This window comes from Candidatus Tokpelaia sp., from assembly GCF_008636115.1.
Lineage (GTDB): Bacteria > Pseudomonadota > Alphaproteobacteria > Rhizobiales > Rhizobiaceae > QLZD01.
Genome location: NZ_QLZD01000013.1, coordinates 1 through 57,269 on the forward strand (window position 1 = coordinate 1; position 57,269 = coordinate 57,269).

Here is a 57,269-nt window from a genome sequence, read left to right on the forward strand (position 1 = left end):
GCAAACCGAAGGGGCGCGCGTAAGCCAAGCAAACCGAAGGGGCGCGCGTAAGCCAAGCAAACCGAAGGGGCGCGCGGAGCGTGCAAACCGAAGGGGCGCGCGGAGCGTGCAAACCGAAGGGGCGCGCGTGAGCTGTGCAAACCGAAGGGGCGCGCGTAAGCCAAGCAAACCGAAGGGGCGCGCGTGAGCTGTGCAAACAGCGCCCGGGTTGGACAGGCTAGCCTGTGGCGGCGGGCGCAACAAAGAACAGGCGCGTGTAAGCCAAGCAAATCGCGGTTAGACCGTAACCGGTTTATCTGCTTTCGGCGCGGACATGTAAATATAACCTGCAGAAAAGGTGCCGAAACCGCAATAAAAGGCTGGAATTTGCCCAATATTAACGGCTTCCCATCTGATTCCTCCCGGATCGCGGCGCGCGCCACATATCACCGCAGCTTTTATCGCAAGAGACAAAAACAGCGGCCCAAGGCCAAAAAGGGGTCATTCTTTATGCCAAAAGCGGAAAACAGCACAAATATTCCTCGCCGCCGCCTGACAGTGCTGAGAATTTTATGCCTTTATCTGTGCCGCTATAAATATCCGGCGGTCATCGCTTTGGCCGCCCTGGTTATGACGGCCATGATTATGCCGGCTATACCGGTAATTATCGTGCCGCCGGAGGCTCTGGCGCGCAAAGCTCAGGACAAACAGGCCGGAGCCAATGCTCCGGGCGCTGAGGTAGATCGGCGCTATTCGCGCTGTCTGAGCCTGTAACCAGCAAAAGCCGTCATGGCATAAACAGCAGTTTGCGCCAGATCACCCTGCCTTTACGGGCACGCCCCCGAACATCTGCCCCTGAAATGAGGTCGAAAACCGCAGTCGATACCGACTGCCTGAGTGTGCTTTCAGGCAAGTGCACCATAAAAGCATAAGCGAACAGAAGCAGGCAGAAGGCAAGCCCAATCGCATTTCCCGGCAGCAGTCTTATTTATCTCGCAGAGTCATGGACATGGTCACCACGCAAGAGGCAGGCGTTGCGGCAAACATCATTACATAGCCGCCTTCCGGCATGGCATAAACAGCAGTTTGCGCCAAATCGTCCTGCCTCTGTGTGCCTTTGGGTAATTGCTGCTGCACAATATCCGCGCAGGTTTTGGGTATAAGCAAAGTGCGCACCAATATTCCCTCGCAAGCGCCGTTTACCGGCGCGGCATAAAGCGCAGCGGCACCTTTTGTCTGCTCCTTACCGGCAACATAAGTTTGCCCGACAATGGCTGTCAGCCCGTGTTGGTCACTATTATCTTTATCAGGGATAAGTTTTGCCGAATAAACCGCGGAATTGGCGATTAAAGTCTGCCCCAGCACAGAAACAAGCGGCGCACAGGTCTTAATCCCCATTTGGGTAGCTGTTTGACCAAATTCATTGGGCAAAACCTGTGCTTCAGCTTTATTTTGCGGCTCAGGCGAACAGCCGGCCAGCACCAGCAAAGCGGCCGCCGCCGCAGATAAAGCCAACTGTCCTGCTTTCCGTAAAAAATAACCGGTCTTATACATTTTCACTCCATTTGTCCAAATTATAGATTATGCGGCACAGACAGCGGCTCTCCCCTCTTCTCCTCCGCCTTGATAAATTCCGGATATTGGTCATTTTGCCGCTGCCACCGCCTCTTTCAGCCCCAGAAAAGATGTATCAAAACTCAATACTCCCCGCCCGGCACTGCGATAGGAAACAGTAATATTACTCTGTTTCCTGATTGCCTGAGTTAAAAACGGCCCTACCGGCGTTTGCGCCAGGCACAAAGCGGCATTGCAACCGACAAAAGCAACATTAACCGCCTGATTAGTGCCCTTAAGGGCAATGCGCACCGGGCTTTTCGTATCTGTATCCGGCAAAGTGCGCAGCAGCAAAAAAGGATCCCCTTTATCAGAGGCCGCCAGCGACCAGCTAAAAATCACCATATCGCTGGCGTCCCATACTGCCTGGCTGACATTGCAAACCTGCGTTTTATCGGCAAACACCGTATCGCAAATCAATGTCCATTGGTAAAACTGCATAATTGAGCGGCGCACTGCCCCCGGCTCTCCGGCCGGAACCGACAAAGGCGGCGGACGCAGACTGTAAGGCGCTGTTCCACCGCCATTCTGCCCCCGGGCAGACGGCGATAACAAAACCGCGCCAAGAACAGCAATAAGGAAAAAACGCACAAAAACTACCAAAAGGACGGCTCCACACAACAGATCGGCAGCAGGTCGACAAAAAATTACGCCGCCCATTATAACATATTATCGCAAAAAGCAAAATTATTTTGGCAGATCAGGCCGAAAATCGGCAGCAGCTTAATGCCGCAAATAAGCCCATAAAAACACCAAAGCGCATAATCAAGCGGCGCACTGCCCCACCACCGGCAATTTTATAGTCAATTTCTATTTTGCTCATGCCAGGCCGGTTTCACTTTGCCTGTCCAATAAGACAAAACAGCGCCGCCCGCATAGCCTATAGCATAGTCAAGGGGGGAAGCCGCAGAGCTGTTATAGCGCCAGGCTATTATTAAAAGCCGCGTCATTGCATAAAAACAGCAGCGCTCAAGCAAAAACAATCAGCGCCGAAATCCGTAATGCTTTCACTTCCCACGTAAAATATCCTCCACTCTTTTTCACCAGAAATGCGCAAGGCCGATAAGTAAAATCAGGCCGATACCCCATAATGCCAGACGCAAAAAACGGTTCTGCCGCGCCTGTAATTGCGCCAGCAGCAGCAGGCTGGCTTTATCAAGCTTGAAGCCGTGTTCAGCCTGGCGCTGCAAGGCTTTGCTTATATGGTCAAAACGGCGGCCTAATTCCGGCAAGGCACGGGCAAAACCCACTACCGCCCGGGCCGATTCTGCCATATCTTTCACCGCACCGGCCACACCCAGATTTTGCGCCACCCAGGCGCCGACAACCGGCTCAGCCACTTTCCACATGTTAAAATGCGGGTCAAGCGCTCGCGCCACCCCTTCCACCACCACCATATTTTTTTGCAAAAGCAGCAGTTCCGGCCGGGTTTGCATATTAAATAATTCTGTTATTTCAAATAACAGCCCCAGAAGCCGCGCCATGGAAATAGTTTCAACCGACTGGCCGTAAATCGGCTCGCCAATAGCGCGATTAGCCTGAGCAAAGCTTTCCACACTGTGATGATCGGGCACATAGCCGGCCTCAAAATGCACCCGTGCCACCCGATAATAGTCACGCGTAATAAAGCCGTAAAGAATCTCGGCCAGAAAGCGTTTTTCCTTTTTGCCAAGCCGCCCCGTAATGCCCAGATCCACCGCAATAATTGTGCCGCTATCATCAACAAACAGATTGCCCGGGTGCATATCGGCATGAAAAAAGCCGTCACGCAGCGCATGTGACAAAAAAGTCTGCATCAGCGCAGCCGCCAGTTGTTCTACATTATGCCCCGCCGCCAGCAGCGCCTCACGCTCGGAAATACGAATACCCTCCACCCATTCCATAGTCAGGCAGTCGCGCCCGGTGCGCTCCCAGTCCACTTTCGGCACGCGAAAGCCTTTATCGCCGCCTTTGGCAATATTTTCTGCCATTTCCGATAAAGCAGCCGCCTCCAGCCGCATATCCATTTCTATTTTTGTCGTTTGCTCCAGATTTTCCACCACTTTGACAGGGCGCAAACGGCGCATATAAGACACATATTTTTCTGCCATATGCGCCGCCAGATAAAAACTCTCCATATTGCGGGCAAAAGCGCGGCGCAAATGCGGGCGTATCACCTTTACCGCCCGCTTTTCTACCCTCCCCCCCGCTGCAGGCACTACAGCCTCGTGCACTTGCGCCATTGAGGCGGCGGCAATAGGCGCGCCAAATGAATCAAATATCTGATCTATCGGCCGGTTAAGCGTTGTTTCTACCTGCAAAACGGCCTGATTTTGCGCAAAGGGCTTGACCCTGTCCTGTAGCGCCGATAAATCACGCGCCGCCTTTTGGCCGACAATATCCGGCCTGGTCGCCAGAAACTGACCCAATTTAACATAAAAAGGGCCAAGCCGGTTCATGGCGCGCGACATTGGCTCGGCATTATGCTGCCGGCGGCTGCCGCGCCGCGCAATGAGCCGCGCCAGCTTTTGTGCCAAAACGGGCACAAATCCTGCTTCCGCGACCGGCAAGGCCGCAAACACCCCCTCACGCGCCAGAACATAGCCCGCGCGCACCAGCCGGAGAGATGCCGTAAACCTGCTCATTTCATGCCCCCGCTTTTATCTTGACAAACCCCTGTCCTGACCGGCTTTGTCTGTCTCATATCTTCCAGCCGGAATGTATGGCGGCAATGCCGCCGGTCATATTACGGTACTGCACATGGGCAAAACCTGCTTTGCTTATCATGGCGGCAAAATCCTGCTGTTTGGGGAATTTACGAATAGATTCTACCAAATAGCGGTAAGATTCCGCATCATTGGTTATCATTTGCCCAAGACGCGGAATGACTTGGAACGACCATAAATCATAAATTTTATCCAGCAGCGGCATTTCCACGGCCGAAAATTCCAGGCATAAAAAACGGCCGCCGGGTTTTAATACCCGCCAGGCCTCGGCCAGAGCCGTGTCAATATGCGGCACATTGCGAATGCCAAAGGCAATAGTATAAGCGTCAAAACTTGTCGCGGCAAAGGGCAGCTTTTCGGCATTGGCCTCGACAAATTCCACATTTTGCGCCAGCCCCCTGGCGTGAGCGCGGGCTTTGCCCACTTGCAGCATAGAGGCGTTAATATCCAGAATTACTGCCCGGGCATAACCGCCGGAAGCTTTGATAAGGCGAAAAGCAATATCCCCCGTGCCGCCGGCCACATCAAGCGCGCACCAGCCCGGCACGGGCGGCGGCGCCAGCCAGGCCACCAGCGCATTTTTCCACAAGCGGTGCAGACCGCCGGACATAATATCATTCATCACATCATATTTGCCGGCGACAGAATGAAAGACGCTATTGACAAGATTTTGCTTGTCGGCCTCTGCCACATGGCGAAACCCGAAAGAATGCTCCATGCCGCCATGCGCGCCGATACGCGCTGTTTCATCGCTTTGGCCGGCCGGCGGGGCAGCGGCTGCTGTTTCCTTATTATCCTGCACAATCCATGCTTTCTGTTTTTGCCGCAGCGGCAGTTGCCGGGGCAAATTCCGGCCCGGCTCATCGACGGCCGGCCTTGAACCGGCGCATAATAGGCCGGAAACTGCAAATCTTCAATAAAAACCTGCGGCGGCCGGCAAATTGGCGGGCAAGGCAAAAGCGCAGCGGCTGCAATAATTGCTTTTTGCGCAATTTTCTCCTATAATAGTGGCCGGTCTATGCCGCTTATCCGGCATAGCGCGCCGTGTGTGCCGGCAAATGTCGGGGTTTTGTGAGCTTATTAGAGGAAGTGCAGCTTCATGAACTGGATAACAAATTTTGTCCGGCCCAAAATCAATTCCATGTTTGGCCGCCGGGAAATACCGGAAAATCTCTGGATAAAAGACCCGGCAAGCGGTGAAATGGTTTTTCATAAAGATTTGGAAGAAAACCAGTTTGTCGTGCCGGGTTCCGGCTATCATATGCGCATTGCCGCCAAAGATCGGCTGAAATATTTTTTTGATGACGGCAAATATGAGCTGCTGGAAAATCCGAAAACGGCCGCGGATCCGCTTAAATTCCGCGATGAAAAACGCTATATTGAGCGGCTTAAGGATTATCGCAACCGCACCGGGCAAGATGATGCGATTTTAAACGCCCGCGGCATGATTGAAGGCCTGCCGGTCATGGCAACCTTACAGGATTTTGCCTTTATGGGCGGCTCACTGGGCATGGCGGCGGGCGAGGCGATTGTCACCGGCTTTAAAACCGCTATTGCTGAAAAAAGGCCGCTGATTTTGTTTACCGCTTCCGGCGGGGCGCGCATGCAGGAGGGCATTTTGTCACTCATGCAAATGCCCAAAACCACAGTAGCAGTAGAGATGATGAAAGAAGCAGGCCTGCCTTATATTGTTGTGCTCACCAATCCGACAACCGGCGGCGTTTCCGCCTCTTATGCCATGCTGGGCGATGTGCATATTGCCGAGCCGGGTGCGACTATCGGCTTTGCCGGCGCCCGCGTTATCCAGCAGACAATTCGCGAAACTCTGCCGGAGGGGTTTCAAAGCGCCGAATATTTGAAAGAACACGGTATGGTGGATATGGTGATTTCTCGTCCGGAGCTAAAAAAAACCATTGCCCGCCTGCTGCGCCTAATGCTGAAAAAACCTGCCAGAACAGCCTGAAATGCTGTTCTGGCAAGCGCCGGCAGCTTAAGTCTGAGGCAATTTGCCGCTATCGGCGCAGCAGTTTTGATATATTTGCCGCTGTTACAGCGGCGGTTTTTCAGGCTTTTTTGCCGAAATTGCGCCAGCGGGGAAGGCGAAAACCGGTTCCTTCCTTATCACAAAAAAATCATGTTATAATTGCCGGCGGCGATGAGAGCCGGCACAGCAAAACCGGGCTTTTAGAGAGAGACTGCGCCCGCAAGCCACAGGCCGGCCTCTGAGGCGGTTTGGGAGATAAAATGGCGGCAAAAAATACCGGTTTACAGCAAAAAATTGAATCTCTGCTCAATCTGCACCCTAAAAATGTGGATTTGTCACTCAAACGCATGACAAGGCTGCTGCAAAAGCTGGGCAATCCGCATTTGCACCTGCCGCCAATTATCCATATTGCCGGCACTAACGGCAAAGGCTCGGCGGCAAGCTTTGCCCGCGCGGCGCTGGAAGCAGCAGGCTATAGCGTGCATGTGCATATTTCGCCGCATCTGGTGCATTGGCATGAGCGCTACCGCTTGGGGTGGAAAGATGAAACGGGAAGCCGCAGCGCCTATGTCAGCGATGCGCTTTTGGCTGAAACTCTGGCAGAAGTAACACAGGCCAATGCCGGCGGCGCTATTACAGTATTTGAAATTATAACCGCCGCTGCCTTTGTGCTGTTTGCCCGTTTTCCTGCCGATGCGCTGGTGCTGGAAGTGGGTCTGGGCGGGCGGTTTGACGCGACTAATATTATAAAAAAACCGGCAGTCAGCCTGATTATGTCCATTGCTCTGGATCATGAGGCTTTTTTAGGCGACACAGTGGCGCAAATCGCTCTCGAGAAAGCCGGTATTATCAAAAAACAATGCCCGGTTGTCGCCGGGCCGCAAATCTATGAAGAGGTAATAACCGTCCTCAGGCGCTTTGCTCAGAAAAATCAGGCACCGCTAACTCTTTACGGGCAGGATTACCGCGCTGATATAAAAAACCGACATATGCTGTTTACCAATAAAGCCGGCACTATGCGTCTGCCGCGACCGCGCCTTGCGGGAGATTTCCAAATCGGCAATGCCGCCGCTGCCTTGCAGGCCGTGCTGACCGCAGGTTTTGCCGTTTCACCTCAGGCAGCAGCGCAGGCCATGCGCACAGTTTCATGGCCGGCGCGCCTGCAAAAACTGACAATCGGCCGGCTCAAGCGTCAGGCTCCGCCAAAGGCTGATTTATGGCTGGACGGCGGCCATAATCCCGCTGCTGCCCAGCTTTTGGTCAAAAGCCTGGCACCATTGCTGCGCCGGCGCCCGTTTTTTATGATTCTCGCTATGCTGCAAACCAAGGACAGCACACAATATTTGCAGCAATTTGCCACACTTGCGCCGCAAATTTATACTGTGCCGCTGGCCGGCAGCAATCATGGCGTGCCCCCGGCGGTGCTGGCGCAAAAAGCACAGGCATTGGGGCTGCGCGCTCAGGTTGAACCATCTATCACCGCCGCGCTTGCGGCTATTACCGCAAAAAGTGCAAAACCGGGCGGCGAGCAGAATCCGGCCTTTATTCTCATTTGCGGTTCGCTTTATCTGGCAGGCGAGGCTTTGGCACAAAACGGCACACCGCCGCGTTAGATTTGCCGGCCGGGCATAGCGCAAAAGAAAATATGATAAAATATTTATATTTATATAATTACTTTATCTTAAGAGAATTCTATCCCGTTTTTTACTTTTAAGAATGTATCAAAATGGTGCATTATTTTATAAAGAGGCAAAGTTTTCTACAGGGAAACCTAAATATCAACACTTATATTATAAAATACAATATTTCTTCATTGCCAAATAGCCAAATTCATAGTAACGGAAGACTGGCCAATCCGCGGTTTCTTCCCCCCTCGATCGCGGATTGGACTTTTTGATATTTTGTTCATCATGAGTAAAATATCGGCACGGCAGAGCGCTTCCACCCCATCCAGTTCTGCCGTGCTTTCTTTTTCTGTTTCCCCGAAATAAAAGATAAAAGCGCCGGCTTTATTTTGTGCCGAACAAGCGGTCGCCGGCATCGCCCAGGCCGGGCACAATATAGCCGTTTTCATCAAGCTTTTCATCTATTGCCGCCGTATAAAGCGGCACATTGGCATGGTGCTTTTGCAAATAGGCTATGCCTTCCGGCGCGGCCAAAAGCGAAACAAAGCGCAAATTATCAGCGCCGCGCTCTTTCAATTTGCTCAAGGCGGCCGCGGCTGAATGGCCGGTCGCCAGCATGGGATCAGCCACAATCACCAGCCGGCTGGCTATATCTTCCGGCGCTTTAAAATAATATTCTACCGGCTGCAGCGTTTCATGGTCACGATAAAGGCCAATATGGGCAATGCGCGCAGAAGGAATTAAATCCAGCATGCCCTGAACCAGGCCTTCACCCGCGCGCAAAATAGAAACCAGCACCAGTTTTTTGCCTTTTAGCACCGGCGCCTCACAATGCGCCAGCGGTGTGTCGACCGGCACATTTTCCAGCTCCAGATCACGCGTTACCTCATAGCCCAGTAATAAAGCGATTTCGCGCAATAATTGCCGGAACTCTGCTGTTGGTGTTTCCCGCCGGCGCATTTGCGTAAGTTTATGCTGGATAAGCGGGTGTTTGATAATATGCAAAGCTGATTTTACCATAAGGCTCCCCCCTGCGGGCAGTTTTTAAACACGCTATATCAGCGGCAATGGACAAATATTGCCGCCCAAACCAAATTTATATCCGGAATCCTCCCCACTGCGGCGGCGATAAAGCGGGCGGGTTTTGGCCGGGTTTCAAGCAGTCTCACGGCGAAAACTCCATTGCACTCTGTCGCGCTCAGCCGTAGAAAAATTAAGCACATATTGCTGTGTTTTGGCAGGGCCGCCAAGCCCGGAAAAATAAATGGAATCTTCCAGCCGCACCGGGCAGTCGGCCGAAAATATCCAGCTTTCACCATAATCCCCCTGCAAGCGAATAATATCATGCTCCTGCCCGCTTGCTTCATCTCGCACCGCGCCTTCATGGCTTATGCCAATATCCGGGTGCACATGAAACCGCACCGCAACAGGCACTGCCGGCGTGTGCGATGATTTTCTGCGCCACAGGCCGGCACGCTCCGGCTCCTCATAAAAACGGTCGCAACCCTGCAACACATTGCCGTTACGGCTTAAAGTCAGAGCGCGCTCATGTATCAGACTAAAGGCCTGTTTATAACCGTCATGCGCAGCAATAAAGCCCTGCATATCCTCTTCTTCTATCCTGGCCGTGCGCACATGCAGCCTTCTGCCGGCAAAGCCGCTTAGCGGCCTGTCACCGCGGGCAAAACGGCAGGAAGATGTATCGGCAATGGTAGCGGTGGAATGCGCCGCCGTCAAACGGCCGAAAAAGCGGAATTCCGCCGGGCCGTAAGGATCCAGACCGCAATTAACAATAAAGCGCTGGCGGCCTGAAGACATTTCAAAGGAAAGGCAGCCGGCATTGGCCGTTTCTGTCAATCTTTTGGCCAAAGGGGCACCCGTATCGGCCAGCACCACCGTATCACCGCCGGTCAGGCGCTGATAGCCGGAATGCGGCGCCTGTGAAAAAGGCGCCCCCACTGTTTCAACAGCATTGAGCACAATATCCAGCCTTTGCGCCAAAATCGGGCCGACACCGTTAAAATTGGCCAGAGTGCCGTCACAATGGCGAAAAAAGCGCAGAGCCGGCAAGAGGCGATCAATCGCAACAACCAATAGCGGCGGCGGCGCCTGCAGGCAATGTGTATAAGCATATTGCAACGGCAGCAGATAAATCAGCAGCTCCAGTATTATTGCCGGATTACGCGATATATGGCCGCCATCGGGCAAAATCTGCCGCGCCAGCTCTTTTTCCAGCCGGCGATGCGCCTTAAGCTGCGCTTTGCGCGCTGCTTTGCCGGCCGAAGCCGGGGCGCACAGCGCCGCCATGGCCAGAGCAACAGCAATATAAAGCCGCGCAATATCATCTTTTTCTCCGGCAAAAGTCACACGCAAATAGCGTATATGCAGGCCGATAATTTTGAGAAAACGCTTCCGAAAAGCCGGAGCAGCGCCGGCAAACAGCGCTTCGCCATGCGCCAGCCAGGCAATCAGGCGGCGGGCAGCAAGAGCTGCTGCCCAGGCGCGGCCGGCCGGCTTCCTGCCCTCAAGCTCTATCCAATCCAGAGTCAAAGCGCGCGCATGAGCGGCAGCCAGCTCGGTTTCTGCCGCTGTCATATGGTTCAGCCAACTGAAATCATAGAGAGCCTCTTCCCATTCGCGGCTGGGCGGCTCTACCAGAAAGGGAGAGGTCGCCCCGGCCTGCACAATACGCCCGCCCAGGGGAAAGCGGCCGTGATAAAATTCATGCGCCAGTTTGGGATCGGCCAGGTGCATATCAAATGGAGCATAAAGCAGATGCGCCGGCGCCCGGCCGCTAAAACGCCAGCTCAAAAGCGGCCAGCCCGCCGCTTGACGCATAAAGCGGCTGAGCAAAGCTGTTGGCGAAAATTCGCCTGAGCCTGCTTTATAAACGGAAGTATGAACTGCTCCGGCCAAAACTTTCTTCCCGTTGCAACAAAATCCACCTTTGCGCCCGGCTCGACACCGGCCACAGCCGCGCCGCCGCATAGCTTGCGCAGGCCTGCCCAGTTTTACAAAACAAGGTAAATAAAGCGTTAAACCGACAGACAGCCGGCAGCATGTGATTCCGCGGGCGGCAAGCACCGGGCCAACAGGCAGGCAAGGCCGCCGCGCCGGCCGGGCATGACCGCAATATTATAAAATTATAATTTTATGCGTATTTTTGTTGCCCGGCAAAAAAATCAGGCTTACAATAGGGGGAGTGAGGAGCCGGTTAAAGCCCCTCACTTGACCCTTCATAATTTCAGGGCAATGATGATAGCGCTCAAACTGATCATCAGGCCTAAAATCTGAAGGATAAGGCTGATTATCTGATAATCCGACACAGGCTAGCCTGTTTGGCCTTTCCCCCCTATATACGCCCAAAGGAGATAATTCCCCTTTGGGCATTGTTTATTTATAAAGATTTCCTTACCATAAGTTTAAATCTTATATTGTGAATAGAATAAGCTAACGGCTCAGGCGGCACTAAACAGTAAAGCGCAGCCACAATTTCTGCTCATAAAAGCGGGAGGAATTTCTCGCTTACCTGTTTTGCTTTCTGTTCAATCTTAAGTTGAATTACTGCCTGTCAAGGCAATTTTGTTGTCTTTAGCGGGAATAGAAACTTTACCGATTGGCGAAAGGCAAAAAAGCTTCCTGAATTTTCGGCCGGGCTGGATTATTCTTCCACCGGCTCAGGCGGCGCTAAACAGCAAGAGTGGCAAGATTTTTGCTCATAAAAAACGGGCGAAAGAATTACCCTCCGCCCGTTTTGCCTTTCCTGTAAATGTAAGTTGAATTGCAGGCACTGCAACAAATCTTGTATAAGCTATACGCTGGTTATTTCCAGCGCATATTTGCAACTTGAAGCATCAGAGCAAAAGCCGCAAACGTTAACATTGCTGTCTCGTAATTTGTCATATTCATAACCTCCTTTTGCATTAGAATCGAGAGGAGGAATCATTCCCGCCCCCGTTAAGACGGGCAGCGTATAATGTTTACGGCCGATAGTAAAGAAGTCAGCGCGGGGATAATTTATGGTTATTTTTATGTCTATTGCATTACTAAAAAAATTTGTTATAATCCCGCTTATACAACCTCCAAATAAGGGAGGACTGCGGCACTATTCAACGAATCTTGTATAAGCTATTATATCGCCTTTAGCGGGAGTGACAGCTTTGTTGACAGGCCAAATATAAAAAGCAAGGCAGAAGGATAGAATCACCTTCGCCTTGCTTTTTTATGAGCAGGAAAATCGTCAGAGTTTAGCGCAAGCCCCGCGCTTTGTGTTCGGCTCAGGCAGCGGCAAACAGTAAAGCGCGGTCAATGCCGGCGAGGTCGCGCTTTGTTGCCAAATGCTGAAAGCCGGCCGCCTGAAACACAGCAATAATATCCGCCGCCTGGCCAAAACCTGCCTCCACCGCCAGCCGGCCGCCGGGTGCCAGATGCGCCGCGGCACCCGCCGCCAAAGCGCGATAAAAATCCAGCCCGTCAACGCCGCCGTCCAAAGCGCGGCGCGGTTCATAAAACCGCACTTCATCAGCCAGGTGTTCAATGTCTGCGCGCGGAATATAAGGCGGGTTTGAAACAATAAAATCAAACCGCCCGGCAACAGCACTAAACCAATCACTTTTTAGCGCGGTAAAACGCCCGGCCAGGCCGGCCGCTTCAGCATTTTTTTGCGCGGTTTCCAGCGCCTCAGCAGCAATATCCACCCCCACAGCCTGTAATTGCGGTATTTCATGCAGCAGCGCCAGTGCCAGCGCGCCGCTGCCCGTGCCCATATCCAATAAAGTAACCGGGGCAGCCGCGGGTAGCGGCATTTCTTCCTGTTTTGTGCCTTCACCCGGAAAAGGCTTGCCGCTATCTGCAACTTTCCGGGGCACAAAATTGCCCGCGCTCTTATCCGGACGCAGCGTTTCTTCTGCTTTTACGCTGTGCTGCGACAGCTTTTTGCCGGCAGAACAAGAGAGCTTATTTGCGCTTGTATAAAGGCCTTTATCCGCTCTGGATAGATTGGCTATACAGGCGCCGGCTGCGGCAACGCTATTTTGCCCGCTGCCGCGCGCCCCTTCGCTATCTGCCGCTTTTTGTCGGATTAACGGCAGCAAAAGGTCGACCACCGCCTCACTATCCGGCCGCGGCTCTAAAGTGGCGGGGGAAAGGGCTAAATCCAACCCGTAAAAAGCGCGGCGGCCAAGAATGCGATGCACCGATTCGCCGTGCAAGCGCCGCTCGATCGCCGCTTCCAGTTTCTCTTGCGCGGCGGTATCAAGTGGCGGCGCCCGCCCGGCCAAAAGCTCTGTCTGGCTGATACCGGCAATAGCCTGCAACAGCAGCCGCGCGTCTAGAGCAGCACTCTTCACCCCCGCCGCCTTTAACCGCGCCGCCATTTGCTGCAGCACAATTTCTGCCACCAAACTTTGTTCATTCACTGTTTTGCTTTCACGCTTTGTGCTTGAGCCAAAGCCGCCTTCAGGCCAGCCCCAATTCATGCCGCGCCGCGGTAGCCAAAAAAGCGGAACGGTTAAGGCGACGTTGGTGAGCAGCATGGTCGACGGCCCGCAACAGGCCGCGCTCAAAAGTTACATTGGCGCGGATAATTTCGCTATCATTATCAATCAGTGGAACACGGATAAAAAACGCGCCTTCGGTTAAAGCAGCGCTAACATCTTTTCGCTGTAACAGCTTTTCCAGCGGCAATGGTTCAACCGTCTCTTTACTATCCTCAAACCAAAGCTGCAGAGCCTCACTGGCATTGCCGATAATTTCTCTCTCTGTATCCGCAGCAGAAAACAGCCCCGGAATATCTGGAAATTGCACACCAAAAGCAGAATTTTTATCTTTACGAACCAAAGCATAATAATGCCGCATAATGCTTCTCCTTTACAGCCAGCCTGCTTGCCGTGCCTTCCGCCTTTAACCGCGCTGCCATGTGCTTTAACTTTTCTTCAGCCATTCTGCCGCTCCTTATTTCCCTCTTGCATCTCAGGGAACAGCTTTTCTGTAATTTTTCCTCTTAAAATATCAAAATGCTCCCTGTTATCCGTTGTTTTGCCAATGGTTAGTTCACGAACATAATTTAATTTTTGCTCGACAAATTTTTTATCACATTGTTGTTGCGGAACAAGATTTACTTCTTTTAGCACTAATCCCAGCCCTGCGAACACTTCTTTCGTGAATTCAATCGTTTTTGTAATATTTTCTTGAAAAAATGGGTTCAGAAATATGCAATTATCATCATAATAACGGATAAAGTCTTGTTGAGAAAGAGCTATCTCATTGATATATTTTTGCAAAAAATATGTCAAAAATAATTGTAATCTGGCACCACCTTCAGCCTTGCTTATTGCCTTTTGCGCCTCAGCAGTAAAATCATATGCAAGGTTCTTTAAGAAATTTTCGCAGTCAGTTTTTGAACTGCGGCACAAAATATCAAACAAATTCTCATCACCAAGAAAGTAAAGTGCATCAATGGAACTCCGCATTGTCAGAAGAGTTTTATGAACAACTTGCAATTTTTGCCAACATACAGCTAGGGCATCAAACTCTTTCTCGGTAAATTTTAACTTTTGCGTCAAATGAAAATCTAAATTTCGCTTAAGGGTTTCCAGTTCTTGCGCATATTTATTTTTCTCCGTCTCTAATTTCTTAGTTGCCTTGCGCCCTTGCCGTGCCGTCCACAACGCAACACCGCCAGCAATAATAGCAGCCAAAACGGATACAGAGGCAGCCCAATTTTGCATAGCCGCCCTCTCCCTTCAGCCCTGCGATGAAGGCATAGCAGCCTTCCCCAAATCCCAAGTAAAAGCGGCTAGCCGCCTTCCCCCATCTCAGCCAGCAGGGCGGTTTGGTGGTCGGTGATGAGCGGCTCAATAATTTCGTCCAGCTCGCCTTCCAGCACTTTATCCAGTCTGTATAAAGTCAGGTTAATGCGGTGGTCGGTCACCCGCCCCTGGGGGAAATTATAGGTGCGGATACGCTCACTGCGATCACCGCTGCCCACCTGGCTTTTGCGCTCGCTTGAGCGCGCGCTTTCCGCCTGCTGCCTTTCCATATCATAAAGGCGGGAGCGCAAAACCTGCATAGCGCGGGCGCGGTTCTGATGCTGCGATTTTTCCGCCTGCACCACCATAATACCGGTGGGGATATGGGTAATGCGCACCGCCGAATCGGTCGTATTGACATGCTGGCCGCCGGCACCGCTCGCCCGCATAGTATCAATGCGAATATCTTCCGGCCTTATTTCTATATCAATTTCTTCTGCCTCCGGCAGCACCGCCACAGTTGCTGCCGAAGTATGAATACGGCCGCTGCCTTCCGTCTCCGGCACGCGCTGCACCCGATGCACGCCGGATTCAAATTTCAGCCGGGCAAAAGCACCGCGCCCGGCAACAGCGGCAATAATTTCCTTATAGCCGCCAACCTCGCCCTCACTGGCAGAAACCAGCTCGACCTTCCAGCCCTTGGCCGCAGCATAGTGCTCATACATACGGAATAAATCGCCGGCAAATAAAGCGGCCTCTGAGCCGCCCGTGCCGGCGCGGATTTCCAGCAGCACATTGCGCTCATCAGCGGCATCTTTCGGCAGCAGCAAAATTTGCAGCCGCTTTTCCAGCTCTTCCGCCTCGGCTGCTAATTGCGGCACTTCCGCCTGCGCGTAAGCACGCATAGCGCTGTCTTCATTATTATCAGCCAGCAGCTCGGCTAAATCCGCCTGTTCCTTACGCACCGATTCCAGCGCCTGCAAGAGAGCAACAATGTTTTTCAGCTCGGCATATTCGGCCGCCAGCCGGCCGTAATCGCCGCTAAAAGCCTCATCATGCAGTTGCGCTTCCAGCATTTCAAAGCGCTTTTTTATCTGCTCTATCCGTGTTTGCGGCAAGGTCACCATATCTTCCACCTTTATTGCTTTTTAACCTGACCACAGCCTCACACGGCAACATTATGCCTTTGGGCGAAATCAAGCAGTGCCGGGCGCAAGCTTGCCTCATTATAGCCCTGCTGCAATTTTTCCTGTAAAAAAGCAGCAATCTTGCCCTCATGCAGCGATAATAGCATAGTCTTTACCGGGCCAATGGCGGCCGCCGACATAGAAAGCCGGTGATAGCCAAGGCCGATCAGCACCATGGCCGCCAGCGGCTTGCCTGCCATTTCACCGCATAAGGTCACCGGTGTGCCGTGCCGCGCCGCCGCCGCGGTGATTGAAGCCAAAGCGCGCAGAAAGGCGGGCGAAAACCAGTCAAACCGCGCGGCGACATATTGATTGCCCCTGTCGGCCGCCATCATATATTGAAACAAATCATTAGAGCCGACCGAAACGAAATCTACCGCCTGCATCAGGCCGTCAAGCTGAAACAGCAGATTCGGCACTTCTATCATTGCTCCCAGTTTTATCTGTGCCGGCAAATCATAGCCGAAACGCGCCAAATGCGCCTTTTCATGCTCAATCAGGCGGCGGGTTTTTTCAATTTCCGCCAGCTCGGTTACCATAGGCAGCATCAGCCGCAAACTGCGCCCGCTCGATGCCTTGAGCAAAGCGCGTAATTGAATGCGCATCAAGGCTTTGCGATCTAATGTCAGCCGCACGGCGCGCCAGCCTAAAGCAGGGTTTTCCTCACGCTCCTTCTGGCGGAAATAGGGCAGCATTTTATCACCGCCAATATCCAGAGTGCGGAAGGTAACCGCTTTATCACCGCCGGCACGGTAAACATTGCGATAAAGCTGCTCCTGCGCTTCAGCCTTGGGGAAAGCAGAGGCAATCATAAATTGCAATTCCGTGCGAAACAGGCCAATGCCCTCTGCCCCGGATTCCGCCAGATGCGGGATTTCCACCAGCAGACCGGCATTCATCAATAATGTTATTGCCACTCCGTCCAAAGTGCGTGACGGCCGGTTTTGCAAAGCATGATATTTTTTTTGCTTATCGGCCAGAAAACGCAATTTTTCGGCGTAAGCTTCTTTTATTGTTGTATCCGGGCGGACATGAATTTCGCCTTTATCACCGTCCACAATCAGCGCTTCACCGTTTTCCACCAGCGAGAAAATGCCTTCAGCCTGGCCGATAACCGGAATGCCCAAAGCCCGCGCCACAATAACTACATGGCTGGTATCGGCGCCATCTTCCAGCACCAAAGCGCAAATTTTATCGCGCGGATAATCCAGCAGCTCGGCGGCGCCCATAAAACGGGCAATAATAATATTGGAGCGGCTTTCGCGCATAATGGCCGGTGCCTGATTTTCTCCGGTCAAATGCGTCAGCAGACGATGCGCCAAATCATCAAAATCCGACAAACGCTCACGCATATAGGCATTTTTGGAAGACGCCATGAGGGCGCGCATATCATTTCGCACTTTATCTACTGCCGCCTGTGCGGTCAGCCCGCTCTCTATCGCCGCTTCCAGCCGTTTGACCCAGCCTTTATCATAAGCAAACAGGCGATAGGCTTCCAGAATATCGCGATGCTCACCCGCTTGCGCCATATCACCACGTGCCAGCATGGCGTCAATAGAGCGGCGGACAGAATCCAGCGCCACTACTAATTTGTGCTTTTCTGCCGTATTATCCTCATGAAACATTTCATTCACCGCAATGCGCGGCGCATGCAAAACCGCATAACCAAGGCCGACACCTTCATTCAGCGGCACACCGATTAAAGAAAAAGAGCGCAAGCGCCGCGCCGGTGACGGCGCCTCCGGCGGCTCTTTCATCGGCAATTTTCCGGCAAAAATCAAATCAGCCAGCAGCATGGCGACAATTTCCAGCGCGGCGATTTCTTCATCACTATAGGAGCGGCGGCTGCGGCTCTGCACGGTTACAACCCCCAGCATTTTGCCGGCGCGCAAAACCGGCACACCAAGAAAAGAGGAATAAACCTCCTCTCCTGTTTCCGGCAAATAGGCAAAAGAAGCATGTTGCTGCGCGTCAACAAGGTTGAGCACCCGGCCGGTTACGGCAATATTGCCAACGAGTCCCTGCCCCAGCTTTAAGCCGACATTATGCACAGCTTCCGGATTCAGGCCCTTGCTGGCATAAAGCTCCAATACACTGTCGCTGCGCAAAATATAAAGCGAGCATACTTCAGCCTTCATATTATCGGCAATAGCGGCAACAACCCAATCCAGCCGCTGCTGCGGCTCCATATCCCCGGCAATAAACCGGCGCAAATTCTTTAAAAATTCTGTGGGATTGGCTTGCTTTTCCGTCATTATCCTGCCTTCTGTTTCCGCGCCTGCCGGCAATAACTGCTTTTTATGGCAAGGCTGCGGCACTTGCCGCCGGTTTTACCTTTTTCCTCCTTTGGCAGACGCCGGCCTGTTCATATTTTATCCAGCCCGTAAATGCCGTGCAAACTGCGCACTGCCAGTTCCGTATAGGCATTATCGATTAAAATGGAAATTTTAATTTCCGATGTGGTAATAGCGCGAATATTGATGCTTTTTGCCGCCAGCGCCTTAAAGGCTGTTGCCGCTACCCCGGCATGGCTGCGCATGCCAATGCCGATAACCGAAATTTTCGCCAGCTCCGCTTCCGATTGCAACACATCATAGCCGATTGCTTTGCGATTATGCTGCAAAACCTTTACCGCTTTGGGCAAATCCACCTGCGGCACGGTAAAGGTCATATCCACGCGCTCGGCATCTTCCGAAACATTTTGCACAATCATATCAACATTAACGCCCGCTTCTGCCAAAGGGCCGAAAATAGCGGCCGAAACACCCGGCCTGTCGGCCAGGCGGCGCAATGAGATCTGCGCCTCATCACGGGCAAAGGCAATACCGGTTACAACCTGCTGCTCCAAAATTTCCTCCTCATCGCAAATAAGCGTGCCGGGCGGGTTATCAAAATCCCCCTGACCGGGGTCATTCGGCTTATCAAAGCTGCAGCGCACCACTGTGCGCACTTTATGCACCATAGCCAGCTCAACCGAGCGCACCTGCATGACCTTGGCGCCAAGTGACGCCATTTCCAGCATTTCCTCAAAAGCAATGCGGTTTAAGCGGCGCGCTTTCGGCTCCAGCCGCGGATCCGTAGTGTAAATACCGTCCACATCTGTATAAATATCACAGCGATCTGCTTTGATTGCTGCAGCCATTGCCACAGCGCTGGTGTCGGAGCCGCCGCGCCCCAAAGTGGCAATACGACCATCTTCGGCTACACCCTGAAAGCCGGCAATAACCGCTACCTGCCCCCGCTCAAAATCCTGAATAAGGGCAGCAGCGTCCAGAGCAACAATCCGCGCGGCACCATGCCTGTTATCGGTAATAACGGGAATTTGCCAACCGGCCCAGGAGCGCGCTTTAATCCCCATTGCCTGCAAGGCCAGTGCCAGCAAACCGGCGGTCACCTGCTCACCGGAAGCAACAACCGCATCATATTCCCGCCAATCATAAGGCTGGAACCCGCCGCCGGCAGCATGATCCAACCCCGGCGCCTTATGCGCCGCAGTTTTGGCCGAAAGGCGCTTGCCGCCATTATGCGCCGCGGCCCCCGCCGCTTTTTTTTTAACTGCCGTTTTTGGGGCTGCTGATTTAGCAGCTTCAGCGGCACTGACAGCGGCCGGCGCGGTTCTGGCCGCAGCCTCATACACCCATTCTATCAGCCTGTTTGTTTGCCCCGCCATGGCAGAAACAACCACGGCAATGTGATGACCGGCCTGCACTTCGCGCCGCACATGACGCGCCACATTGCGGATACGCTCACTATCAGCAACCGATGTCCCGCCAAATTTCATCACAATGCGCGCCATTTACATATTCACCTCATCATTCCCCTCATGCGTAAAGCGCGCATTGTCTTTTTTCCGGGTTTTCGGCTGCGGGCAAAACCTGGCCGGTCCTGCCGCCTCAAAGCCGGCGCGCCATTACCATATTCACCTCATCATTCCCCTCATGCGTAAAGCGCGCATTGTCTTTTTTCCGGGTTTTCGGCTGCGGGCAAAATCTGGCCGATCCTGCCGCCTCAAAACCGGCGCGCCATTACCATATTCACCTCATCATTCCCATGTGTAAAGCATGGTTACGCAATTCCCGCTTTTTCCGGCAGCCGGGCTGACCGAATTTCACCCATACACCTCTTTTGCTATACGGAAAAACGGCCGATTTAGCAAGCCTTTCCCCCGGCAATCAAGGATTTTTCACCCGCCGATTATGCTTGAATCGCCGCCGCTGCTTGCTTATTATACTGGAATATCAAGGCGTTTTCATTTGATAACAGCCTGAACCCGAAGGGGCGCGCGCAAGCGTGCAGATAGCGCATAAAGGGCAGTATTATGAGCGATATATCCACTCTCACCACAGGCACTATAATGAAAACAGATGACAAAAGCGGGCAGCGGGCGCACAAGCCGGACGGAATAGCCGCCAATATGGCAGAAACCACCATTGACCCGACAGAAATAGAGCATTTTGCCCGTCTGGCGGCAGAATGGTGGAACCCAAGCGGCAAATTCCGCCCGCTGCATAAATTCAACCCTGTGCGTCTGGCCTATATTCGCGATAAAATCTGCCAGGCTTTTGATCGCGATCCCAAAAGCGCAAAACCGCTCGCCAATATACGCATTGTTGATATTGGCTGCGGCGGCGGCCTGTTATGTGAACCGCTGGCGCGCCTCGGCGCCGATATTACCGGCATTGACGCCGCCGCCGCTAATATTGAAATTGCCGGAACCCATGCCGGGCAAAGCGGCCTGAAAATAGATTACCGCACCGATATGGCTGAAAATCTGGCCGCAAAAGGGGAGAAATTTGATGTCGTGCTCAATATGGAAGTGGTGGAACATGTCGCCAATGTGCCGCTGTTTATGCAATCGACTGCCGCTTTGGTGCAGGCGCGCGGTCTGATGTTTGTCGCCACTTTAAACCGCACTTTGCAGGCACGCGCTTTGGCCATTATCGGCGCGGAATATATTTTGCGCTGGCTGCCTGAAGGCACACATGATTACCATAAATTCCTCCGCCCGCAGGAAGTGGAAACTCTGCTGGCCTCAAACGGCCTGAGCGTGATTGATGAGACCGGCATCACCTATAATCCGCTGGCTGATACATGGAATTTGTCACGCAATATGGCGGTTAATTATATGCTGCTTGCCCGCCGCCTTTAAAATTGGGGGAAGACCGGCACAGCGCGCCATTAAACCGGGGGTTTAATTATTATCTTCAGGCAGAGGCGGCAGGGGCATGACGTCAATGCCTTCTTCCTGCAAAGCGTGAATATCCTCTGCTCCGGCCCTGCCGTAAATGGAGCGTTTTTCAGCCTCACCAAAATGGATTTTGCGCGCTTCCTCGGCAAATTTCTCGCCGACATTTTCAGCATTTTCACGCATTTTGCGCGCCAGTGTCTGCAATTTATGCAAAACTTCCAGTTTGCGCCTGTGCATTTTTTGCAAAACCAGTAATTGCTGTAGCACTTCTGTCCGCTCAGCCAGTGCCGGCGCAGAATTATTCTCTTCCACCTCCCGGCCGGCACCGGGCCGCAAGCTGTCTCTGTTATGCGCGGCAGAAATATGCGGCGCCATCAGCCCTTTACCAATTACAGCCGAACCGCAGGCCGGGCACAAAATCAGCCCGGCATTTTTTTGTTTTTCATAATCTTCATTGCTGCCAAACCAGCCTTCGAACTTATGTTCACGCTTGCAATAAAGGGAAAAGCGAATCATAATTTCAGTCTTTCTTCAGCAAAGCGTCCAGTTTGCCTGCCTGTTCCAGCGCAAATAAATCATCACAACCGCCAATATGACGATCATCAATAAAAATTTGCGGAAAGCTGTTGCGCCCATGCGCTTTTGCTACCATTTCGGCGCGGATTGCCGGATTGTCGGAAGCGATAATCTGCTGATAGGCGACACCCTTTTTATCCAGCAGCGCCATGGCCCTGGCACAAAAAGGGCAGCCCGGCTTAGTATAAATAACAATATTCGCCATTATAATACTCCTTAAAACTAAAGAGGAACTCCCGCTTGCGCCCCTCTTGCCAATATAGGCGCAAAGAAACTGTTTCTCAAGCTTTGCCGGAGACAGACGCCAAAACTTAACCGGGATTTGCCGGGAAAAACAATAAAGGGCAGCGGCCCGGTGCCGGCGGCAAAAAGGCAATTCCTCACACTTAACCGCAAATATATGAGGCAATGCCTGTCAAACCTGTATATAAGTCCGTTGTTTTTGCTGTAATTGGCAAGCGCGGCAAAAACATAAAATAGACAAAGCGATGAAACTGTGCAAAATGCAGGGGCAAGAGCGGGGCATGGCTTGCCATATTGGGAAAGGCTCAGTTTAAATGGCCAATGTAGCGGTAATCGGCGCCCAATGGGGTGATGAAGGCAAAGGCAAAATTGTCGACTGGCTGGCCGAGCGTGCCGATGTGGTTGTGCGCTATCAAGGCGGCCATAATGCCGGCCATACATTGGTGATTAACGGTGTTTGTTACAAATTATCGCTGCTGCCTTCCGGCATTGTCCGCGGCCGGCTTTCCATTATCGGCAATGGCGTTGTCATTGATCCGCATCATTTTGTCGCCGAAGTTAAAACCTTGCAGGCGCAAGGAGTTGCGATTACGGCAAAAAACCTGCGTATTGCTGAAAATGCGCCGCTTATTCTTTCTCTCCACCGCAATCTGGACGCTGAGCAGGAAAATATGGCGGCTGCCGGCCTGAAAATCGGCACAACCAAACGCGGTATCGGCCCCGCTTATGAAGATAAAGTCGGCCGGCGCTCTATCCGCCTGGCCGATCTGGCAGAGCCGGAAAGCCTGATGCCTAAAATTGAGCGGCTGCTGGTGCATCATAATGCCTTGCGCCGCGGCATGGGCGAGCAGGAAATAAAGCCGCAAAATATTTATGCGGAACTGATGGAAGTAGCCGCCGATTTACTGCCTTTTATGGCCAGAGGCTGGAAAATACTGGACGAGCATTATCGCAAAGGGGCGCGCATTTTGTTTGAAGGAGCGCAGGGCGCTTTGCTGGATAATGATTTCGGCACTTATCCTTATGTTACCTCTTCCAATACTGTCTCAGGCCAGGCCGCCGCCGGTTCCGGCCTTGGCCCCGGCGCTGTCCATTATGTTCTGGGCATTGCCAAAGCCTATACAACCCGTGTTGGCGAAGGCCCCTTTCCCACAGAGCAGGATAATGCTGTCGGCGCTTTGCTGGGTGAGCGCGGCCATGAATTTGGCACAGTTACCGGGCGCAAACGCCGCTGCGGCTGGCTGGACAGCGTGGCCTTGCGGCAAATGGCGGCAATATGCGGTATTAACGGCCTTGCTTTGACCAAGCTTGATGTGCTGGACGGTATGAGTGAGATTAAAATCTGCACCGGTTATGTGCTTGACGGCGACATTCTGGATTATATGCCGGCTTCCATTGACCAGCAAAATCGCCTCAAACCGCTTTATGAAACCCTGCCGGGGTGGAAGGAAAGCACCGCCGGAGCGCGCCGGTTTGCCGATTTGCCGGCACAGGCCGTGCATTATGTGCGCCGGATAGAAGAGCTTGTTGCCGCCCCGGTTACGCTTGTTTCCACCGGAGCAGACAGAGAGGATACAATACTGATAAAAGACCCGTTTCAGGACTGAAAGGCAGCCAAAATTGAGGATAAACGGCGGCTTTCCTTTTATGCTGTTGTGAAAACCATTGTCAAAGGGCTATTCTTGGTTAAAATTGAAAACAATGAAAGTTTTTCAGGTATAATTGTTTCATGGTAGATTTTGTCGGCTTATTAAAACGAACCATTGAGGCGCAGAGCAATGCGACACCGGCATTGCGTCTGCGCATTTATGACCGAACCCGTGAAACTGTCGAGCGGCAAATGACAGGCAAAAATCTGCCGCCCGATATTATTGCCTTACAGCGCCGCATGTTGGAAAAAGCTGTTGATGAGGTAGAAGATTTTTACTGCAATAATAGTGCCTTGCCGGCTGGAAAAATGCCTGATGACAGAGCAGAAGTTTTTGCCGCTTTGCAGAAAAATGCCGGCATAAAACCGCCGGGAATGCCGCAATCGGCTGAATATCGGCTATATAGCGCTATTGACAGACAGCAGCCGGGGGGCGGCGTTTTGCCCGATATTGGCCCTTATGGTCATTATCCTGCCGGGCCTAATCAAAGCGAAGCGGTCTATGGTCACATTACCATGCCGGCACAGGAGGGCTATGAGCCTTCCTCTGCCGCCCCCGCCACTGACAGCCGTGATTTTGCCGCTTTTCCGCCCATTGCCGCCGTGACAGCCGGGCAGAGTGACCCTGTTTATCACGCCCGGCCGTTTGCTGCGGCGCCGGCCGCTGTGAGCGCTTCACCCTATGGCGGTTATGACAGCATTATGGCAGCAAAATCAGATGCCGGCGCGGGGGAGAACGGCCGCCGTTTCAGCCTTGATGACAGGGAAGAAGAACAAAATGCCTTTTTCCCTTATGGCGATGATGAAGCCGGCGGCCGTAATGAAGCAAGCCGGTTTCACCAATATAGCGGGCAACAGCCGGCATCTTTTGCGCCCGAAAATTATGATAATGCAGCAAAAACAGCCGTTTTTGCCCGCCGCTCGCCTGATCAGCCTGTCTCTCTTTTACCGGATTTCGCCGATAACGGGTTTCAGACTTTGCCTGAGGAAGAAGGCGCTTATCATCACCCCCGTTCTGCCGACCGGGCGGGCGGTGTAGCGCCAGGCTTTAATACACCGCCTGATTATCCCCCCTATAATCCGGGGAATATGCCGCAGGAGCAGCCCCGCCGCCGACAGCAAGGGGTAAATTATCCTGCGCTTTCTACCGGCTTTAACGCTTATGGTGAGCCGGATCGCCGGCCCGATATTGGTGAAACCGGCACCATTGCCGCGCCGCGCCGGATACAGCCTCCCTATAATCCTGCAACAGAGCAGGAACAAAAAACGGCAGAAGGTGGAAATTTTTCTCCTCTGCCAAATCTGCTGTTTGAAGAAGAATCGGCAGAGCCTTTGCCGGTTGCGGCCGATTTTCCGGGAGAAGCCGAGCCGGCTGACCGGCGCTATCATAGCGGCACTGCTACGCAAAATACGACAGCAGCTTTGCCTTTTGCCATTGCCAATATGCCGGTAATAGCAGAATCGGTTGAGAAAAATTCTCCGGCCGATTTTTCTCCTGTACCGGATTTTTTGCTGAATGCGCCGGAAGATGAAAATTACGGGGCAGAGCCGGCGCAGCAGAGCGAACACAACCCGGACGGCCAAAACCTGGCGCAAATGGCAGCAGGCAGTTTTGATCTGGAGCAGGCTCTGGCCGCACCGAAAAGCGGCGATGAAAAACATGCCTTGAGTAACATTGCCGGAAGTGCGGGCGAGTTGCATGATCATTTTTCTGATCTGACATTAGATGAAATTCATAAAGCCGATGTGCTGCTGCCGGAAATGCAAAACGGCAAAATTACACATGCGGCAAACGGGGAAGCCGGTAATCTTGCTGTCGGCGCCGGCAGCAGCATTGCTTCCGGCATTTTTGCGCAGGCCGCAATACAGGAAAAACGCCGCTCAGGCAAAAAACGGCTGCTGACCGGCGGCGCGATTATTGCCGCCCTTTTGGTGATTTTTGGCGGTATTTTCTGGTTTTTGACCGATTTTCTGAAAACAGACAAGCACACAATCGCTTCTCTTGTCGATAAAACACCGGCCGCAGCGGCACCTCAGGCAGAAACAATAGAAAAAGCCACTCAACGGCTTATGCCGGACGGGCAGGAAGAGGCTATAGAGCCGCCGGCGCAGGACAATATAGAAAATACCATAGAAAAACAGACGCCCTTGACTGAAATGACGGCCGCCGGCGAAGTTGAATTTCACGAGGCGCAAACTGCTCTTATGCCGGCTACATATAGTAAAGGCACGGTAAAATGGTCACTCCTGCATGAAAAAACGCCTGAGGCGATAGAAGATACAATATTGCGTGGGGAAATTGCTCTCCCCGGCAAGGATATATTTGCGCGCCTTACACTGCGCCCCAATCACGATGCCGGTATTCCGGCCGTTTATCTGGCAGAAATAATGTTTATTGTGCCGGAAAATTTTGAAGGCGTAGCTATTGATAAAATCAGCCCGCTTATGTTCAAGGCAACGGAGCAATCAACCGGGCAGGAATTGCAGGATATGCGCGTTTACAAAATCAACAGCAATTTCTTCGTAGTGGCGATGAATATGCCGGAACCGGGCAGAAATCCGAAATTGCAGCGCAATATTGCCTTGATGGAACAATTACCTTGGTTGACAATGAATGTTGCTTATAAAAACGGCCGTATTGGTGAGTTTAATTTTGCCAAAGGCGATAAGGGCAATGCCTTGTTCAAACAGTTTTTTGATTCTCAATCTGCTGCCCTGCAAGGCATGGCGCCGGCAAGTCAGCCGAAAGTCAGGGCAGCACAATAAAGCCGCGCCCCCGTATCTCCTTCCTTCAATCACCGGCGCAGTATAATTTATTGGGAAATGGGGCTGGCTGCAACTGCCGGGACAAATGGCACGAAATCTGGTGCAGCATAGCTCATCAGGAAGTGCGGTCAGGCCGCAATAAATGCGATCTGGCCAAAATATGCCGCCCCAATAGCGCTCATCAAAAAAACAGAGCAAGATAGCGCCCGGTTTTAAAGCCGCTACAAAGAGGAGCGCGGGATCGGGAGGCTGAAAGCTGCCGCGCCGGGTGCCTGAAGGCCGTGGCAGCGGGCTGAAAGCCAGGGCAGATTTATCTTGACGCTTATCCATGATTGGTTCATTTTGCCGCTTATGGAAAAAGAAACTGCCAATATTACTCTATTTACAACTTTGTTACAGCGCCATGCCCAGGCAGTGGAAACACGGCTTGATGCCGCTTTGTCACCCTCAATAGCCGGGGCCCAAAGTTTCGTGCCGCCGCGACTGCTGGCCGCCATGCGCCACGGCGTCTTTAACGGCGGCAAGCGCTTGCGCCCTTTTTTACTGCTGGAAACGGCAGCGCTTTTTGCCGGGGAGAAGCCGGAAAGCCGGCAAAATTATCGGCACGCCGCGCTGGAATGTGCTGCCGCGCTGGAGGCTGTGCATTGTTATTCCCTTATTCATGATGATCTGCCCGCTATGGATAATGATGACTGGCGCCGCGGCAAGCCGACAGTGCATAAAGCCTATGATGATGCGACAGCAATTCTGGCCGGCAATGCGCTGTTCACTCTTGCTTTTCAATTATTAACGGCACCGGATAACGGGCTTGAGCCGCCAATCCAGGCGGAACTCAGCTATCAACTGGCCCTGGCGGCGGGTGCCGGCGGTATGATTGGCGGACAAATGCTGGATATTCTGGCCGAAAACCAGCAAAAAACGGCAGCAGAAATTATCACGTTGGAAATGATGAAAACGGGAGCGCTGTTGCGTTTTTCCTGCCTGGCCGGCGCTATTCTGGCTCAAACCACAGCAGAAAACCGCCTGGCAATGGCAAAATTCGGCACTGCTATCGGCTTTGCCTTTCAACTGGCTGATGATATTCTTGATATTAGCGGCAGTCAGGCTGCTTTAGGCAAAACACCGGGCAAAGATGTCGCCGCCGGCAAAGCGACACTGATTGCTCTATATGGGGAAGCAAAAGCCCGCGCTTTGCTGGCTGAAAAACTGGCAGAAGCACAAAATATGCTGGCTCCCTTTGGCGCCAGAGCCGATATTTTACGTCAGGCAGCGCATTTTATTGCCTGCCGTTGCTCCTGATTGCCGCCGGCACCGGCACTGGCGGCAGTCAAATCGGTTTTTCGGTTACGGGCAGTGCCGCTTCTCTCTGCCATAGTCGCCGTTAGCTATGTTTATTAACCGTAAAATCACAAATCCTGCCGCACTATTGACACTCTGCAAACCGCTTTTTTCCTGGTCTTTCCGCCAATAATGCAGTGCTGTTTCCGCCCTTTTACCCAAACGCTCCGGAAGCCGTGCGGAACTTTAAACTCTGCCCGGCCTTTATAAAGCCATAGAACAGCAACACCGCGCATAAAGCAATGTGTTACCGCCATTAAGGCAGACATAAAGGCTTTACTGCTATTTATTCAAGAGGAATCTCATGCAAGCCGGAAATGCCTTTTACACTTCAGCACAGGATATTCCTCAATGTTTACCTGTTTTATCAATGGCTTCTATTATGCTTATGCCGGGCGGCTTTGTGCCGCTGACTTTGTCTGAGCCGCGTTTTATCCAAATGGTAGATGACGCTATGCGCGGCGACCGGCTGATTGGTCTTGTTCTGGTGAAAAGCGGCAATAATGCTGCCAAAGCAGCAAATTATGATCCTTTGTCTTTTGATGCTGATCTGCTGCACAAATATCAGGCGGCCAATGATAATAATGCAACATGGAATATTGGCTGTATCGGCCGCATTACCCATTATAGCGAAGTGGGTGACGGGCAGATTATGATTTCGCTGCACGGTATTTGCCGCTTTCGCCTGGAGGCAGAACTGCAAACCGACAAGCCCTATCGCCAATATGCCATTACGCCTTTTATCGGCGATTTGGGCGAGAGTGATGATAATGCCCCGATTGACCGCGAAATGTTCCTGAGTGTTTTTCAGGATTATCTGGCGGCCAATCATATGCAGGCCGATTGGGATATTATTGCCGAAGTTTCCAATAGTGCTTTGGTCAATGCACTATCGACCATTGTGCCTTTTGCCCCGGCAGAAAAACAGGCTTTGCTGGAAGCACCGGATATAAAAACCCGCTCAGAAACCATGATTGCCATTGCCCAGCGCTCTATGTTGCGGGACGGCAAATATGGTCAGAGAATGGTGCAATAGCAGGGCGAACAGGCCGGGAAACCGAATCACGGCGAGGACGGAGAGAAAGCCGCCGGCACTGTGTGCGCTCACCGGCGCACACAGTGTTTTGCCGCGCCTGCCACCGGCCAACCCAGGCGCTTGTGCGCTCACCGGCGCACACAGTGTTTATAATATCTGCCGCCGGCCAACTCAAAGCCTGTGCGCCCATCTGCACACACAGTATTTTTTTGACGCCTGTTGCCGGTCAGGCCAATGCCGGCGCACAAATAAACACGCGCAATATTTTCGGCACCCGCGGCTCGAGGCCAGCCTGTCCGGGCCAATGCCTGCCGCCCATCTGCACGCGCAATATTCCCGGTTTACACGGCTCTCTTTGCCGGCGCAGGCGTAATATTCCACTATAATTATACTGCGCCGGCGCGGATTCCGCCGCCTTTGCCGCTTTGTTGGCGGCCCGCCGATAAAGGCAACTCGACAAAAGCTCTTTACTCAAAATTCAGCAGCCGCTCCAGATAATCTTTTTCCTGCTGCGGAGTAAGATTGCCCAGTTTTTTGCGAATTTCTTCCAGAATATGGCGGGCGCGCTGCCCGGCTTCTTCTTGCGGTATAAACATATCCTGCCCAGTGCCGGCGGGCCGCCCCAGCGGGTCTTGCGCGCCATTTTTTTGTTCGCGTCCACCGCCCGCCAATCCGGACGCGGTATCCTGTCCGCCACCTTCTCCCTGCTCACCGCTTTGCGTTTGTTGCGCTTCATCGGCTTTTTTCAGCGCCTCGCGCATTTGCCCCATAAGATTTTGCGCTCCTTCACGCAGAGATTGCAAAATTCGGGCTTGATTTTCGACAGACTGGCGCTCATCACCCTGTTCCAGCGCCCGGCCGGATTCCCCCATTTGCTGCTCAGCTTCCTTAAAATCATTTCTGGGTGAAAGGCCCTGTGCCTCTAATTGCCGCTGCAAAGCCTGCAAATCGCGTTGCAATCCCCCCTGCCGCTGCTGCAAATCCTGCCGCTGTTTATCACGCGCCGGCGTCTCTGTGCTTTGCTCACGCCAATTTTGCTCACGCAATTTATACGTCTCATCAAGTAATTGCTGCTGGCGGCGCATAATATCAGACAAATTATCCATTTGCTGCTGCATTTTGCTGTGTTGGCTGTTGCGCCCGCCGCTCAGACCGGAATCCTGATCTCCTTGCGTTACTTGCAGATTTTTCATCAAATCTTCAAATTCGGCCAGCAATTCTTCCCCCCGGCCGCGATTACCCTGTTTTGCAGCGTCTTCCAGTGCTTTCAGCCGCTTTTCCAGCTCACTTTCCCCCAGCATTGGCGCTTTTTGCCCGGTATTATCGGCGTTTTGATGCCCGCGCTCGGCCAGCATGGCAATATAATCCTGCATGGCATGGCGCAAATCCTGCATAAGCCGGGCAATTTCAGCCGAACTGGCGCCATTGCGCAAAGCCTCGCGCAGGGCCTGGCTCGCCAGCGCCAGACGGTGCTCGGCCTCTGCCAGCCGACCGCTATCCATACCCTCCGCTATGGCCCACATATAGGCGGCGACATTACTCAGCTCCTGCCGGCGCAGCGCCGCCGCCGCATCTTGCCCCGGCTGCGGCTGTAACGCATATTTCAGCCGGGCGCGCAGGCTGTAAAGCGCCAGAACTGCGCCTTTATCGGCAATGGTTTTTTCCGGTCGCAGCAATAAAGCGCCAAGCATATCCAGCAGGCGCGGCGCCGTTTGCATATTTTCAACCAGCAGCCGCCTTTGCTCAATCAAGGCTCGTGAAAGCGGATTAACAAAAGTTTTTTGCGGCAATATCAGCGATATTGGCGCGCTCACCGCTTTATTTCCAGCGCCGTCCTCTGCCACCAGACGCATGGTCACAAAGGCGCCGGCCCAGGGATTTTTGGTCAACTCTGCCTCAGTTGTCGCGGTGCCGCCGCGCCGGGCCTCATTTTCGGCCGGCAATGGACGCGGCACATTAAGAGCAATTTGCGGCGGCGGGAAAAGCGGTACCGGCGCCGGGCCGGCGGCCATAGCCGCTTTGTCCGGCTCTGCGCCCTGCCAGGCAACAAGCTTGCCGCCGCGATAGCGGCTTATCTGCGCCGGCCCTGTCAGCCTGGCAAACCAGGGCCAGGCCGCCTCCTGCGCCTGTTTGTCGGCAGGCTCTATTTCTGCCCAGGCTTTTTTTACACCATAATCATCATAAACAGCATAATTGAGTTTTAACATGCCGTTTAGCGCCCGCTCGGGCGGCTTGACCCAGCGAATTACCGGCGCCCGGTCAGGCTCTACGGCAAAAACCCAGCTTTTGGCCACAACCGGGCTTGATAAAGTGCAGGTAGCAGAGCGCATAAGTTGTAGCTGATAGACTGATCCGGCGCCCTGGCGCTGCGGCTGTAACCGGGTTTTAAAGCCCGGCCCGGCACAGCGTATAGCAGCCAGGCCGCGGCCATTATCATTAAGGCGCAAAGTCAGGCGGCTGCCTTGCGGCACGGAAATAGCCGCCGCGGCAAAAGCATTGCCCTTATCGCCTGCGGCAGCGCCGTTATTCTGAAAACTCTCACCGCCCGACAGCAAATAAACCGGCGGCCGGCCGGTATAATCCGGCGGGCTTACCCAGGCATCAAGACGCATAAGACCCGGCTGCCGCAAGCCAAAATAAAAAGCATCACCCAGGTGGCCGCCATTGCCGCCCAGATGGAAACAAAAAGCCACAGCAAAAGCCAGAAAAACAATGCTGCGCAGGGCAAAGCGGTCATAAACGGGAATATTGGGGCGCGGCGGGCGTAAATGCAAATTACCTGATTGCGCCTGCATACGCTTTTTATGCGCGCGCCACAAAGCGCGCGTTGCCGGCGGCGCCTCCCCGGCCAGAATAGCGCGGCTCAGCCCTAATTGCCCGTAATGCAAGGCATTATCGCGCTCCAGCCGCGCCTGTATCTCAGCCTGTGTCGGCCGGCGCAAAAAATACAAAAACAAACCGGCAGCAATAAAAGCGGCGACAAAAATTACCAGCAGCATTATATGAATAACAGGCGGCAGCACAGCAAACAGATTCAGCCAGCAGCAGGCGGCAAAAACCATAAACAGCAATAATAAAGGCAGGAAGCGCCGCCAGAAACGCTCAAATATAAGAACACAGAAAGTCTTGCCCGCCGCCCGGCGCATGGGCGCAGCAAAAGCAGCAATTCTGGCAAATTTTTGCGTCCAACGCCGCATAAATGCTCCCTTGAAACCCCACCCGGCCGGCCCAAAGCCGGCCGACCTTACCCCTAGAATAAGAGCAAAGCGGCAAACGGGCAAGCAGCCGGGGTTATATTCCCGCCTTTATCGTTAAAGCTGTGTTTTACAGGCCCGCTTCGGCCTATAGCCTATAGCCAATCCGGTATTTTATCCTGCGCCAGCAGGCTGTCGTAAGTTGCACGCGGGCGGATTATGGCAAAACGGCCGCCTTCTACCAGCACTTCCGGCACCAGCAGGCGGCTATTATAATTACCGGCCATGCCGGCACCGTAAGCGCCGCTGCTCAAAACCGCCAGCAGCGCCCCGGCCGGCATTAACGGCATTTGCCGGTCTAAAGCCAGATAATCGCCGGTTTCACATACCGGGCCGACAATATCGCTTTGATAGCACGGCTCTCCCGCTGGCGGGGCGACAACCGGCACAATTTCATGCCAGGCGTCATAAAGCGTGGGACGGATAAGATCATTCATACCGGCATCGACAATGATAAAATTTTTTGCCGCAGTCGGTTTGACAAACAGCACTTTGGTGACAAGCGCCCCGGCATTGCCGGTAATAAACCGCCCCGGCTCAGCGATAAAAGACAGGCCCAAACCACCCAGATACTGGCGCAGCAAAGCAGCATAGGCGCCCGGCTCAAGCGGCGGCTTTGCCCCGGCCTGATAAGCAATGCCCAGCCCGCCGCCAATATCAATATGCGTAATAGAAAAACCTTGCCGCCGCAAATCCTGCACCAGCCCGGCGGCAAAAGCAAAAGCCCGGGCAAAGGGTTCCGCCTGTTCGATCTGGCTGCCAATATGCACATCAAGGCCACAAATTTTTATGCCTTTCAGCCTTGCTGCCAAAGCATAGGCCTGCAATGCTTCTGCCTGTGGAATGCCGAATTTATTTTCGGCCTTGCCGGTGGCAATTTTGGCATGGCCGCCGGCCGCAATATCCGGGTTTATGCGCAGCGACACCGGCGCCTCTGCCCCCAATGCCTGCGCCCGCGCCGAGAGCAGTTGCAACTCCGCCGGGGATTCCACATTAAAACAGCCAATGCGGCTTTGCAGGGCAAAATCCATTTCCTCTGCCGTTTTGCCCACGCCGGAATAGACAATTTTTTGCGGGTGAAAGCCCGCGGCCAGCGCCCGGCGCAATTCACCGCCGGAGACAATATCCGCTCCCGCTCCCGCCCCCGCCAGCAGTTTTAACACAGCCTGATTGGAATTGGCCTTGACTGCATAGGCCACCAAAATATCCAGCCCGGCAAAAGCGGCCTTGAAAGCGCGATAATTCCGGCATATTACTGTCGCAGAATAAACATAAAACGGGGTGCCCACAGAAGCGGCAATAACGGGCAGCAGCACATTTTCTACCGCCAGCACATTGTCTTTATAGGCAAAAGCCTCAGTGCCGGGCGGAAAGCCCTGCTTTGCCCAGGCCAAAACCTGTTTATCACTGCTTTGCCTTTGACGCATAGTGCCGGAATCTGCCCCGCTTATTATTGTAACTGCCTTGCTGCCGGCCGAATACAGGCAAGCGGCGCAGCAAATCTGCCCGTCTTTGACTCTCGGCTAAAGACGACTTGTGACCGCAGCCTTTTGTGCCTATTTAATCAATTTATCCAGAATAAACGGCTTGTCGGGCTGCGGCTTTTTCACCATTTGCCCTTTTTCGTTTTGCATATAGGCTGAAGGCGGCAATTCCGGCGCGCCGCGCCGGCCACAGCCGGCCACAGCCGCCGCGCCGATTATCATGACCGCTGCCGGCAGGAATAATTTTTTAACACAGTCCATCATCGCGCCTTTTATTGCCTGTCATAAGCCTTATGATAATAAACGAGGCGGCAAAAAATGCAAGAACCGGCGGGTGAATAATTTTGCCGGCGCCTTGCCAAATACCGGCAGAAAGACTAAACTTCCGGCTTCTGCCCTGTTCTATAAAAGCGGCCTTCAGGGCTGTTTAATGCAAGAGTGCCTGCTTATGCTGTTTTTAAACCGTTTTTTCCGCTTTATTGCGCCAGCCTGTTTACTGGCGGCTTATTTTAATTTTGCCGGCGCGGCGGCAGCGCAGATTATTACGGATAATGAACAATGTCGGCCAGAGCCTGAGCGGCTTGACCATTTGCGCCAGGAGCAAAAGGGGGTTTTCCGCGCGCTGCGGCTGGCAGAAGATTCTTTCTATCTGGGCAATTTGCAATTTGCCGATGAAAATGGCGGAACTGCTCGTCTGGCCGATTTTTCCGGCAAAATGCTGCTGGTCAATTTATGGGGCATATGGTGCCCGCCCTGCCGGGCGGAAATTCCTGATCTGGCAGCTCTGCAAACCAGGCTGGGCGGCAAGGATTTCGCTGTTATGACAATTTACGATTATGTCAGCAGCGAAGCAAAAGTGCGCGCTTTTTTGGCTGAGCATCATGCTGAAAATCTGCCGCTTTATCATGACCCGGATATGAGCTTTTATAATTATTTGAAGCGTGCCGGCCTGGCGCGCGGTCTGCCTGTTTCCCTGCTGATTGATGCGCGCGGCTGCCTTATTGCCTCGCTTAATGGCGGCGCAAAATGGGATTCACCCGAAGCACTGGCTTTTATCAAAGCGGCCGGGCAGCCCTAAACATGTTCCTCTCGACTATTGGCTTCAATCGGCTGCCCCGGCTGTTGCCGGCGATTGCGATAAAACATAATGGCGGCGTTAATCTCACCGCCAATAATAAATACAGCCGACAGCATATAAAGAAACACCATAGCCACAACGATTGAGGCCAGCCCGGCATAAGTGGAAACATAATTGGCAAAACCGGCCAAATATTGAGCAAAGGCGACTGAAACCACCAGCCAGGTGACAAAGGTAAAACTAATGCCCGGCAAAATATCAAAAAAGCTTCTTTTGCCGGCGGGCAGCCATTTATGGGTGATAAACAAGCCGATTAACAGCACAATAATACTGATAAAATAACGCCAGAAGCGAATTGTGCCGAGATAAGGCGCCAGTGAGCCGATTTCCCTTTGCAGCAAGAGCAGCACCAGCGGCGCCAGCACCAGCAGCAGGCTGATAATCACAAAACTGATTGTGCCCAGAATGACAAAAAACAGGCTTTGGAAACGGCAAAAGAAAATGCTTCTTTTATCATGGACACGATAAGCGCGGTTAAGCGCCGTGCGCAAGGATTCTACCCCGTTAGAGGCAAAATAGGCCGCCGCCAGCGCCGAAACAGTCAGCAGCCCGCCATGCTGCATGGTCAAAACATTAGTAATTTCTGCGCCAATAGGCTGCACCAATGCTTCCGGCAACATATCCAGAATATAATTCAGGCTGGTTTCCGTATAAAATTTTGCCCCGACAAAACCGGCCATGCCGGTGGCAAAAATCAAAAACGGAAAAAAGGCCATCATGCCGGAAAGGGTAATATAACTGGCAAAAGCCGAGCCGTTTTCGGCAATAAAATGGCGCATTGCATTATAAAAAATCCGCCAGAAAAACAAAAAAGGGTGTTTTTTAAAACGCAAGGGTCGTTTCATCGCGCATAATTCCGCTCTGTTATCACAAATTTTGCGCCGGCCTAACGGCAGGAATCCGGCGCGGCGCTTGCGCAAACACCAGGCTTCGCCAAAGTGCCCCGGCAGCAGTGGGGGCACCTTCAAGGTCGCACTATCCTATTTATAGCAAAGCCGGGCAGAATCTCTGCCGGAACAAATATTCCGCCTTTAATTTGCCGCTTGTCCGCCCTGGCTGTCAAGCGCCGTTTTATTCCGTTATGCCGGCAAATAAAGCAGTGGACAAATAACGCTCGGCAAAATCGGGAATAATGGTGACAATGGTTTTGCCCTTGTTTTCTGCCCGGCGGCCAAGCTTTACCGCCGCCGCTACCGCCGCTCCGGCTGAAATACCCGCGGCAATACCTTCTGTTTTTGCCAGCAGGCGCGCCGAAGCCACCGCTTCTTCATTGCCAATAGTGATAATTTCATCATAAATATCTGTATCCAACACTTTCGGCACAAAACCGGCACCAATACCCTGAATTTTATGCGGCCCCGGCGCCCCGCCCGATAAAACGGGAGAATCCTGCGGCTCAACGGCAATAATCTGCACAGACGGTTTTTGCTCTTTTAAATATTTGCCGGCGCCGCTAATAGTGCCGCCCGTGCCAATGCCGGCAACCAGAAAATCTATTTTGCCCTGGCTGTCATGCCAGATTTCCGGCCCGGTTGTCTGATAATGCTGTTGCGGATTGGCCATATTTTCAAATTGCTGCGGCATAATTGCATGTTTTTCCTGTTTGAGCAGCTCTTCTGCCTTGGCAATCGCCCCTTTCATGCCTTGCGCTCCTTCTGTTATCACCAGCTCTGCTCCTAATAATTTCAGCAATTTCCGCCGCTCAATCGACATAGTCTCCGGCATGGTCAAAATAAGTCTGTAACCTTTGACAGCGGCGGCAAAGGCCAGGGCAATGCCGGTATTGCCGGAAGTAGGCTCAATCAGCACAGTCTTGCCCGGCACAGCCCTGGCCTGCTTTTCCAGCGCCGCAATCATGGCAATACCGATCCGATCTTTCACGCTGGCCAGCGGGTTAAAAAATTCCAGCTTGAGCAGCAAATCGGCACCGAGTTTCTCCTGTCTGGCAAAATTGCGCGCCCGCACCAGCGGCGTATCACCAATCGTCTCAAGAACAGAGTCATAAATGCGCCCCCGCCCCGCCGATTTGCCAAATAGTGTTTTTTGCTGTGCCATAAAATGCTCCTGTTAAGCGGCTGCCGGCTTTGCGCCCTGCCCGCACTGATGCTTTTTGCTTTTTATCATAAAGATAAGGCTATTACAGGCCTTAAAAGCAAATAAAGCTTGCCAAATGTGCTGCGCAAGATAAATTATTGGTCTAAAGCCTGGGAGAAACCGAGACGCCTTTAACCGCAGACAGGCTAAAGGCAGGAGGAAACAGTCTATGATTTTAAATAAATTCGCTCAATATCGCGCCGACAAAAAAATATTCCTCACCTTTTTCCCTGTTGCGGCTCTGGCTGTCTCGGCCTTAACTGCTTGCGGCACGGTAAAAAATGTGCCGCATAATGTTTCCAACTGGGCGGGGAAAGTGGCCAGACCGGAAGCGCAAATGCCGACAAGCTGCAGCGGCTGGCAAAAAATTGAGCTGAAAAATCACAGCCGCTATTTATTGATGCAAAAAGATCAGAAATTATTGCTCAATATTGATGCGCATAATTTACGCGGGCGCAATATGGGCTGCTGGACTTGAATAAATTATCGGCGCAGGCGGCGCAAAACAGTGCCTATATTATGTCGATTATGCCGACAAAAGGGCTGGGTGCGGGACAGAAGCGCCGGCAGTGTTTGCTGAATGTGCGATAAGTGGTGCTCGATGCCGGGCGCGCAGATAAATTTATTTAAGTTTGCGGTGTAATTTAGCTGTGTTTTTGGCTGTTGTGGAGTATTATGCCTGTCACCCTTGCCTCGCTTAAAAATTTTTACCGCAGCCCGCTGGGCAAAAAACTGGCGCAAGATTGCGCTCATGGGCTGGCGCGTCTGTCTCCTCCCGGCAAAGAGGATATAATTATGGGTCTTGGCTATACCCGGCCTTATCTGGAAAAATTTGCCGGCAGCAGCCGATCACTGGTTTTTATTCCGGCAGCAATAAGCAACCCCGGCATTGAGCCGCCCGGCCCGGCAGCGCCGGGCAATAATGCAGATAAGCGCCATAGCCGAAAACAGGCAGCACCCGGCTTTGTCGCCGGGCCGGAACCTGTAATAGTGGAAGAAGACTATAAATTTCCGCTCAATGATGCGGCGGTAGAATGTGTTCTGGCAGTTCACGCGCTGGAATTCAGCCCCAATGCCCCAATCATGCTGCGGGAATTATGGCGTATTCTGGTGCCCAATGGCCGTCTTATCCTGATTGTCCCCAATCGGCGCGGCCTGTGGGCGCATGCGGAAAAAACGCCTTTTGGCCATGGCCAGCCTTATAGCCGCCGGCAACTGGCAGAAATTTTAAGCGGCAATGGCTTTGATTTTGGTGAAATTTATGAATATGCGCATTTTTTGCCGCATAAAACCTGTCGTTCAACTCTTTTCTCTCAAGCTTATGAAAAACTGGCCAGGCATTTTTTCCCTTATTTTGGTGGCGTGCTGATGGTGGAAGCGCAAAAGCGGCTTTATAACCCGCTTTTAACGGCCAATACCAAACGGCGCCTGAGTTTTTTGCCGGATTTCGCCCCGCAAACGGCAAGCCTGAAACCGCAAAATTTTGCCCAAACGGCCAAATAACACCGCCTTAAAATCTTTATTTGCTGCCCCCTTTATTTGCTGCCAGAGCATGAGAAGCTTCAGGGGCACTGCGCCGGGCAGAGACAAAACGACCCCTGTTTCAGCCATTTCATGATTTGAGCGTTTTTTCTGATTGGGTATATTTTCCAAATTCTACACCCGTTTTTCTTGCCGGCGGCAGCCTGTTCGATTTTCCGGTGCGCCGCATTTATTTTGCGGGCATCTGTATTCCAGCCATATTGCGGCCGGATATGGCAATAATACTGTATCCGGCAGAGACAAGGCGGCTATTATCCGGGCACAGCTCAAACTGAGGCCAAAGCACGCGCCCGGTTTTCCAGCCGCATGGTCATAGATTGGAAATTGGCAAAAATATAGGTATAGAGCCGGGAGCGCATATCGGCACTTTGTTGCAGTTGCCGCCGAAAAGAAGTGCGGTTAATACGCAATACATCGCCTCTTTGCGCCACATAGGCGCCGGTTTCGCGCCTTTTGTCGGAAATAAGGGCAAAAGCTCCCAATAATGTGCCGGCTTTGACAGCATAAACCACCTGACGATATTCTTTTATCCGCCTGTCTGCCCCCAGGCTGCGCCTGACAGGCTGGAACAAATCCACGCGCCCGCCCAGCACTATATAGGCGCAATCGGCAATATCGCCTTTTTGATACAGCTCATGCCCCTCATGCAAACGCATGCGCTCTGCCCCAAATACCAAAGCGCGTAATTGCTGTTCCGGCAGGCAGGCAAAAAAGCCAAGCCGTTTTAAAACAGTCATTTCTGCTTCAATCGACATTACAACACACCCTTTACAATAGAATAGCCGTCCTCAAGCGCTTTTCTATTTAGAGCTTTGCTGCTTGTCGTCTAAGTTACTGAAGAATAGGGTTTAAATATAGTAAATATAAATTGCCATTATAGCAGCTTATGAAGTTGGTAATTGCTTTATTTTAATACGAATCTGGCAGAAAATATACTTATATATTATGGCATACTTCGGCATATGCATCATTTATACACAGATGGAAAGAAAATATTCAACCTTTTTTAGCCATTTTATCGGCAGCGCTATTTAATAATCGGTCAATCAGCTCATGTGTTTCCGGCATATCCATTCTATCGCTCAAAACAAACAGCGCTAAACCTTGCAAAACCAATAGAACTACCGGTGCCGCCCAAGTATGAAAAATCGAAAAAAAGACAATATCCAATAGAGTCAAGCTGCCAAGGACAAAAATAAACCAATCTTGTCGACGGCGGCGGTGAAGCTGTCCAATAATATTTTCTTCACGCGCTTCACGCGCAGTAATATCTACGGCAATTTTCCGGTAGCGTAAGCCAAATTTTTTCGGCAGTATGAAGCTTAGCTTGATTATTCTCCAACATAAGAATCGTCTTTTAACCCTGATAGGTAACTGAAATAAAAGACAGCCAATGAGCCACAAAACAACAAAACCCAGCTCTAAAAGCAGCAGAATTACCGGCAAATACCATTTTTCTAAAATGGTAAACAACACTAAATCTAATAATAAAGGAGATAAAAAGACAAAAACATAGCAGTCACAGCGGCAAACTTTTTCCAGCGCTTTAATCTGGCCATCAAGATTTTCTTCCGCTTTTTTAAGCTCTTCAACGTCAGGATAGTTGCTATGCTTTCCGGCCGCCGCTTTTTTGGTAAATTCGGAACCGCCCTTATCGCCCTCAGTGGGCTGGGTCATCTTCTTTTCCCCCGCTTATTGGTTCAAATCCTCATTATATTCATCAATAATATCTTGGTTGGGGATAGGAATGCCTCTCATGCCGTTACGATAATTTCTTGCCCAGGCACCACCTCTTTTGTGTGTTATGCTGACAAGGTGTCCGCCGGATAAATTTCCCAGGCTATCAAGCGCTTCTTTAAGAATTTTCGCTTCATTTGAGTTATCTTCCAACTGCGTATAACTGCGAAAAATATTGCCGACAGGTTCTGCCCCGTAAATCTTCAGCTTATGATGCAAAACCGGGCAAACAGGGCCATAGTCCCATGCTTCAAATGCTTCGCGAATAAGAGGCTCTCCCCGCTGGCGCCCCAGATAAACCATATGCGCCAGATAAAGGATTTTCTGCATTTGCAGATTGGTTAATGACCAATCTGATCGCTCGGCCAAATATTTCGCTGCTGAAAAATCCGAAATGGCCATCACGCTCTCCTCAATTTTCCTGCAGGAGATATAGATTTTGTCTCTATAATAAGGCAATAACTTATTATAGAGACAAGGGACTGCTATAATAGATGGAGTCGCGCCGGCAGAAACAAAGCGGCCAAAATAAAAACCTGCCTCCCTGTGGGAAACAGGCTTAAATCAAAGGTTCCGGCGCCTGACTTTATCTGCGTCTGGCTTTACACATCAAGATTGGCGACATTCAGGGCATTTTCCTGAATAAAGTCGCGGCGCGGCTCTACCTGATCACCCATCAGGCGCGAAAACAGCAAATCCGCATCGCCGGCATCGGTCACTTTCACCCGCAAAAGTGAGCGCGCGTCCGGGTCGAGCGTTGTTTCCCATAATTGTTCGGCATTCATCTCACCCAGGCCTTTATAACGCTGCATAGTCAGGCCTTTACGGCCATTGGCATAAATACTTTGCAAAAGCTGCAAAGGCGCGTAAACAGCCTCAACCCTGCCTTTGCGCTGCAATGAAGCCGGCTGTTGATAAATTTCATGCAAATGCGGATACAGGCTGTGCAAACGCCGCGCATCGGCTGAAGCGAGCAAAGCTTTGTCCAGTCTCAAAACTTCTCTCACCCCGCGCAGGCTGCGCTCAAAGCGCAAGGCCTCTTCCTCCGGCGCATAAAAACCCTGCCAGCCTTTTTCCAGTTCTTCAGCAAGATTATCCAGACGCCCGGCCACCAGATCGGCCGCCGCTTGCGCGGCCGTGGCGGAAGCAAAAACTTCCGGCGTCAATATTCCGGCGATTGCCGCCTGCTCCACCAGAATACGATTATAACGGCTATGAATATTATCCAGCAAACGCTGGATTTTGCGCGCCTCCTCAATGATCAGGCGTAAATCCTGCCCGCCGCGCTTTTCGCCATTGGCCAGCTCCAGCACTGTTTCTTCCAGCCCGGTATCCAGCAAAAACTCCTCAAAATCCGCTTCATTTTTAATATATTGCGAAGATCTGCCGCGGCTGACTTTATAAAGCGGCGGCTGGGCAATATATAAATAGCCGCGCTCAATGAGCTCCGGCATTTGGCGGAAGAAGAAAGTCAGCAGCAAAGTGCGAATATGGGCGCCGTCAACATCGGCATCGGTCATAATAATAATTTTATGATAACGCACTTTATCGGGGGTAAATTCATCTTTGCCGATAGAAGTGCCGAGCGCCGTTATTAAAGTGCCAATCATATCGGAAGACAGCATGCGGTCAAATCGCGCCCGCTCAACATTGAGAATTTTGCCGCGCAGCGGCAAAATTGCCTGATTTTTACGCGAGCGCCCGCTTTTGGCCGAGCCGCCGGCAGAATCTCCCTCAACAATGAATAATTCCGATTTTGCCGGGTCGCGCTCCTGACAATCGGCCAGCTTGCCCGGCAGAGAGGAAATATCCAAAGCACTTTTGCGCCGGGTTAAATCCCGCGCTTTGCGCGCCGCCTCACGCGCTGCCGCTGCCTCTACCACTTTGCCGACCAGAATGCGCGCTTCCGAAGGGTGCTCTTCCAGCCAGGCGGAAAGCGCCTCATTAACCAGGCTTTCCACCACCGGCCGCACTTCTGAAGAGACTAATTTATCCTTGGTCTGGGAAGAAAATTTCGGATCGGGCACTTTAACCGACAAAATTGCCGTCAGCCCTTCACGGCAATCATCGCCGGTTAATTGCAGCTTTTCCTTTTTGGCAATGCCCGATTTCTCGGCATAACCGGTAATTTGCCGGGTTAGCGCGCCGCGAAAGCCGGCCAAATGGGTGCCGCCGTCCCGCTGCGGAATATTATTGGTAAAGCACAGCACTTTTTCATGATAGGAATCATTCCACCACAGCGCCACTTCCACCGTCATGCCGTCCTTTTCCCCTTTAATATAAACCGGTCTGTCGATAAGCGGGGTGCGGGCGCGGTCAATATAGGCGACAAATTCTGTCAGCCCGCCATCATAATGCAGCACTTCCTCGCGTTTATCGGCATGGCGATTATCGGTCAGGACAATGCGCACGCCGGAATTCAGGAAAGCCAGCTCGCGCAGCCGCTTTTCCAGCGTTTCAAAGTCAAAATCCACCATTGTAAAAGTATCGCTGCTCGGCAGAAAGGTTACTTCTGTGCCGGTCTCGGCACCGCAATCGCCAATCACTGCCAGCGGCGCTTCGGCCACACCATGGCGAAAGTTAACTTCATGCAATTTGCCGGCGCGTTTAATGCGTAATTGCAATGAGACAGACAAAGCATTAACCACCGATACCCCCACCCCATGCAAACCACCGGAAACTTTATAGGAATTCTGGTCAAATTTGCCGCCGGCATGGAGTTGGGTCATAATCACCTCGGCGGCGGAAACCCCTTCAGTCGGGTGAATATCAGTGGGGATACCGCGGCCATTATCGGTCACTGTGCAGGAGCCGTCAGCATTCAAGGTGACGGTAACGAGATCGGCATAACCGGCCAGAGCTTCGTCAATAGCATTATCGACCACTTCATAAACCATATGATGCAGGCCGGAGCCGTCATCAGTATCGCCAATATACATGCCCGGCCGCTTGCGCACCGCGTCCAGCCCTTTGAGCACTTTAATCGAATCCGCCCCGTAACTGCCCGGCTGTTTGGCCGCATTTACGGGCTTTTGCTCAGGCTGCGTCATTTCCGGCTGTTCTTTATCTGATGAAGTCATAATTACCCGCAAATCCTGTTGCCCCGGCGCGGCGGCAAGCCGAACCGCCTGCCCCGCCCTATTGCGGGATTTATTATAGAACAAACCGCGCCAAATGCCAAGCGGAGGGCTTTCACTTTATAAAGCTACCCTTTCCACAATATATAACGAACAGAATATTGCCACAGCGTTTTTATGGCCGTAATCATTGGGTATATAAATTGTTTCGTGAGCGAACCTATGAATATTCCCTTTATAACCACCAAAGAAGCTGCCCAAACTCTTAAAATTTCAGAGCAGTATATTCGAACGCTTCTGCGAGAAGATAAACTGGAAGGGCAACAATTAGGGAAAGCCTGGTTTATTTCTCCCCGCTCCGTAATCAGATACAAAAATCAGCAAAAAAGGCAAAATCCGCCAGACAAACCTAATACTCAGTCCTACAAAAATGAAATCAAGGCTCTGTCTTTTTTTTCCGGAGCTATGGGTCTTGATCTCGGTTTGGAAAAAGCCGGGATAAAACTGTCTCTTGCCTGTGAAAGTGATAAATTCTGTCGTCAGACGATTCTGCGCAACCGCCCTGATATTGCTTTAATTGGTGATATTACAACCTGTACGCCGGAGCAGATTTTAGATTATGCCGGCATCAAAGCAGGAAATATAGATATATTTGTCGGCGGGCCGCCCTGCCAGACTTTCTCCACAGCGGGAAGCAGGCGCGGTTTTAACGACAAGCGGGGGAATCTTCTTCTTGCCTATATTGATCTTATTTTGAAACTTCGCCCTCAATATGCCGTTATCGAGAATGTGCGGGGGCTTCTTTCCGCCCCCTTAAATCACAGACCTCATGCACAACGAGGTGAAGGAAAAGCGCCTTTGCAGCTTCATGAAAGGCCTGGCGGGGCTTTATCTCATATTATAAAAATTTTGCGCGAGCATGGTTATAATATCAGTTTCAATCTCTATAACACCGCCAATTACGGGGCACCGCAAATACGTGAGCGTGTCGTTATAATATGCAGCCTCAACGGTTCCAGACTGCCTTATCTCAGTCCTACACATTCAGACGATCCGGCTTTTGGCTTACCGGCCTGGCGCAATTTAAAAGATGCTATAAGTGATTTAAATCCCAGAGAGGCAACATATATCAATTTTCCGGAAAAACGTCTGGTTTTTTATCGCCTTCTCAAAGAAGGACAATATTGGAAACATCTGCCTGAATCTTTGCAAAAACAAGCTTTGGGAAAAGCTTATTATTCCGGAGGCGGCAAAACAGGCTTTCTGCGGCGTCTTGCATGGGATAGACCCAGTTGCACTTTAGTCACGCACCCCGCAATGCCGGCAACGGATATTTGCCACCCTGACGAAGACAGACCTCTTAGCATTCAGGAATATAAGCGCATTCAGCAATTTCCTGATGATTGGGTCATCTGCGGCTCGCTAATTGACCAATATCGCCAGATAGGGAATGCTGTCCCTATAGGATTAGGTCAGGCTATAGGGAAAACGATTCTTGCTCATATGAAGGGCGAGCCTGTTGAAAATCCAAAATTTTTCCCTTATTCCAGATATAAGAATACAAGTGATACAGCTTGGGAAACTAATATGAAAAATACTCAAAGGAAATTTGAGGTTACTGCCTCAAAAGGAGCAGATCTGTTCTCGGCAATGGCCTAATCAATACTTGCCATGGACAGATTCTACTGTTAGTAGATTCTGCTTTCAGGGAGCGCAAGCTATGACTCACAATGATAATATAAATTCGGCTTTAATGTTGATTAGAGAACAACAGCCTCAATCTGAGAGCCCGTTTATAATTATCATAGAATTTCTGAAGGATAATCCAGAATTTGCACCAGTTATTAGAAATCGAAACTTCGGGACAGAAGAATATAATAGAAGCCTGGCGCAAAGATTTATCAAAGGCAGAAAATTACGTGCGCCGACTCCTCCTGAGACAATCTCCGATGAAATGGTCAGTTTTATTATCCATAAATATTTTGGCATTCCAAATGCCGAATTATCAGAAGCCAAAAAGCTGCATAATTTATCTATGGCTGCCGAGAATCTTATCGGCGAATTATTAGAACGCTATATTGCCAGCATTGTTAAAAACCATGGCTGGATATGGTGCTCGGGATCTGTAGTAAAGGCTGCCGATTTTATCTATAAAGACGCCGGCGGGCAATGGCAGATTTTGCAAGTTAAGAATCGCGATAATTCCGAGAATTCTTCATCATCTGCAATTCGGAAAGGAACCACAATCACAAAATGGTTCCGCAGCTTCTCCAAAAAGCAGGGCGATAATTGGGATAATTTTCCTCTCCAAATTACTGGCACAGTTCGATCGGAGGTTAAGTTCAGGGGTGATGGCATTAAAGGCGTTGTTTCCACAAGAACAGACACAGTTCTATCGGAAGTTGATTTCAGAGAATATGTAGCAGCTTACTTACAGCAATTAAAAAAAGCAGCATGACCACTCGTTCATCATCTTACGGCGCTAATTTGTAGCCGCCTTGCACGGTCAGTAAAATTTGTGCATTAGCAGGGTCTTGTTCGATTTTCTGGCGCAGGCGGTAAATATGGGTTTCCAGCGTATGGGTGGTAACGCCGGAATTATAGCCCCAGACTTCTTCCAGTAAAGTTTCGCGTTCCACCGCCCGGCCTTCCGCCTGATAGAGATATTTTAAAATCGCCGCTTCCTTTTCTGTCAGGCGAATTTTCCCCTGGGCTTTATCCAGCAGCAATTTTTGCCCCGGCTTTAAAATATAAGGACCAATGGCAAAAGCCGCATCTTCGCTTTGCTCATATTGGCGTAATTGCGCCTTGATACGCGCCAGCAAAACCGTCAGGCGGAAGGGCCGGGTCACATAATCATTCGCCCCGTCCGCGCCCAGCCAGGCGGCGAAATCTTCCTCACCCTGGCCCAGCAGAATAATCGGCGCGCGCAAACCGTCAGCGCGCAAATGGCGCACAAATTCTTCATTCAGCTCGCCCCCCGCTTCAATAATCAACAGGTCGGGAGCGATTTTGGCCATAATAGCCCGGCCGCTTTGTCGGTCTTTAGCGGCAAAAACCGCAAATTCCGGCAGGCTGGCCAGCTCTTCCTGCAATAAGGCCCGCAGCGCTTCATCATCTTCAATGATAAGAATTTTATGCGGCATAATTTCGCCTTCCCGTCTCGCACCCCGATAATTGCGCTTTTTTCTGCCTTACCCTATATAAGGGAGCACACAGTTTTATAAAACCCCTTTCCCCCAATATTGCGGCTGCTCTATGCTGAAAAAATATGCCCCTATTGCCAAAATTTACGTGCGCGCTCTAGGTGGTGATAAACAGCGCGGCATTATGCAGGCGGGCAATCTGCGCCTGCCTTGCGCCTTGGGACGCGGCGGAATCAGTGCCCGCAAGCGCGAAGGGGACAGGGCAACGCCGCGGGCGAAAATGCGCATAGTAGCAGGGTTTCGCCAAAATCATCAAAGCCTTTTGCCGGTTTGCGGGCTGAAACTGCGCCGCATACGCGCGGGTGACGGCTGGTGTGATGCTCCGGGAGACGCCAATTATAACCGCCCGGTTCGTCTGCCTTATAAAAGCAGTGCTGAGCCGCTTGCCCGCGCCGATAATCTCTATAATATTGTTTTTGTGCTGGATTGGAATATGAAACCGCGGATAAAAGGGCGCGGCTCCGCCATATTTCTCCATCTTGCCCGAGCAAAAAGCCAAACAGATACAGAAGCACGGCAGCCAGGCCGCAATAATCGGGCAGCAGAAAAGCCGGCGCGGCGCAGCCATGCAACCCGGTTGTTCCACCCGACAGCCGGCTGCATTGCCCTGCCGCTGCACGCTATGCGCCGACTCATGCCTTTGCTCCAGCAGGGGGCAGAAATTATTGTCCTTGGCTGAAAACGGCGCGCCATTTTTGACAGCAAGCGCCTTGCCGCAAACAGCGCCTGTCGCTCAAAGCAGCCCGCCCATATGGCATATTTCCTGCCATTCCTGCTCCCGCACCGGCTGAACAGAAAGGCGCATGAATTTTACCAGCGCCATTTCCGCCAAAGCCGGATTTTCTTTAACTGCGCGTAATGAGACCGGCCGCGGCATGTCCCGCACTGCGCGAATATCCACACATTGCCAGCGCTCATCGGCAGTCGTTGCGTCCTGATGTGCCAGGCGGCATATTTCGACAATGCCGACAATCTCCAATCCTTCATTGGAGTGATAGAAAAAGCCCTTATCGCCAAGCTGCATGGCACGCATATTATTACGCGCCTGATAATTGCGCACTCCGTCCCATGGCTCACCGGCGGCACCGCGGCCCTTTTGCTGCTGCCACGACCATGTTTTCGGCTCAGATTTAAACAGCCACCAGGCCATTGCCGCACTCCTTGCAACCCCAATATCACCAAACCGGCCGCCCAAAGCATTGGTGCCGCTTTTCAATATTTAACCGCCGGTCAGCCTTCCGGGGCATTCAGCACCCATTGCCAGGCACGCACCTCTATAGCAGCAAAAATACCGGCTTTATTATAAGGGTCGCTTTTTGCCGCCTGTTGTGCTTTGGCATAAGTCTCAGCCTCCAGCGCCAGCATAGAACCGCACATAGCGCCTTTTTCGTCAAGAAAAGGACCGCCAAAACGCACAGCCTTGCCGAAACCCTGCCAATAGGCCAAATGCGCCGCGCGGTGCTGCTGCCGGAGCGGCAGAACTCCCGACTTGTCATAACAGGCTATAATATAAAGCATAGTCTACCCTTTCTTTTATAATTTCTGCCCGCAACAAAAGCCTTGCTTTGCTTCACGGCACCCGCCGATCCCGGCGCCGCTAGTCTTCAAATTTCAGCGGCCGGGCAAAAAACTGCCGCACTGCCGCTGAAATAGTTGTTTCACCCGCCAGCAGTGCTGCCACCATAAATATTAGCGGTGCTTCCAGCCTGTGCTTACGGCATAAGGCCGCCGCTACCGGCGCTGTCGCCACGCCTTCGGCCAAAGGCCGGCCGGTCAAATCTTCCCCCCTGGCCAGGGCTGCGCCATAAGCATAATTGCGCGATTGCGGTGAAGAACAGGTTAAAACCAGATCTCCCAAAACCGCCAGCCCGGCCATAGTTTCTTCTCTGCCGCCAAAAGCGCGGCACAGGCGGCGCAATTCAGCAAAACCGCGGGTAATAAGCGCGGCCTGAGCACTGGCACCCAGGCCGCAGCCGGCGGCCATGCCGGCAGCCAGAGCCAGTACATTTTTCAACGCGCCGCCAATTTCCACCCCAATAATATCGGTAGAAGCATAACAGCGAAAAACCGGAGAAGAAATACAGGCAGCCAGATCCTGCGCCATGGCCGCTGTCTCTGCCGCCAATGTTACCGCCGCAGGCAGGCCGCGCGCCACATCGACAGCAAAAGACGGCCCCGATAATATGGCTATTACCTGCTGCGGTAAAATATCGCGCGCCACTTGCGCCATAAATTTGCCGCTGCCGCGCTCTATGCCTTTGCTGCACAAAACCAGCTTTGCCTGCGGCGCAATATGCGCCTTTACAGCCTGCAAACCGGCGCGCATAGCCTGCGCCGGCAAAGCGGCAAGGATAATTTCTGCCTTTGTCAATACCGCCGGCGCTGCCACCGCCCGAATTGCGGCGGGCAAAATAATATCCGGCAAAAAAGCGCGGTTTTGCCGGGCAGTATTCAGCTCTTCTGCCTGTTCTGCCCGGCGGCAATATAAGATCACAGGCGGCAAAGACGCATTATTAACCGCCAGTGCCGCGCGTTTGCCCGCCAGCATGGCCGCCAGCGCCGTGCCCCAGGCGCCGCCGCCCAGAACGGCAATTTTCGGCTCCAAAGCGGCAGATTTGGCGCCACGGCTTTGCCTGTTTTCTATCATGCTTTGCCTGTTTTCTATCATGCTTTGGCTCCCTTGCGGCCGGAACCGATTTTGGCCGGGGCTGATATATCCAGCGGCCAGCGCGCCCTGGCGGCAAAATCCAGCCCGCTTATCATAGAAACGCCCGGCCGGCCGCCGGCCGCCGGCCTGGCCTCACCCTCCTGAGCTGCCAAATGCTCTGCCCCGGCCCAGGCTATCATGGCCGCATTATCTGAGCATAGAGCTGAAGGCGGCACTACAAAAGCAAAATCCTGCGCGGCGCAGAAATCCTGCAAAGCGCAGCGCAAGGCGCCATTGGCAGCAACACCGCCTGCTGCCACCAAAACCGGCCGGCACCCCGCTTTTGCCGGTACAAGCCGGCGATAAAGAGCAAAAGCATTATGCAGCCGGTCGATAATAGTTTCAATAATCGCTGCCTGAAAGGCGGCGCATATATCGGCGATTTGCTGTTCGTCCAAAGCAGGCCGGCCGCCGGCGGCCTTTGCCTGCCCGGATTTGCCCTCTTCTACAGAGCAGCCGGATATCCCGGCCGGTGAATCGCCGCCGGCTTCGCCATGCCTGTTTTGCGCGCTTGCGCCTTCCCCTTCGGTTTGCCTGCTCCAAACCCCTTCGGTTTGCCCGTTCCGTGCCCCTTCGGTTTGCCCGTTCCGTGCCCCTTCGGTTTGCCCGTTCCGTGCCCCTTCGGTTTCTTGCTCGCGCTCGCCGCCGGGCGGGCCTGCTCCGCGCTCATTATCCTGCGGGGCACCGCCACGGGCCAGCCTGTCCAACCTTGCCCCGCCATTATCTTGTGGGGCACCGCCGCTATCTTCCATCAAGAGCAGCGCGGCGCGGCGCACGGCCGTTTTCAGGCCGGAAAAAGAAAAATCGCAGCCCGGCTCACCTTTTAGCGGCCGCGGCAGCACCAGTCTTTCGGCCCGGCCTTTTTTGGCCGCCTGTTCCACTGCCGGGCCGCCGGGATAAGGCAGCCCCAAAAGCCGCGCTATTTTGTCAAAACTTTCGCCCAGCGCATCGTCCAGACTTGTGCCCAGCCTTTGATACTGCCCCAGCCCTTTTACCAGCACAATTTGCGTATGCCCGCCGGAAACCAGCAGCAATAAATAAGGAAAAGCAATATTATCTGTCAGCCTTGCCGTTAAGGCATGGCCTTCCAAATGGTTAATCGGCAAAAACGGCCTTTCTGCCGCCAGCGCCAGAGTTTTGGCAGTGGTCAGCCCCACCAGCAGGCCGCCAATCAGCCCCGGCCCGGCCGTTGCCGCTATTGCATCACACTCGGCAAGGCGCATATTTACTGCCGCCAGCGCCCGGGCAATTAAATTATCCAGCAATTCAACATGGGCGCGCGCGGCAATTTCCGGCACAACACCGCCAAAAGCCGCGTGCTCGGCTAGCTGGCTGCGCACAATATTGGCCAGAATTCTGCCCGTGCCGTCAGGACGCCGCTCAATAATGGCGGCGGCAGTCTCATCACAGCTTGTCTCTATGCCCAAAACTCTCATACTGCCTGCCTCTACCCGCCTGCCGCCTTTATTATTGTCGCTGTTCCCGGCGCAAAACCCCGCAGGTTTTGCCAAGCAGCTTTGGCCGTCTCATCACAGCCTGTCTCCATGCCTGAAACTCCCACAGGCTCATCTTCCTGATTCCTGCCCCGCGCCGGGCTTGACGCCGGGCAGGCGCTCTCTTACTATGGCGCTATTTCGCCCATTATTGCCCTATCGGCTCAAAAACACGCAAGCCGCGGTCACAACCAGCCGGCCGGCTGTTTCTTTATAAGCCGTATTACGGATTAAGTCCATGCAAAGAGCCAGTTTAAAAATCGGCACTCGCGGCAGCGCGCTGGCGCTGGCCCAGGCACAGTCTGTGCGCACGGCTTTGCTGCACAGCCATGGCCTGCCGCCGCAAAATGTTGAAATTATCCCTATTTCTACCCAGGGAGACCGGCTGGCCGACCGGCCGCTTGATCTTATTGGCGGCAAAGGCCTGTTCACGCAGGAAATTGAGGCCGCACTCGCCGCCGGGCGCATTGATATTGCCGTTCACTCGGCCAAAGATATGCCGGCTGTGCTGCCGCAAGGCCTGCATTTATCTGTTTTCCTGCCGCGAGAAGACCCGCGTGATGCTTTTATCGGCCGCTGGGTCACAAAACTGGCAGATTTGCCGGCGGCGGCGAAAATCGGCACTTCCTCTATCCGCCGCCGGGCGCAGCTTGGCCGCCTGCGGCCGGATTTGCAGATTGTGCTGCTGCGCGGCAATGTGCAAACCCGGCTGGAAAAATTGATAAAAGAGGGAATAGACGGCATATTTTTGGCCTATGCCGGGTTAAAGCGCCTCGGTCTCTCTGCAAAAGCCACTGAAATTTTGCCGCTTGACCGCTTTGTCCCTGCCCCCGGGCAGGGTGTTATTGCCGTTGAAAGCCGCAAAAACGATAAGCGGGTAGATGCCCTGCTGGCGCCGCTTAATGACCGCAAAACCTGTATTGAAACAGCCTGCGAACGCAGCTTTATGGCGGCGCTGGACGGCTCATGCCGCACTCCGCTGGGTGCTTACGCACAATTAAACGGGGAAAAATTGCATATTCACGGCATAATTCTGGCGCCAAACGGTGCAATATTCCACGAAATCCGCACAAGCGGCGCGCTGGAAGAAGCCATATTTTTGGGCGAGCAGGCAGCGGCAGAGCTGAAAGCGCGGGCGGGTGCCGGCTTTTTTGCCGATTGGAAAAAGGCAGAATAATAGCATGCCTGTCTCTGCCTTTCCCCCTGCCTCTGCCGGAGCAGCGCCGGCAAAAAGCCGCCCTGCCGCCGCAGTTTCGGTGTTGATTATCCGGCCGCCGACAGTCGCCTTGCCGGTGGCAGAGAGATTGCGCCGGCGGGGTTTTGCGCCGTTTATTTTACCGCTTAGCCGCATAGAGACACGGCCATGGCAATGGCCGCAATCGTCCTGTGCCGCGTTACTGGCCGGCAGCGCCAATGCCTTTTTGGTCATGCCGCCGGTGCCCGCCGCGTTCATGACCGTGCCGGTTTATTGTGTCGGCAGCAAAACAGCGCAGGCAGCCCGGGCAAAAGGCTTTGCCAATATTGCTTATAGCGCTGAAAATGCCGAAGATTTATGCCGTTTTCTGCAACAGGCCGGCCGGCCGGCCGTTAAAAGCGGGCAATGGCTTTATCTGGCCGGGCAGAAGCACCGCCCTGTTATTGAAGATTTCCTGGCGGCAGAGCATATTGCCTATCATATAATATGCACTTATGATACTATAGGGCAAAGCCCGACAAAGGCGGAATTGGCGGCCCTGCCGCCAAAGCTGGATTATGTGCTGCTCTATTCTGCCTTAAACGCCGCCCATTTGCCGGTATTAAAGTCGCATATTGCTGCTGAGACAAAAATTTTGTGCCTTTCTCCCCGTATTGCCGCCGCTTTGCCGCCGCCTTGCCGCCAACAGGCCTTTATTGCGCAAAGGCCGACAGAGGCGGCATTGCTTGCTTTGCTGCCGCCCGCAGCCCGTTGCGCCTGAACAATGACTTGCCTCACCCGCCTGTCTGCGCTAAAGCTTAAGATAAATTACCGCCAATAAGTTTTTATTCAGAAAAAAGCTGTATGCTGTGGCGGGATAAGCGCAAATAAGGGGAATATTAGCCAAAATGTCGCCGGGAATTATGCCGAATAGCGGCACTGCTGCCAAAATTTTGCCTGGAGCCGAGCCTGTGGGCGATTTTGCCGCGGCAAAAACAGCAAAAGCGACAAAACCCGCTTTTACCCCCCCGCCGGCTGCCAAATCATTGCGAACAGCAGTGCCGGCAGCAGCCGTGCCCGGGCGCAAACAATGCAGCCTTTTCCTGCTGCCGCTTTTTATCGCAGGGTTAAGCGGTGCCATTATTGCCCTTTTGGGCAATAATGCGCTACAGCAAGCAGGTTTTTACCCAGGCAGCGCCCAGTTGCCGCCGCCGGCCGCGCCAGTTATTGCCGCTGAGACGGGAATGCAGGCTCAGGCTGCCGCAGCAGAGATAGAGGCTTTATTTGCCCAAAAAGCGCAGCAGCTTGATGAGCAAACCGCTCAAGCAGCGCAAATTTTGCAGGATATAGAGCATAAAGCCGCGCAAATACAGCAAAGCCGACCGCAAAACAGCGATGAAGCGCCAATTACTGCGGCCGAAAGTGCCGAATTTAAGCATAGGCTGGCGCATCAGGCGCGCGAACAGGCGGCCAATAATCGGGCGCTGGCCGCCCTAAAAGAGGCAATTATCGCCACTCAGCGCCGCAATCAGGAAATTTTATTCAAGACCAATGCCCTGCGTGAAGAAGTGGCTCTGCTTGATAAAAAACAGCGGCAGGCGCAAAATGGCGCCGCGCAATTACTGGCTTTGCAAAGCCTGCAAACCGCTTTTACCAGCGGCGCGCCCTATGCTGCCGAATTACAGATTTTCGGCGCGGCGATGCCGCAGGCTTTAAACACTCCGGCGGCTGCCTTTATGCCGGCAGATCCTGAGCAAAAGCAAGGCAACCCGCAGCCGGAAACACCGAAACAGGAACCTGGGCAAGCGGCAGGGCAAGCAGCCCAATATCTGACTATGGGGGAGGCTTTGGCGCGCTATCAGGCAGGCGGTCTGCCGAATAAAGCCGTGCTGGCGCGCGATTTTACCCTATTGGCCGACAGGCTGGCAGCACAGGGGGCTGATGCGGAACAAAGCGGCAATTTGCGGCAAAGCTGGCAAAACCGGCTGGCGCGGTGGATTACTGTCAGGCCGCAGGGCAAAACAGGCGGTTTAGCGGCGGGTGCCGTGCTGGCGCGTATGGAGACCGCTTTGACTGAAGGCGATTATAAAACAGCGCTGGGAGAGGCTGCCGCTCTGCCGCCACAGGCACAGGCAGCGGCAAAGCCTTATATGGATATTATCCGCTTACGGCTGGCAGCAAATGCTTTTTTTCGTCAGGCGGCGCAGGCGGTCTTTTCCCCCGCCCGTCCGGCGGCAGATCCGGTGAGTGGCAGCAATATTATGACAAAATCAGGTGAAGAGACAAAGCCGCACACCCCATAATAGCTTGATGGAAAAGGCCATGTTCCGTATTGCGATTGCTGTTTTATCAATTCTCCTTATCGGGGCAGGTTTTGCTTTTCTGGCCGATTATCCGGCCGAAATTGTTTTATCCCTGCCGCATTGGCGCATTACGCTGACACCGGCGGCGGCGCTGGCAATTTTTCTGGCAGGCTTTTTTGTTTTATGGCTGGCTGTGCTGGTGCTGAAAATAGTGACAGCGCCGTTTTTCTGGCCGTCAATTCTGCGGCGGCATAAACGGGCGCAGGCCTGTCAAGCTTTATCGGCCGGGCTGCTGGCAGCCTTTACCGGCGACACGGCACAGGCGCAGACGCTGGCAAAAGAGGCGCAATCTGCCCTGCCGGCAGATAAAGAGCCGCTCACAGCGCTGCTATTGGCGCAGATAGAGGATTTGCGACAGGCGCAAAAACCGTTTTTTACCTGTGCCGAACATATGCGGCGAAGCCTGAACCCGCAAAAACAGGAGCAGGCAGCAGAAAGGCCAAACAAAAGCAGTGCCGAATATTTGGCAATGCTGCGGGCTGGAAGCCAGGCCGGGGCCGGCGGTAAAGGCGGCTCTGCCATGCGGCTGCCGGCGTTGACAGCTCTTTACCGCCGGCGACAAGCGGCAGGCGATAATGCCCGGGCAGCCTCTTTGGCAGCCGCGGCAGCTTTGGAAAACCCGGCTCTTATCTGGGCAAGCATGGCCGCTATTGCAGCTGAGATTGAGGCCGGCGCCTGGGACAAAGCGCTGGAGCTTTATGAAAATTTTGCCAAAGCCTGGCAAAAGGCGGCCAAACGAGATAAATCAGGGCACCTGCAAGGCGCATTGGATTATTACAGGCAGGTTTTATACTGCGGGCAGGCGCGCGCTTTATTCCCCTATCACCCGCATCAGGCGCGGCAAATTGCCTTGGCGGCCGTTAAAATCTGCCCGGCTTTTGTCCCGGCAATTACGCTGGCGGCGCAAATTCTGTTTCATCTGCATGAATGGCGCAAGGGAGAGAAATTGCTGCAAACACAATGGCGACAAGCGCCCCACCCGGATTTGGGGCGTGTCTATATTAAAGCCGGCGGTCTTATTGACAGCCCCGCCAAAAGGCTGGAGCGGGCGCAAAATCTGGCCGCTTTAACGCCCGATAATGCGGTGGCGCACAGGCTGGTTGCAAAGGCTGCCTTTGCTGCCAATGATGATATTCTGGCGCGCGAACAGCTTGATAAAGCAATGGCGCAAGAGCCAGACCGACAGGGTTTTATTTTGCTGGCCAGGCTGGCGCAAAAGCACAATGAAACCGAACAAAGCCGGCAGTTTTTGGCCAAAGCGCTGACCGCCCCGCTCGAGAAAGCCTGGTGTGCCGATGGGCAAAAACTGGCGCATTGGCAGGCTTTGGCGCCGATAAGCCGCCGGCTCGGTGCCTGTCAATGGCAAAGCCCGATGCCGGTTTCGATTGTCGCAGCAGCGGATTTGCAGTTTTTTTTGCAGCCGCAACCGGAACAACCGGCGGCAACAGCCGCAGACACAGCAGGGAAAACACCGGGCAACAAAAACAAACAATCCCTGCCTGATATTGAAAAAGCGGCGCGCGGCGTGGCGCGAATTGAGCCGGCAAAACAGACAGGCAGAAAACAGGCGGCGAAAACAAAAAATCCGGCCTATATCAATGTTGATAATCCCGGCGTGGCAGATAAAGAAGAATAGACGGTATTTATAGGATAATTCCGGCTCGCAGATTTTTCGTATTATATCAATTTGTGTTATATAATGCGCTATCGTATAAAAATTTACAGTCTGTCTTCCTGCTTATAAGGAGATAATGCCAATGATTGATTATATTTTAACGGAAAAAAGCGCGCATCTTTCTGATTTACGAAATAATCTAAAAAAAATTACGGGAAAAGGTGAAGCTGTTGCCATTTTGAGCCGCAACAAGCCCGTTTTTTATGCTGTTCCTTTGGAAGTATTTGAAAATATGCTGGAGCAGATCGATGATATGCAGCTTGGCAAAGTGATAAAAAAAAGGCGAAGACAACCCTCGGTAAAAGTCTCTATTGATGACTTATGAGCTGGAATTTAAGCAAAAAGCTTTGAAGGAATGGCAAAAACTTCCTTTTAATATTCGTGAATATTTTAAAAAAGCCCTGGCAAAGCGCCTGCAAAATCCGCATATTCCGGCAGCGAGGCTTTCCGGTGCGGATTTTGTGAATTGCTATAAAATCAAACTGCGCAATGCCGGCTATCGTCTTGTTTATGAAGTTGAAGATGACAGGCTGGTTGTTCTTGTCATGGCTGTTGGCCGCCGCGATAAAAGCGCCGTTTATAAAATAGCGCATAAGCGGGTTTAAACGCACCTCTCCAGAATTTTTCCGGCAATTTATCTGGTTTGCTTGGCGCTGTCAGCCGGCGACAACAGGGCAAAGGCACCTTTTTCTTCGTCCAGCAGCCATAATTCGGCCGAAGCAATGTCAAACCAGGCCGCATGCAGTGCTAATGCACCTTGTTCTTCTGCCGCCTTAATCCATGGAAAGCTGCGCAAATTTTTTATCGAGAAACGCAAAGAAATGCGCTCCAGCTCTTGCTGCCTTTCATATTGCGTCATTAAAGCATTGGCGGCCACCGCCTCTACGGCCGGTTTTAATAATTGCATCCAATCACCGATAAAATCATATTTCGCCGCCGTCTCACTGGCCGGCGACCTGTCTGCCCCGGCGGCAAAACGGCTCAGCCCGGTGCAGGAACACGGCTCTGACCCGCCGCTGCCCGGCGCCATTACCTCGCTCCCGCCTGCTCCTTCCAGAGCGGCCTGAATACCGCCGCAATGGCCATGCCCCAGCACAATAATATGCTTGACCCGCAAACTCTTGACCGCATATTCCAGCGCTGCCGAAGTCGCATGAAAATGGCCGTCCGGCTGGTAAAGCGGCACTTGATTGGCAATATTGCGGGTTACAAATATATCGCCCGGCCCCATATTAAAAATAATTTCCGGCGCGGCGCGGGAATCACAACAGCCGATGATCATAATTTCCGGCTTTTGCCCCTCTTCCGCCAGGCGGCGATAAAATTGCGGCTTGGCGGCAAAATCTGTCAGAAAATCCCGATAACCCTGTAGCAAAACCTGCGGAAATTCTCGCATAAAACCTGCCTGTCCTGATAAATGTCTGACACTGACCCTTGGCCATAAAGGCCTGTTGCGGAAAATCTGTTATTTTGCTGTTACCTCAGACAAGTCTGGTAAGCTCTACCTTTTCCGGCGGCGCTGCCCAGTCAAACGGGGCAGAGGCCAAAGCCAGCTCATCGGCGCCGCACTGCAATGTCCATGACAGGCAGGCATAAACAGCGGCACAGGTCTTTTGCACCAGCTCCTGCGCTTTTGCCCCGCGCAAATAATGGAATAAAAACAGCGAAGCAATAATATCGCCAAAAC

51 protein-coding genes (1 of these 51 running past the window's edge) are annotated in these 57,269 nt (G+C 52.7%); 20 read left to right on the forward strand and 31 right to left on the reverse strand.

Going from position 1 to position 57,269, the window contains the following annotated elements; all coding sequences use genetic code 11:
- Positions 1 to 489: 489 nt before the first annotated feature.
- Positions 490 to 753, forward strand: coding sequence for a hypothetical protein (locus DPQ22_RS00690; RefSeq protein WP_150212669.1), 264 nt, complete (start codon positions 490 to 492; stop codon positions 751 to 753).
- A gap of 210 nt (positions 754 to 963) precedes the next feature.
- Here DPQ22_RS00690 and DPQ22_RS00695 read toward each other — a convergent pair whose 3' ends face one another.
- From DPQ22_RS00695 to ubiE, 5 genes are all read right to left on the reverse strand, one after another.
- Positions 964 to 1,533, reverse strand: coding sequence for a hypothetical protein (locus DPQ22_RS00695; protein ID WP_150212670.1), 570 nt, complete (start codon positions 1,531 to 1,533; stop codon positions 964 to 966).
- Positions 1,534 to 1,623: 90 nt separating this feature from the next.
- Positions 1,624 to 2,196, reverse strand: a complete 573-nt coding sequence (locus DPQ22_RS00700; protein ID WP_190323074.1) for an invasion associated locus B family protein — start codon at positions 2,194 to 2,196, stop codon at positions 1,624 to 1,626.
- 97 nt (positions 2,197 to 2,293) lie between these two features.
- Positions 2,294 to 2,416 carry a hypothetical protein gene (locus DPQ22_RS09235; protein ID WP_256371526.1) on the reverse strand — a complete coding sequence of 41 codons (123 nt, stop codon included), beginning with the start codon at positions 2,414 to 2,416 and terminating at the stop codon, positions 2,294 to 2,296.
- Between the two features lie 217 nt (positions 2,417 to 2,633).
- Positions 2,634 to 4,217: a 2-polyprenylphenol 6-hydroxylase gene (gene ubiB / locus DPQ22_RS00705; RefSeq protein ID WP_150212672.1), complete on the reverse strand. Its 1,584-nt coding sequence runs from the start codon at positions 4,215 to 4,217 to the stop codon at positions 2,634 to 2,636.
- A 55-nt stretch (positions 4,218 to 4,272) separates the two neighbouring features.
- Positions 4,273 to 5,034: a bifunctional demethylmenaquinone methyltransferase/2-methoxy-6-polyprenyl-1,4-benzoquinol methylase UbiE gene (gene ubiE, locus DPQ22_RS00710; protein ID WP_256371528.1), complete on the reverse strand. Its 762-nt coding sequence runs from the start codon at positions 5,032 to 5,034 to the stop codon at positions 4,273 to 4,275.
- A gap of 363 nt (positions 5,035 to 5,397) precedes the next feature.
- Here ubiE and accD point away from each other — a divergent pair, with 363 nt between their 5' ends.
- Both accD and DPQ22_RS00720 read left to right on the forward strand, forming a co-directional pair.
- On the forward strand, positions 5,398 to 6,261 hold the full coding sequence (accD, locus tag DPQ22_RS00715) for an acetyl-CoA carboxylase, carboxyltransferase subunit beta (RefSeq protein ID WP_150212673.1): 864 nt from the start codon (positions 5,398 to 5,400) through the stop codon (positions 6,259 to 6,261).
- Between the two features lie 281 nt (positions 6,262 to 6,542).
- The gene (locus tag DPQ22_RS00720) at positions 6,543 to 7,895 is read left to right on the forward strand and encodes a bifunctional folylpolyglutamate synthase/dihydrofolate synthase (protein ID WP_150212674.1); all 1,353 of its coding nucleotides are present in this window, start codon (positions 6,543 to 6,545) and stop codon (positions 7,893 to 7,895) included.
- A 396-nt stretch (positions 7,896 to 8,291) separates the two neighbouring features.
- On the opposite strand, the gene upp is transcribed toward DPQ22_RS00720, so the two are convergent.
- The 8 genes from upp to DPQ22_RS00760 form a co-directional block, all read right to left on the reverse strand.
- Positions 8,292 to 8,927 carry a uracil phosphoribosyltransferase gene (gene upp, locus DPQ22_RS00725; protein ID WP_150212675.1) on the reverse strand — a complete coding sequence of 212 codons (636 nt, stop codon included), beginning with the start codon at positions 8,925 to 8,927 and terminating at the stop codon, positions 8,292 to 8,294.
- A 135-nt stretch (positions 8,928 to 9,062) separates the two neighbouring features.
- Entirely contained in the window at positions 9,063 to 10,823 is a 1,761-nt protein-coding gene (locus tag DPQ22_RS00730) for a heparinase II/III family protein (RefSeq protein WP_246681414.1), read from the reverse strand.
- A gap of 1,361 nt (positions 10,824 to 12,184) precedes the next feature.
- Positions 12,185 to 13,384: a N5-glutamine methyltransferase family protein gene (locus tag DPQ22_RS09380; protein WP_246681415.1), complete on the reverse strand. Its 1,200-nt coding sequence runs from the start codon at positions 13,382 to 13,384 to the stop codon at positions 12,185 to 12,187.
- Complete coding sequence (locus tag DPQ22_RS00740; RefSeq protein ID WP_150212676.1) at positions 13,365 to 13,763, reverse strand: type II toxin-antitoxin system HicB family antitoxin; 399 nt, start codon at positions 13,761 to 13,763, stop codon at positions 13,365 to 13,367. The genes DPQ22_RS09380 and DPQ22_RS00740 overlap by 20 nt, the downstream gene beginning before the upstream one ends.
- A 77-nt stretch (positions 13,764 to 13,840) precedes the next feature.
- Complete coding sequence (locus DPQ22_RS00745; protein WP_150212677.1) at positions 13,841 to 14,635, reverse strand: hypothetical protein; 795 nt, start codon at positions 14,633 to 14,635, stop codon at positions 13,841 to 13,843.
- 68 nt (positions 14,636 to 14,703) lie between these two features.
- Positions 14,704 to 15,783 carry a peptide chain release factor 1 gene (gene prfA / locus DPQ22_RS00750; RefSeq protein WP_150212678.1) on the reverse strand — a complete coding sequence of 360 codons (1,080 nt, stop codon included), beginning with the start codon at positions 15,781 to 15,783 and terminating at the stop codon, positions 14,704 to 14,706.
- 38 nt (positions 15,784 to 15,821) lie between these two features.
- Positions 15,822 to 18,098 carry a phosphoenolpyruvate--protein phosphotransferase gene (gene ptsP, locus DPQ22_RS00755; RefSeq protein ID WP_150212679.1) on the reverse strand — a complete coding sequence of 759 codons (2,277 nt, stop codon included), beginning with the start codon at positions 18,096 to 18,098 and terminating at the stop codon, positions 15,822 to 15,824.
- A 110-nt stretch (positions 18,099 to 18,208) separates the two neighbouring features.
- Positions 18,209 to 19,639, reverse strand: coding sequence for an aspartate kinase (locus DPQ22_RS00760; RefSeq protein ID WP_150212680.1), 1,431 nt, complete (start codon positions 19,637 to 19,639; stop codon positions 18,209 to 18,211).
- Positions 19,640 to 20,257: 618 nt separating this feature from the next.
- Here DPQ22_RS00760 and ubiG point away from each other — a divergent pair.
- Positions 20,258 to 20,992, forward strand: coding sequence for a bifunctional 2-polyprenyl-6-hydroxyphenol methylase/3-demethylubiquinol 3-O-methyltransferase UbiG (ubiG, locus tag DPQ22_RS00765; protein WP_150212798.1), 735 nt, complete (start codon positions 20,258 to 20,260; stop codon positions 20,990 to 20,992).
- Between the two features lie 42 nt (positions 20,993 to 21,034).
- On the opposite strand, the gene DPQ22_RS00770 is transcribed toward ubiG, so the two are convergent.
- Together DPQ22_RS00770 and grxC are read right to left on the reverse strand one after the other, a co-directional pair.
- Positions 21,035 to 21,547, reverse strand: coding sequence for a DUF1178 family protein (locus tag DPQ22_RS00770; protein WP_150212681.1), 513 nt, complete (start codon positions 21,545 to 21,547; stop codon positions 21,035 to 21,037).
- A 4-nt stretch (positions 21,548 to 21,551) separates the two neighbouring features.
- Entirely contained in the window at positions 21,552 to 21,812 is a 261-nt protein-coding gene (gene grxC, locus DPQ22_RS00775; protein WP_150212682.1) for a glutaredoxin 3, read from the reverse strand.
- Between the two features lie 352 nt (positions 21,813 to 22,164).
- On the opposite strand from grxC, the gene DPQ22_RS00780 reads away from it, so the two are divergent.
- The 4 genes from DPQ22_RS00780 (at position 22,165) to DPQ22_RS00795 (ending at position 28,638) form a co-directional block, all read left to right on the forward strand.
- Positions 22,165 to 23,457, forward strand: a complete 1,293-nt coding sequence (locus tag DPQ22_RS00780) for an adenylosuccinate synthase (RefSeq protein WP_150212683.1) — start codon at positions 22,165 to 22,167, stop codon at positions 23,455 to 23,457.
- A 122-nt stretch (positions 23,458 to 23,579) separates the two neighbouring features.
- A complete protein-coding gene (locus DPQ22_RS00785; RefSeq protein WP_150212684.1) occupies positions 23,580 to 26,264 on the forward strand; it encodes a hypothetical protein in 2,685 nt (894 codons plus the stop codon).
- Positions 26,265 to 26,615: 351 nt separating this feature from the next.
- Positions 26,616 to 27,563, forward strand: coding sequence for a polyprenyl synthetase family protein (locus tag DPQ22_RS00790; RefSeq protein ID WP_150212799.1), 948 nt, complete (start codon positions 26,616 to 26,618; stop codon positions 27,561 to 27,563).
- Positions 27,564 to 27,906: 343 nt separating this feature from the next.
- Positions 27,907 to 28,638, forward strand: coding sequence for an LON peptidase substrate-binding domain-containing protein (locus DPQ22_RS00795; RefSeq protein WP_150212685.1), 732 nt, complete (start codon positions 27,907 to 27,909; stop codon positions 28,636 to 28,638).
- A gap of 467 nt (positions 28,639 to 29,105) precedes the next feature.
- Here DPQ22_RS00795 and DPQ22_RS00800 read toward each other — a convergent pair whose 3' ends face one another.
- From DPQ22_RS00800 to DPQ22_RS08715, 3 genes are all read right to left on the reverse strand, one after another.
- Complete coding sequence (locus tag DPQ22_RS00800) at positions 29,106 to 31,835, reverse strand: TIGR02302 family protein (protein ID WP_150212686.1); 2,730 nt, start codon at positions 31,833 to 31,835, stop codon at positions 29,106 to 29,108.
- Between the two features lie 152 nt (positions 31,836 to 31,987).
- On the reverse strand, positions 31,988 to 33,319 hold the full coding sequence (lysA, locus tag DPQ22_RS00805; RefSeq protein WP_150212687.1) for a diaminopimelate decarboxylase: 1,332 nt from the start codon (positions 33,317 to 33,319) through the stop codon (positions 31,988 to 31,990).
- Positions 33,320 to 33,448: 129 nt separating this feature from the next.
- Positions 33,449 to 33,640, reverse strand: coding sequence for a lipoprotein (locus DPQ22_RS08715; protein ID WP_190323086.1), 192 nt, complete (start codon positions 33,638 to 33,640; stop codon positions 33,449 to 33,451).
- Between the two features lie 166 nt (positions 33,641 to 33,806).
- On the opposite strand from DPQ22_RS08715, the gene DPQ22_RS00810 reads away from it, so the two are divergent.
- The gene (locus tag DPQ22_RS00810) at positions 33,807 to 34,454 is read left to right on the forward strand and encodes a TlpA disulfide reductase family protein (protein WP_190323075.1); all 648 of its coding nucleotides are present in this window, start codon (positions 33,807 to 33,809) and stop codon (positions 34,452 to 34,454) included.
- On the opposite strand, the gene DPQ22_RS00815 is transcribed toward DPQ22_RS00810, so the two are convergent.
- Positions 34,451 to 35,359, reverse strand: coding sequence for a YihY/virulence factor BrkB family protein (locus tag DPQ22_RS00815; RefSeq protein WP_150212689.1), 909 nt, complete (start codon positions 35,357 to 35,359; stop codon positions 34,451 to 34,453). The genes DPQ22_RS00810 and DPQ22_RS00815 overlap by 4 nt on opposite strands.
- A 226-nt stretch (positions 35,360 to 35,585) precedes the next feature.
- Positions 35,586 to 36,569: a cysteine synthase A gene (cysK, locus tag DPQ22_RS00820; protein ID WP_150212690.1), complete on the reverse strand. Its 984-nt coding sequence runs from the start codon at positions 36,567 to 36,569 to the stop codon at positions 35,586 to 35,588.
- Positions 36,570 to 36,777: 208 nt separating this feature from the next.
- Here cysK and DPQ22_RS09085 point away from each other — a divergent pair, with 208 nt between their 5' ends.
- Together DPQ22_RS09085 and DPQ22_RS00830 are read left to right on the forward strand one after the other, a co-directional pair.
- Positions 36,778 to 37,086, forward strand: a complete 309-nt coding sequence (locus tag DPQ22_RS09085) for a hypothetical protein (protein ID WP_246681417.1) — start codon at positions 36,778 to 36,780, stop codon at positions 37,084 to 37,086.
- A 197-nt stretch (positions 37,087 to 37,283) separates the two neighbouring features.
- Positions 37,284 to 38,111: a class I SAM-dependent methyltransferase gene (locus DPQ22_RS00830; protein WP_150212691.1), complete on the forward strand. Its 828-nt coding sequence runs from the start codon at positions 37,284 to 37,286 to the stop codon at positions 38,109 to 38,111.
- Between the two features lie 305 nt (positions 38,112 to 38,416).
- On the opposite strand, the gene DPQ22_RS00835 is transcribed toward DPQ22_RS00830, so the two are convergent.
- From DPQ22_RS00835 to gyrB, 4 genes are all read right to left on the reverse strand, one after another.
- On the reverse strand, positions 38,417 to 38,905 hold the full coding sequence (locus tag DPQ22_RS00835; RefSeq protein ID WP_150212692.1) for a cyclic nucleotide-binding domain-containing protein: 489 nt from the start codon (positions 38,903 to 38,905) through the stop codon (positions 38,417 to 38,419).
- 241 nt (positions 38,906 to 39,146) lie between these two features.
- Entirely contained in the window at positions 39,147 to 39,827 is a 681-nt protein-coding gene (locus DPQ22_RS00840; protein WP_150212693.1) for a hypothetical protein, read from the reverse strand.
- A gap of 15 nt (positions 39,828 to 39,842) precedes the next feature.
- The gene (locus tag DPQ22_RS00845) at positions 39,843 to 40,289 is read right to left on the reverse strand and encodes a Panacea domain-containing protein (protein WP_246681422.1); all 447 of its coding nucleotides are present in this window, start codon (positions 40,287 to 40,289) and stop codon (positions 39,843 to 39,845) included.
- A gap of 200 nt (positions 40,290 to 40,489) precedes the next feature.
- A complete protein-coding gene (gene gyrB, locus DPQ22_RS00850; protein WP_150212801.1) occupies positions 40,490 to 42,937 on the reverse strand; it encodes a DNA topoisomerase (ATP-hydrolyzing) subunit B in 2,448 nt (815 codons plus the stop codon).
- Between the two features lie 249 nt (positions 42,938 to 43,186).
- Between gyrB and DPQ22_RS00855 the strand changes: the two genes are divergently transcribed.
- Positions 43,187 to 44,623 (forward strand): DNA cytosine methyltransferase, encoded by a 1,437-nt coding sequence (locus DPQ22_RS00855; RefSeq protein ID WP_150212695.1) that lies wholly within the window; start codon positions 43,187 to 43,189, stop codon positions 44,621 to 44,623.
- 61 nt (positions 44,624 to 44,684) lie between these two features.
- Positions 44,685 to 45,422: a SinI family restriction endonuclease gene (locus DPQ22_RS00860; RefSeq protein ID WP_150212696.1), complete on the forward strand. Its 738-nt coding sequence runs from the start codon at positions 44,685 to 44,687 to the stop codon at positions 45,420 to 45,422.
- 16 nt (positions 45,423 to 45,438) lie between these two features.
- Here DPQ22_RS00860 and DPQ22_RS00865 read toward each other — a convergent pair whose 3' ends face one another.
- The gene (locus tag DPQ22_RS00865; protein ID WP_425305132.1) at positions 45,439 to 46,113 is read right to left on the reverse strand and encodes a response regulator transcription factor; all 675 of its coding nucleotides are present in this window, start codon (positions 46,111 to 46,113) and stop codon (positions 45,439 to 45,441) included.
- Positions 46,114 to 46,222: 109 nt separating this feature from the next.
- On the opposite strand from DPQ22_RS00865, the gene DPQ22_RS00870 reads away from it, so the two are divergent.
- Positions 46,223 to 46,849, forward strand: coding sequence for a L,D-transpeptidase family protein (locus tag DPQ22_RS00870; RefSeq protein ID WP_150212698.1), 627 nt, complete (start codon positions 46,223 to 46,225; stop codon positions 46,847 to 46,849).
- 54 nt (positions 46,850 to 46,903) lie between these two features.
- Here the strand turns inward: DPQ22_RS00870 and DPQ22_RS00875 are convergent, their stop codons facing one another.
- From DPQ22_RS00875 to tsaD, 4 genes are all read right to left on the reverse strand, one after another.
- Positions 46,904 to 47,320 carry an EVE domain-containing protein gene (locus DPQ22_RS00875; protein ID WP_150212699.1) on the reverse strand — a complete coding sequence of 139 codons (417 nt, stop codon included), beginning with the start codon at positions 47,318 to 47,320 and terminating at the stop codon, positions 46,904 to 46,906.
- Between the two features lie 80 nt (positions 47,321 to 47,400).
- The gene (locus DPQ22_RS00880) at positions 47,401 to 47,688 is read right to left on the reverse strand and encodes a YciI family protein (protein ID WP_150212700.1); all 288 of its coding nucleotides are present in this window, start codon (positions 47,686 to 47,688) and stop codon (positions 47,401 to 47,403) included.
- A gap of 79 nt (positions 47,689 to 47,767) precedes the next feature.
- Positions 47,768 to 48,775: an NAD(P)H-dependent glycerol-3-phosphate dehydrogenase gene (locus DPQ22_RS00885; protein ID WP_150212802.1), complete on the reverse strand. Its 1,008-nt coding sequence runs from the start codon at positions 48,773 to 48,775 to the stop codon at positions 47,768 to 47,770.
- A 59-nt stretch (positions 48,776 to 48,834) separates the two neighbouring features.
- Positions 48,835 to 50,313 carry a tRNA (adenosine(37)-N6)-threonylcarbamoyltransferase complex transferase subunit TsaD gene (tsaD, locus tag DPQ22_RS09355; RefSeq protein ID WP_338140464.1) on the reverse strand — a complete coding sequence of 493 codons (1,479 nt, stop codon included), beginning with the start codon at positions 50,311 to 50,313 and terminating at the stop codon, positions 48,835 to 48,837.
- Between the two features lie 295 nt (positions 50,314 to 50,608).
- Between tsaD and hemC the strand changes: the two genes are divergently transcribed.
- The 6 genes from hemC to DPQ22_RS00925 all read left to right on the forward strand — a co-directional run bounded on the left by hemC (position 50,609) and on the right by DPQ22_RS00925 (position 56,187).
- Positions 50,609 to 51,547: a hydroxymethylbilane synthase gene (hemC, locus tag DPQ22_RS00900; protein WP_150212701.1), complete on the forward strand. Its 939-nt coding sequence runs from the start codon at positions 50,609 to 50,611 to the stop codon at positions 51,545 to 51,547.
- A gap of 4 nt (positions 51,548 to 51,551) precedes the next feature.
- On the forward strand, positions 51,552 to 52,325 hold the full coding sequence (locus tag DPQ22_RS00905; RefSeq protein WP_150212702.1) for a uroporphyrinogen-III synthase: 774 nt from the start codon (positions 51,552 to 51,554) through the stop codon (positions 52,323 to 52,325).
- Between the two features lie 127 nt (positions 52,326 to 52,452).
- Entirely contained in the window at positions 52,453 to 53,847 is a 1,395-nt protein-coding gene (locus DPQ22_RS00910) for a hypothetical protein (RefSeq protein ID WP_150212703.1), read from the forward strand.
- A gap of 19 nt (positions 53,848 to 53,866) precedes the next feature.
- Positions 53,867 to 55,543 (forward strand): heme biosynthesis HemY N-terminal domain-containing protein, encoded by a 1,677-nt coding sequence (locus DPQ22_RS00915; protein ID WP_190323076.1) that lies wholly within the window; start codon positions 53,867 to 53,869, stop codon positions 55,541 to 55,543.
- A 121-nt stretch (positions 55,544 to 55,664) separates the two neighbouring features.
- Complete coding sequence (locus tag DPQ22_RS00920) at positions 55,665 to 55,907, forward strand: type II toxin-antitoxin system Phd/YefM family antitoxin (protein WP_190323077.1); 243 nt, start codon at positions 55,665 to 55,667, stop codon at positions 55,905 to 55,907.
- Entirely contained in the window at positions 55,897 to 56,187 is a 291-nt protein-coding gene (locus tag DPQ22_RS00925) for a type II toxin-antitoxin system RelE family toxin (protein ID WP_150212706.1), read from the forward strand. The genes DPQ22_RS00920 and DPQ22_RS00925 overlap by 11 nt, the downstream gene beginning before the upstream one ends.
- Before the next feature lie 29 nt (positions 56,188 to 56,216).
- Here DPQ22_RS00925 and DPQ22_RS00930 read toward each other — a convergent pair whose 3' ends face one another.
- A complete protein-coding gene (locus DPQ22_RS00930) occupies positions 56,217 to 56,978 on the reverse strand; it encodes a carbonic anhydrase (RefSeq protein WP_150212707.1) in 762 nt (253 codons plus the stop codon).
- A gap of 85 nt (positions 56,979 to 57,063) precedes the next feature.
- Positions 57,064 to 57,269, reverse strand: the 3' end of a protein-coding gene (gene pdxY, locus DPQ22_RS00935; RefSeq protein WP_150212708.1) for a pyridoxal kinase. 655 nt of this gene lie beyond the right edge of the window; 206 of the gene's 861 nt are visible here — the last part of the coding sequence; its start codon lies beyond the right edge, outside the window — the gene reads right to left on this strand; its stop codon occupies positions 57,064 to 57,066.

Excerpts from the sequence above, each read along its gene's own strand:
- DPQ22_RS00690 (WP_150212669.1), top strand. The coding sequence starts at position 490 with ATGCCAAAAGCGGAAAACAGCACAAATATTCCTCGCCGCCGCCTGACA.
- DPQ22_RS00695 (WP_150212670.1), bottom strand. The coding sequence starts at position 1,533 with ATGTATAAGACCGGTTATTTTTTACGGAAAGCAGGACAGTTGGCTTTA.
- DPQ22_RS09235 (WP_256371526.1), bottom strand. The coding sequence starts at position 2,416 with ATGAGCAAAATAGAAATTGACTATAAAATTGCCGGTGGTGGGGCAGTG.
- ubiB (WP_150212672.1), bottom strand. The coding sequence starts at position 4,217 with ATGAGCAGGTTTACGGCATCTCTCCGGCTGGTGCGCGCGGGCTATGTT.
- accD (WP_150212673.1), top strand. The coding sequence starts at position 5,398 with ATGAACTGGATAACAAATTTTGTCCGGCCCAAAATCAATTCCATGTTT.
- DPQ22_RS00720 (WP_150212674.1), top strand. The coding sequence starts at position 6,543 with ATGGCGGCAAAAAATACCGGTTTACAGCAAAAAATTGAATCTCTGCTC.
- upp (WP_150212675.1), bottom strand. The coding sequence starts at position 8,927 with ATGGTAAAATCAGCTTTGCATATTATCAAACACCCGCTTATCCAGCAT.
- DPQ22_RS09380 (WP_246681415.1), bottom strand. The coding sequence starts at position 13,384 with ATGAATTGGGGCTGGCCTGAAGGCGGCTTTGGCTCAAGCACAAAGCGT.
- DPQ22_RS00740 (WP_150212676.1), bottom strand. The coding sequence starts at position 13,763 with ATGCGGCATTATTATGCTTTGGTTCGTAAAGATAAAAATTCTGCTTTT.
- DPQ22_RS00745 (WP_150212677.1), bottom strand. The coding sequence starts at position 14,635 with ATGCAAAATTGGGCTGCCTCTGTATCCGTTTTGGCTGCTATTATTGCT.
- prfA (WP_150212678.1), bottom strand. The coding sequence starts at position 15,783 with ATGGTGACCTTGCCGCAAACACGGATAGAGCAGATAAAAAAGCGCTTT.
- ptsP (WP_150212679.1), bottom strand. The coding sequence starts at position 18,098 with ATGACGGAAAAGCAAGCCAATCCCACAGAATTTTTAAAGAATTTGCGC.
- DPQ22_RS00760 (WP_150212680.1), bottom strand. The coding sequence starts at position 19,639 with ATGGCGCGCATTGTGATGAAATTTGGCGGGACATCGGTTGCTGATAGT.
- ubiG (WP_150212798.1), top strand. The coding sequence starts at position 20,258 with ATGGCAGAAACCACCATTGACCCGACAGAAATAGAGCATTTTGCCCGT.
- DPQ22_RS00770 (WP_150212681.1), bottom strand. The coding sequence starts at position 21,547 with ATGATTCGCTTTTCCCTTTATTGCAAGCGTGAACATAAGTTCGAAGGC.
- grxC (WP_150212682.1), bottom strand. The coding sequence starts at position 21,812 with ATGGCGAATATTGTTATTTATACTAAGCCGGGCTGCCCTTTTTGTGCC.
- DPQ22_RS00780 (WP_150212683.1), top strand. The coding sequence starts at position 22,165 with ATGGCCAATGTAGCGGTAATCGGCGCCCAATGGGGTGATGAAGGCAAA.
- DPQ22_RS00785 (WP_150212684.1), top strand. The coding sequence starts at position 23,580 with ATGGTAGATTTTGTCGGCTTATTAAAACGAACCATTGAGGCGCAGAGC.
- DPQ22_RS00790 (WP_150212799.1), top strand. The coding sequence starts at position 26,616 with ATGGAAAAAGAAACTGCCAATATTACTCTATTTACAACTTTGTTACAG.
- DPQ22_RS00795 (WP_150212685.1), top strand. The coding sequence starts at position 27,907 with ATGCAAGCCGGAAATGCCTTTTACACTTCAGCACAGGATATTCCTCAA.
- DPQ22_RS00800 (WP_150212686.1), bottom strand. The coding sequence starts at position 31,835 with ATGCGGCGTTGGACGCAAAAATTTGCCAGAATTGCTGCTTTTGCTGCG.
- lysA (WP_150212687.1), bottom strand. The coding sequence starts at position 33,319 with ATGCGTCAAAGGCAAAGCAGTGATAAACAGGTTTTGGCCTGGGCAAAG.
- DPQ22_RS08715 (WP_190323086.1), bottom strand. The coding sequence starts at position 33,640 with ATGATGGACTGTGTTAAAAAATTATTCCTGCCGGCAGCGGTCATGATA.
- DPQ22_RS00810 (WP_190323075.1), top strand. The coding sequence starts at position 33,807 with ATGCAAGAGTGCCTGCTTATGCTGTTTTTAAACCGTTTTTTCCGCTTT.
- DPQ22_RS00815 (WP_150212689.1), bottom strand. The coding sequence starts at position 35,359 with ATGAAACGACCCTTGCGTTTTAAAAAACACCCTTTTTTGTTTTTCTGG.
- cysK (WP_150212690.1), bottom strand. The coding sequence starts at position 36,569 with ATGGCACAGCAAAAAACACTATTTGGCAAATCGGCGGGGCGGGGGCGC.
- DPQ22_RS09085 (WP_246681417.1), top strand. The coding sequence starts at position 36,778 with ATGATTTTAAATAAATTCGCTCAATATCGCGCCGACAAAAAAATATTC.
- DPQ22_RS00830 (WP_150212691.1), top strand. The coding sequence starts at position 37,284 with ATGCCTGTCACCCTTGCCTCGCTTAAAAATTTTTACCGCAGCCCGCTG.
- DPQ22_RS00835 (WP_150212692.1), bottom strand. The coding sequence starts at position 38,905 with ATGTCGATTGAAGCAGAAATGACTGTTTTAAAACGGCTTGGCTTTTTT.
- DPQ22_RS00840 (WP_150212693.1), bottom strand. The coding sequence starts at position 39,827 with ATGACCCAGCCCACTGAGGGCGATAAGGGCGGTTCCGAATTTACCAAA.
- DPQ22_RS00845 (WP_246681422.1), bottom strand. The coding sequence starts at position 40,289 with ATGGCCATTTCGGATTTTTCAGCAGCGAAATATTTGGCCGAGCGATCA.
- gyrB (WP_150212801.1), bottom strand. The coding sequence starts at position 42,937 with ATGACGCAGCCTGAGCAAAAGCCCGTAAATGCGGCCAAACAGCCGGGC.
- DPQ22_RS00855 (WP_150212695.1), top strand. The coding sequence starts at position 43,187 with ATGAATATTCCCTTTATAACCACCAAAGAAGCTGCCCAAACTCTTAAA.
- DPQ22_RS00860 (WP_150212696.1), top strand. The coding sequence starts at position 44,685 with ATGACTCACAATGATAATATAAATTCGGCTTTAATGTTGATTAGAGAA.
- DPQ22_RS00870 (WP_150212698.1), top strand. The coding sequence starts at position 46,223 with ATGCTGAAAAAATATGCCCCTATTGCCAAAATTTACGTGCGCGCTCTA.
- DPQ22_RS00875 (WP_150212699.1), bottom strand. The coding sequence starts at position 47,320 with ATGGCCTGGTGGCTGTTTAAATCTGAGCCGAAAACATGGTCGTGGCAG.
- DPQ22_RS00880 (WP_150212700.1), bottom strand. The coding sequence starts at position 47,688 with ATGCTTTATATTATAGCCTGTTATGACAAGTCGGGAGTTCTGCCGCTC.
- tsaD (WP_338140464.1), bottom strand. The coding sequence starts at position 50,313 with ATGAGAGTTTTGGGCATAGAGACAAGCTGTGATGAGACTGCCGCCGCC.
- hemC (WP_150212701.1), top strand. The coding sequence starts at position 50,609 with ATGCAAAGAGCCAGTTTAAAAATCGGCACTCGCGGCAGCGCGCTGGCG.
- DPQ22_RS00905 (WP_150212702.1), top strand. The coding sequence starts at position 51,552 with ATGCCTGTCTCTGCCTTTCCCCCTGCCTCTGCCGGAGCAGCGCCGGCA.
- DPQ22_RS00910 (WP_150212703.1), top strand. The coding sequence starts at position 52,453 with ATGTCGCCGGGAATTATGCCGAATAGCGGCACTGCTGCCAAAATTTTG.
- DPQ22_RS00915 (WP_190323076.1), top strand. The coding sequence starts at position 53,867 with ATGTTCCGTATTGCGATTGCTGTTTTATCAATTCTCCTTATCGGGGCA.
- DPQ22_RS00920 (WP_190323077.1), top strand. The coding sequence starts at position 55,665 with ATGATTGATTATATTTTAACGGAAAAAAGCGCGCATCTTTCTGATTTA.
- DPQ22_RS00925 (WP_150212706.1), top strand. The coding sequence starts at position 55,897 with ATGACTTATGAGCTGGAATTTAAGCAAAAAGCTTTGAAGGAATGGCAA.
- DPQ22_RS00930 (WP_150212707.1), bottom strand. The coding sequence starts at position 56,978 with ATGCGAGAATTTCCGCAGGTTTTGCTACAGGGTTATCGGGATTTTCTG.